Consider the following 56,466-nt stretch of genomic DNA (forward strand, 5'->3'; position numbering starts at 1 on the left):
ACGACGATGCGTTATGAACTGCATTATTGGCCGGGCATTCAGGGACGTGGCGAATTCGTCCGTCTCGCGCTGGAGGAGGCCGCCGCCGATTACGAAGATGTCGCTCGTGGCCGAGGTGGTGTCGGAGCGATGCAGCGGCTGATGGCCGGCAAGGAGATCGCGACGCCGCCGTTCGCGCCGCCCTTCCTGGTCGCCGGTCGCCGCGTCATTGGCCAGACCGCCAACATCCTGTTCTTTCTCGGCTCACGTCACGGACTGGCGCCGGCAGCGGAGGCCGGGCGGCTGTGGGTGCATCAGCTCCAGCTCACGGTCACGGATTTCGTCGCCGAGATCCACGATAGCCACCATCCGCTCGGCCCATCGTTCTATTACGAGGATCAGATTCCGGAAGCGAAGCGCCGCACCGCCGATTTTCGCAAGGAGCGGGCGCCGAAATTCCTTGGCTATTTCGAGCGCATTCTCGATGCTAACGGTCCTTGGCTGACCGGAAGACGGTTCAGTTACGCCGATCTCTCCATGTTCCAGCTCGTCGCCGGGCTGCGCTACGCCTTTCCGAAGGCGATGAAGAAGCTCGAGCGCGAATGCCCGAGGCTCATCGATCTCCACGACCGCGTCGCCGCGCGGCCGCGCATCGCCGCCTATCTCGACAGCCCGCGCCGCATCCCCTTCAACGAGGATGGCATCTTCCGTCACTATCCCGCGCTCGACGGGTGACTGTGTCATTGAATGTCGTCACTTCTCCTCAGTTGCGGCTCTCGTATTCACACATCTGAACCGCAGCCGGCGGTCGGAAGCGGACGATGACGGGAGAAAGCGCCACTCTTTCAGCCTTTCACGTCATGCCCAGCCATGGCAGTCTGCCTCGCGCAGACTGCGTGAGCTTGTCTGCGATGCCGGGCTCCCACATTTTGGCGGCTGCGAACCGCCGCGTGAGGGGGCCCTATCGGCGCCTCATACCGTGACCGGATCGATCGGCGAAGGCGGGGTGCCGCCGGCCTCGATGGCTTCGCCGGCCGCGAGACACAGATCCTCGCGATAGCGGCCTGATACGATCTGCACTCCGACCGGCGCCGATCCGACGAGGCCGGTCGCCACCGTGAGCCCGGGCAGGCCGAGGAAGGGCAAGGCGATCTGCGGCATCTGCGCCCGCCACACCCGGGCGAAGGCGGCTTCTCCCTGCATGTCGAGATGATTGGCGAACGGCAGTTCGGCGGACACCGGCATCACCATCACCGCGTAGGATTCGAAGAACATCATCCATTCGCGCAGCAGCGTCGCGCGCCGCACCAGCAGTTTGGAAAAGCCCTCGAGGTCGACCGCGTCGGCCGTGGCGCGGTGGCCGGCGAGGACGTTGATCGCGGCAGGGTCGCCCTCGCGCTCGGCGCTGGCGACCATGGCGGCATAGCCGTCGGCCAGCCAGAGCTTGGTCTGGGCATCGGAGGCTTCCGCCAGCGGTGGCGAGGCGAGGATTTCCTCCACGGTCCAGCCGGCGCTCTCCAGCCGTGCCCCGGCGTCACGCACCGCCACTGCCACCTCCGGCGAGGTCTCGAGGCCGTCGGGGGCGACGCAGATCGCGGCGCGCTTCGTCACCGGCGGGCCCTCGAGGGGCGCCGGCACCCACCACGGATCGCGCACGTCGCGCGCCGCCATGGCGGTCAGCGCCAGGCGGATATCGGCGATGCTGCGGGCGAGCGGCCCGGACACCGCGCCGATCTGGCCGCCGATCGTACGCTCCGGCACCGAGGCGTTGTAGGCGGGGATGCGCCCGAGCGTCGGCCGCAGGCCGTGAATACCGCAGGCGTAGGCGGGATAGCGGATCGAGCCGGCGATGTCGGTGCCATGGCCGATATGGCCGATGCCGCTGGTGACGGCGGCGGCCGCCCCGCCGGAGGAGCCGCCGGGGGTCAGGCGCCTGTCGCGCGGATTGAAGGTCTCGCCATGGATCTGGTTCGAGGTGAACCAGCGGTAGGAAAAGGCGGGAGTATTGGTCCGGCCGACGATCACCGCACCCGCCTTCAGGAGGTTATCGACCACCGGGTTGTTGGTGCTGGCGATGTGGTCGCGCTGCAATGTCACGCCATTGGTGGTGGCAAAACCGGCCTGGTCGACATTGACCTTGACAGTGATCGGCACGCCGGCGAGCACGCCTTGCCGGTCGCCGCGCAGCCGGCCGGTGTCGATGGCATCGGCCCGGGCCAGCACCTCGTCGGGACGGTGATCGACCACCGCATTGATGGCGCCATTGACCGCATCGAGGCGATCGAGCGCCGCCTGGGCCGCCTCCCGGGCCGAGACCTTGCCGTCGCGGATCAGCGCCGCGATGTCGGTTGCCGATAATTGCCACAGCTGGGCCATGCCCCGTCCGTCCTTTGCGAATGAAGATCAACTGGTGTCGCGAATTATCGCCGTGCCGGGCCATCGCAGCAAGCGGCGGCAGCTATCTTCCGAGGCTCGGGGCGATGGTGCACTGCCACGTGCTGGCACGGCGCAGACCGCGATGGGACCGGAGGCCGACCCGACGCACTTGTTTTCAGGAACGCCCCGGGCGGTCGCTCAAACGGAGCTGCAGTTTCATCAATTCTTGACCAATGTCTGCGCTTACTTGGCCGCGCACGCGTGGATTTTCCTCAGGCCGGTCAATGTTTTCCGATAGCAATCTGACGATCCGCTTCCTCGTCGCTGCCGTGGTCGCGGCGCTCTTGATGCTGCTGGGGATCGGCGGCGGCACCGGTTTCATCGCGGTGCTCTATCTCAACAACCAGATCACCGGCCTGTCAGCGGATTTCGCCGCGCTGACCGGGGCAAGCCATGACCACGCCCTGCAGATCTATGGCAACGCTCACACCGCCTTCGTGGTTTTCCTCGGCGCCTGCGCGGTGATCGCCATCATCGCTTTCACGGTCTGCGCGGTCGCATTCTTTGCGGTGCGCAACGGCATTCTCGGGCCACTCGCCGCCATGGTCGAGGCGATGCGCCGCGTCGCCGACGCCAAGCACGATACGGAAATTCCGGGGCTCGGCCGCACCAACGAGATCGGCCAGCTTGCCAGCGCCCTCGAGGTGTTCAAGACCAACAGCATCGAGCGCCAGCGCCTGACCGCCCAGACCGTGAGCGAGGCCGAGCGCCAGGTCGAGCGCTCACGCGAGCTCGACCGCAAGATCGCCGGCTTCAACGACACGATCGCCGCCGTGGTCGGCAGCGTCGCCGCCGCAGCGGTGCGGCTCAGGGGCAATGCCGAAACGCTGTCGCAGGTCGCCAACGACACCAGCGTCAAGGCCAATGCGGTGGCGAGGGCGGCCGAACAGGCCAGCACCAGCGTCCAGACCGTGGCGGGTTCGGCCGGGGAGATGACCACCTCGATCGCCGCCATCAGCCAGCGCGTGTCCGACGCCACCCAGCGCGCCGAAGGTGCCGCCGGCCATGCCCGCTCGACCCGCGACACGATCCATTCATTGTCGGAGCGTGCCGAGAAAATCGGCGAGGTGGTGGCGCTGGTTCAGGCGATCGCCTCCCAGACCAACCTGCTCGCGCTCAACGCCACCATCGAGGCGGCCCGCGCCGGTGAGGCGGGCAGGGGCTTCGCCGTGGTCGCCTCCGAGGTCAAGAGCCTCGCCGACCAGACCCGCAAGGCCACCGAGGAGATCTCGGCCCAGGTCGGTAGCATCCAGGCGACCACCGCCGAGACTCGCGCCGCCATGGACGACATCTCAAGCGTCATCGCCGAGATCAGCGGCATCATGACCGGGATCGAGGTCGACACCGCGCAGCAGCGCACCGCGACCCAGGACATCTCCCAGAGCGTCCAGGTGGCGGCGCGCGGCACCCTCGACGTGTCCAATCACATCGTCCGCATCACCTCGTCCTCCGCGGAGACCGGCCGTCTCGCCGACGAGGCGAGAGGCGCCGCGGTCGACCTGTCGCAGCAGGCCGAAACCCTCAAGCGCGAGGTCGACGGCTTCATCTACAGCGTCAAGGCGATGTGAGGGGCTTTAGCCCTTCGCGATCCTTCGGCAATGCGCTAGCGCCGCCTCGACCAGATTGTCGCTCGCTTCCGGCGTGCGGAAGGCGGAATGCGCCGACAGCGTCACGTTGGAGAGTTTCGCCAGCGGATGATCGGCCGGCAGCGGCTCGACCTCGAACACGTCGAGCGCGGCGTGGCGCAGCTGCCCTGAACCCAGCGCCTCGATCATCGCGGCCTCATCGACCAGCGCGCCGCGGGCGGTGTTGACCAGCACGGCGTCGCGCCGCATCCGCGCGATGCGTTCGCGCGACAGAAAGCCCCGCGTCTCGTCGGTGAGCAGAAGATGCAGCGACACCACGTGGCTCTCGCTGAGCAGCTGGTCGAGCCCGACGAAGCTGACATTTGGTGCGCTCTTCGGCGTCCTGTTCCAGGCCAGCACCCGCATGCCGGAGCCGCTCGCGATCCGCGCCACCTCCGCGCCGATGCCGCCATAGCCGATCAGGCCGAGCGTCTTGCCGGTGAGCTGCATGCCATCCTCGCGCAGCCACTGGCCGGCGCGCATCTTGCGGTCCATCAGCGCGACGTTGCGCGCCGCCGCCCACATCAGGGCGATCGCCGCCTCCGCCACTGCGATGTCGCCGTAGCCCTTGATGATGTGGACCTCGATGCCGAGCTCGGCGAGCTCCTCCGGATTCATGTAGCTGCGGGCGCCGGTGCCGAGAAACACCACGTGCTTGAGGCCGGCGCAGCGCCTCGCGACGTCGGTCGGCAGATAGGTGTGGTCGATGATGGCGATGGCGGCGCCGGACAGCACCTCCGGTAGGGCCTCGGGTGCGACGTCGGCGTCGCGGTGGATCCTCAAGCGCGGATCGTCGTTGCGGTGCAGCCGTTCGAAGACGGCGGCGAGGGAGTCATTGGCATCGACAAAGACGGACAGCACGGTGGAACTCCAGGACCGGAACGGGCAGGGCGAAGATGATGCGGGGCGGAAGGCGCTTTACGAGTCCCTTTCGCGCGAAATGCTCACCATGGTCTCACCCTTGGTCCATGAGCAGCGAATGTCGAGCCGCCGGTAGCGCGTTGCGACACTGTAGCCGCGGATGAGGCCGATGCGCTTGATGCAGCGCGCGGCGCCGTTGCGGGCGTCGTCGAGCGGAATGGTGAAGACCTGGGCGGCGGCGCGGCCGACGAAATCGTAGAAGGCGGGTGCCGGCTTGCGGACATCGGTGACCGCAAACACCTCGTTGGTGATGTTGCGGCTCGTGCAGCCGAGCGCGGCGCGGGTCACCGCCGGGTGCTTGAGCTCGATTTGGTTGACCGCCTCCTTGCCGATGGTGAGACCATCGATCTGGGCCTTGAGCTGCTGGGCGAGTTCGTCGCAGCGATCGGCGCGCGCCGCCGAGGTCGCGGCCAGCAGCGGAAAAATGAGGCAAAGTGTGGCGGCGAGCTGTATGGCGAAGCCGGAGAACGATGATTTGATCATGAAACACCCCTGGGGAGCGGTATTTGTAGCCGGCCGGCAGCCCGGCGCAAGGGCGGGCGGGACGGTGCTTTCGCTGGGGCCTCCGTCGTTTTGAGCGCTTCAAAAGAGGGACGAAACCGCCTAGAAAGGCCGCCGTCTTTCGACCGTTCCCGTCCTGAGGTCTGTTGTCCGATGAATGCTCCCACCAAGACGCCTGAGCTGCCGCCCTATCGCCACACTCCGCTGTTTCCGCTGGGCAAGGACGAAACGCCCTATCGCAAGATCACATCGGAGGGCGTGCGGGTCGAGACCGTGCTTGGCAAGGAGATGCTGGTGGTGTCGCGCGAGGCGCTGAAAGCGCTGTCGGAGGCCGCCTTCATCGACATCAACCACTACCTGCGCCCCGGCCATCTGCGGCAGCTCCGCGCCATCCTCGACGACAAGGAGGCGAGCGATAACGACAAGTTCGTCGCCTTCGACTTCCTCAAGAACGCCAATATCGCCGCCGGCGGCGTACTGCCGATGTGCCAGGACACCGGCACCGCCATCATCATGGGCAAGAAGGGCGCCCGGGTGATCACCGACGGCGAGGACGAGGCGGCGCTGGCCGAAGGCGCCCGTGACGCCTATCTCAAGCGCAACCTGCGCTATTCGCAGGTCGCGCCGTTGTCGATGTTCGAGGAGAAGAACACCCAGAACAACATGCCGGCGCAGTGCGAGATCTACGCCGAAGGCGATGACGCCTATAAGTTCATGTTCATGGCCAAGGGCGGCGGCTCGGCCAACAAGAGCTTTCTGTTCCAGGCGACACCCTCGATCCTGACCCATGACCGCATGCTCGCCTTCCTCAAGGAGAAGGTGCTCACGCTCGGCACCGCGGCATGCCCGCCCTACCATCTCGCCATCGTCATCGGCGGCACCTCGGCCGAGCTCACCATGAAGACGGTCAAGCTCGCCTCGGCGCGCTATCTCGACGCGCTGCCGACGCAGGGCTCGGCGGATGGTCATGCCTTCCGCGACCTGGCCATGGAGCAGGAAATCCTGAAGATGACGCAGTCGCTGGGCGTCGGCGCCCAGTTCGGCGGCAAGTACTTCTGCCACGACGTGCGCGTCATCCGCCTGCCGCGCCACGGCGCCTCGCTGCCCATCGGCCTCGGCGTGTCCTGTTCGGCCGACCGTCAGGTGCTGGGCAAGATCACGCGCGAGGGCGTCTACCTCGAGGAGCTCGAGCACAATCCGTCGCAATATTTGCCCGACATCTCCGGTGAGCTCGGTGGTGAGGTGATCAAGATCGACCTCAACAGGCCGATGACGGAGGTTCTCGCCGAGTTGTCGAAGCATCCGGTCAAGACGCGCCTGTCGCTCACCGGCACCATGATCGTGGCCCGCGACGCCGCCCACGCCAAGCTGCGCGAGCGCCTCGACAAGGGCGAGGGCCTGCCGGACTATTTCAAGAACCACCCGGTCTATTACGCCGGTCCGGCCAAGACCCCGGAGGGCTACGCCTCCGGCGCCTTCGGCCCGACCACGGCGGGCCGCATGGATTCCTTCGTCGACCAGTTCCAGGCGGCGGGCGGCTCCATGGTGATGGTGGCCAAGGGCAATCGCGCGCCGGCGGTGCGCGACGCCTGCAAGAAGCACGGCGGCTTCTATCTCGGCTCGATCGGCGGCGCGGCGGCGAACCTCGCCGAGCACTGCATCAAGAAGGTCGAGGTGGTGGAATATCCCGAACTCGGCATGGAAGCGATCTGGCGCATCGAGGTGGTCGATTTCCCCGCCTTCATCATCATCGACGACAAGGGCAACGATTTCTTCAAGGAGCTCAATCTCGGTTGAGTCCGTCGGAGCCTTGCTGGATATGAAAACGGCCGGGAGCGATCCCGGCCGTTTGGCTACGGGGGGGGGGGCGTGATGCGGGGCATGGTGTGACGGTCCATCTCGGTCTTGACGGCTATCGCCATGGCTGGGTGGTCGTGCGCCTTCTCGGCGGGCGCCGCGAGATCGATTTCATGCCCGGCGCCGCCGCGGCGCTGGCCGGGCCCTTCGACCGCGCGGCGATCGATATCCCGATCGGATTGCCGGACCATGGCGAGCGCGCCTGCGATGTCGCGGCGCGCGCATTGCTCAGGCCCCATTCCAGTCGGGTTTTCACCGGCGCGCGCCGTGGGCTGTGGGCGCATGGCACGCAAGCCGAGGCGAATAGCGCGCTCAAGGCGCGCGGCGAGGCCATGGTCTCGATCCAGCTGTGGAATATCGGACCCAAGATCTGCGAGGTCGACGCCTTCATCACACCCGACCTGCAGGCCCGCATCATCGAAACCCATCCCGAACTGGTGTTTCGCCGGCTTCATGGCGGCGCGCCGCTGCCCAGCAAGAAGACGGCCGAGGGCATCGCGTTGCGGCGCGTGCTGCTGCGCGCTGCAGGCTTCGCCGAGCTCGATGACTGGCTCTCGACCGCGCGGCGCGGCAGCGGCGCGAAGATCGACGATGTGCTCGATGCCTGTGCCGCGGCTCTGGCGGCGCGGGATGCGTGCGATGTGCTACCGCAGGGCGACGTGCCGCGCGATGCCCGCGGGCTGGCGATGCAGATCTGGTACTGAGCGCTCGGCGATCACGCCGCGACGATCGGGCCTATTCTTGGCGGCGCCGATCAAGAAACAGGCCCAGCCGCGCACCGCACCGTATCGGACGGGTGGCGTCGCAGACGCTCCACGTTGTCGATCGGCTCAAATCCGCGCCGCGGCGCGCGAGGCCGGAGTCTCTCACGCTGCGCCAACCCACCATTTCGGTGATCTCACCGGGTTGCTCAGCGAGCTCGCCGCGGTGGGCTTCCAGCGCTTCAGAGCGGCGCTCGCGGCCGAGGCGCCGCCGGAGGCCTCGGTCGTCGCGCGGCTCGATGCGATGGGCCGCGCCTATGTGACGTTCGCCCGCAGCCATCCCGGACTGTTCACGTTGGTGTTCCGCAGCGAGCGCCTCGATCCCGCCCGGCCGGCCTTGCACGAGGCGATGGATGCCGCCGGCGCGGCGCTAGTCGCAGCGGTCAGTGCGCGACGCCAGGAGGTCATCACCCGTGAGGCCCCGACATTGGAGCAGGTCGCGGCGGTGGTCCGGACCTGGTCGAAGGTGCACGGCTTCGCGGTGCTGCTGCTCGACGGCCGGCTGCGCGAGTTCCTGTCGCGGTTGCCCCATGGCCCGGACGAAATGGCGCTGCTTTCGGCGGTGCTCAAGCCTGATTCCCCGGCATCGGGCTGAGGCGAAGGAGAGGCGAAACGGCGGCCTGCGCAGGCAGCCTGTGGACGGCGGGGGGCAACGGCGGCGCCGATCGTTGCATTATGCGGAATCGGCATGGGAATCAGTGCCCGCGGTCGGTATAGAGGACGGACACAGCGCGCTCCGATCCGGAGCCCCGCGCGATCATGTCATTCCAAGCCGCCGGTTCAGTCAGCCCCGTCCCATGCCTGCCATTTCCAGCCGCAAACCCTATCGCATTGGCCGTTCCCGCACCGGGCTCGGTCTGTTCGCCACAAAGCCGATCAAGAAGGGCGACACGATCATCGAATATTTCGGGCCGCTGCTCGATTCCCGCAACGAGAAGCACGACGCGATCGAGAACAAATATCTGTTCGCGCTCAACGGGCGCTGGACCATCGATGGCTCCACTCGGCGCAATGTCGCGCGCTACATCAACCATGCCTGCCGGCCAAACGCTGAATCCGATGTGCAGCCGCGCAATCGCAAGGTGTTCATCGTCGCCATCAAGAACATCCAGCCGGGCGAGGAGATCAAATACGATTACGGCAAAGAGTACTTCGACGAGTACTTAAAGCCGATCGGCTGCAAGTGCGACCACTGCGAGAAAAAGCGCAAGCTTGCCCGCGCCGAGGCGCGCGCGGCAAAGGCCGGCACCGGCAATCGGGCGGCAGGGCGCGCCACGACCAAGGCCACAACCAAGGCCAAGAGCAAAGCCAGGACGAAAGCCAAGTCCGGGACAAAGGCCAGTGCCGCAGCCAGGTCCCGTGGCACGGGCAAGCGCGGCAGCAAGGCGCCGCGCTGAGGTCCGGCCAGCGGCCCCTGACCGGACCATAGCAGCAGGTTGGTCAACGCCCTACCTCCGAGGTAATGGATGGGCTTCGGGGGCCGTGGTAGCCATCAGGGCATGTCGATGACCTCGCTCGCCCGCTCATCCGCCGCCTCGCAGTCGATCGGGGCTTACCTGCGCTCCTGGCGTCAGCGCCGGCGCATGAGCCAGCTCGATCTCGCCCTCGAGGCGGAGATCTCGGCCCGTCACCTCAGCTTCATGGAAACCGGTCGCTCGTCGCCGTCCCGTGACATGGTGCTGCGCCTTGCCGAGCGGCTCGACGTGCCGCTGCGCGAGCGCAACGTCATGCTGGTCGCGGCGGGCTACGCGCCGGCCTTTCCGCAACGCCCGCTGGACGATCCGGCGATGACCGCCGCGCGCCGTGCGGTGGACCGGGTGCTCGCCGCCCACGAACCCAGTCCGGCGCTCGCGATCGACCGGCACTGGAATCTCGTTGCCGCCAATCGCATGGTGGCGCCGCTGCTCGACGGTGTGCCGCAACGCCTGCTCGGCCAGCCATTCAACGTGCTGCGCCTGAGTTTCCATCCCGAGGGGCTGGCGCCGCGCACGGTCAATCTTGGCGAATGGTGCGCCCACCTGCTGGAGCGGCTGGCGCGGCAATGCGAAGCTACCGCCGATCCCGATTTGGTCGCACTCTACGACGAACTCAAGGCGATGCCGGTCCCGGCGGCGCCGCGCCGGCCCGATGCCGATTTCGTCGCCGTTCCGTTTCAGTTGCGCTACGGCGACGGCATCCTGAGCTTCCTGTCCACCACCATGGTGTTCGGCACCCCGGTGGACATCACGTTATCGGAGCTCGCGATCGAAACCTTCTTCCCCGCGGATGAAACCACCGCGGCCCGGCTGCGCGCGCTCGCGGTTTCGTGAGGCGGTTACTTCCTCGTGCCTTGCGCCGGCCATTGCGCCGTGCCTCACTTGCGGGGGATACGAGCCGCCGAAGGAGCTGCATGATGACCAAGCCGGTGCCGATCAAGGTTGATGTCGTTTCCGACGTGGTCTGCCCCTGGTGCTATATCGGCAAGCGCCGGCTGGAGCGCGCGATCGCGCTGGTACCCGAACTCGACGTCTCGGTGCGTTGGCATCCGTTCTTCCTCAATCCCTGGGTGCCGCGCGAGGGCATCAGCCGCGACGACTATCTCACCTCCAAGTTCGGCTCGGTCGACGCCTATCAGCGGATCGCCCAGCGGGTGGTCGACGAAGCGGCCGGTGAGGGGCTGGTCTACCGGCCCGAAAGCGTGCGGCGCCAGCCCAACACCATCGACTGCCATCGCCTGATCCTGTGGGCCGACGCCATCGGCCGCGCCGCGGCGTTGAAGCAGCGCCTGATGGATCTCTATTTCCGCGACGGCGGCGACCTCACCGACCGCGACGTGCTGGTGCGGGCGGCAGCGGAATGCGGTCTCGACGCCGAGGAGACCCGGCGGCGGCTCGGCAGCGATGAGGATGTCGCGCTGGTGTCGCAGGCGGCGCAGCAAGCCGCGGACGCCGGCGTCTCCGGGGTGCCGACCTTCGTGCTGGCCGATCGCTATGCCCTGTCCGGCGCCCAGCCGGCCGAGCAGCTTGCGCGTGCCCTGCGCCAGGTTGCGGCGGAAGCCGCCCAGGCGGGGTGAATCGTCGAAAGCCCGACAGCTCCACCGTTGTACGGCGTGAGCCCTGAGTCACGGTGAGCATCGAGGGAAGGGCGGCCGATGCGCCGTCCGTCCGCTCGTCCCTGGATGAGGCTCAGGATCAAGGGCGCCGCAGCCGCGTCAGCGTGGCGCGCGCCGCCTGGCGGGCGCGATGCCGCAACCGCAGCGCCGCCGAGGTGAACGGCACGGCGAAGCCGCGGCGTTCGAGCGGCAGCAGCACATCGCCGAGCATGAGCCGGGCCCGCCAGATCGGCTCGATCATGGTATGGCCCGGGGCGGCGGTGGAATCCGCCAGTGCGATCTGCCGATCGGCGCAGAAGTGGCGGGTGAGATGAAGCGCGAGCTGCACGCCCGGCGATTGCTGGGCGAAGCGCTCATCGATGCCGAGCTTGAACCAGAAGGCGCGATCGCGGTGCCGCAGGACGATGCCGGCGGCGACCGGGGCTCCACCAGCCGACAGCGTCGCGATCTCGCAACCACGCTGGCTGGCAAGCGCGACAGCGGCCGTCCGCAGGAAGGCGGCGTCGCCGGCGCGCATGGCGATCGCGGTGCCGCGCCGGCCTTTCCAGCCGCTGGCTTCCAGTTGCAGGAAAGTTTCGAGCGCCACGGCGACCTCTCGCGGCGTCTGGGCGACGGCGAAGGCGACTTCGCCGTGATCGGCGAGCCTGTTCGCCTGACGGCGGAGCTCCTTGAGCTTGCGCGCTCCGAGCGCCGCGCGCAGCGCCGCGTCGGCGTCCTGCGTGGCGTCGAGCGCGGCGCGGGCATAGCTTCGCAGGATCGATGGCGCGAGGTGGTCTTCGGCGAGCGCCGCACGCAGGGCGGCGAGGGCCTTGCCCTCGAGCGGTACGTCGCGCAGCACGAGGCAGCCTGCACGTGCTGCGCGGCCCGCAGCGATCAGCGCTCTGGCTGCGGCGACCGGGTCCTGAGCGTCGAGCAAAGGCGTGCCGAGCACGCCGTACGGATCGGCACTGACCAGCGCCGGCAGGGGCAGGCCGAAGGCCCGCCGGGCTGGCACCGCCGGCAGCAGCGCGATCAGGTTCTCTTGAGGGGACCTGCCGGCGAGGGCGAGCGCTTCGCCGCGCCCCTCGGCCTGCGCATTCACCGCGCGCTCCCAGTCCGGCAGATAGTAGCCGTTGGGCTCGGCCGCAGCTGCGGCGAGCGCGGTCCATTCGCCGAGATCGACGGTTGCGAGCGGCGCGGGCTCCATCGATGCCGCCGCGCCGCCTCGATCGGCGCGCCGGGCCGGCGGTTCGGCATATAGATTTGTGGCGGCGTCGGTCACGTCGCTGATCCCTCGCGCGCAGAGCCGGCCGGGCTCTTTGCTCGGAGGTCGGTCTGCGCTGTCCGGGGGAGAAGCTAGCGCGCCAGCTGCCAATATCGCGTTGGCGCATTGATTTAAATCGCCGGCGTAACGTTCAGGATCTCTTCACCATAATGGCGACGAGGAACCCGGCGTCCAGCGGCCGCGAGCGGGGACGGCCCGGCGCCTCAGCGCATCTTGCCCCAGGGATCGTTGTTCTTCTTGGCCGGATCCGGAATGCGCTCGAGCGCGTCGCGATAGGCCTTCTCGTCCTGCTTCGCCTTGCGGGCGGCGGCACGCTCCTCGGCCTCTGTGGGCGGCTTCGGCCCATCGCCACCTTTGACCATGGCTGCCTGGGCGGTCGCGACCAGTCCCGGCAGCAGCAAGGCGAGGGTCGCGGTCACGGACAGGAATTTCTTCATCGCGAATGTCTCCGGCGGGACGAGGTGGGCTTGGCGCGGACGCTTGCTCCAGCGGCCATTTTAGCCCCCGAGGGCGGCGTCGGCAAAGCGGCTCGGAGACCGCCGCGACAATTTTGCCGTCCCGGTTTTCACAGCCCCGGGGGATGGGCTAATTTGCCGGCTATTAGGGCGGCGTTAGGATGGGAGATCTTGCCGTGAAGACAATCAGGATGGCCGCCACAATGGCTGCCTTCGTACTGGCGCTGGCCGTCGGGCGAGTGTCGCCCGCGCTGGCCCAGAGCCTCGGGACCAACATCATTCCCGACAAGCCGGCCAAGACGCCCGAGGAAATCGAGCGCGAGCAGACGATCGAGCGGCAATACAAGGAGGGACTGAGGTCGATTCCCGACAAGAAGGGCAGCAACGATCCATGGGGCTCGGTGCGCAGCGCGGATCCCGGCCCGGCTACGAAAACGGCCAGACCGGCGAAGCCGGCCAAATCCGCGGCGGCCAGGACGCCGCCCGGCGCCAAGGCTCAGCAATAGGCGGCTCAGCAATAGGCGGCGCGCCATCATCGGCGGCTCGGCTCGGCCGATCCGCATGGTGAAGGATCGCGACTAGTGTCCTGTCTCCGAATTACCGCTACGTTTGCCTCGCACTCGCACGGTTATTCGGAGACATAGGGACACTAGCAAAATCAAAGTGCTAGTATGGCTTATGTCTCGCAATTGCCTACGAGAGGGTTGCCGCGAAGGCGGTAGGCAATTGCGAGACGCCACACTAGTCGCGCCGGCGCGAGGGCACCCGCTTGCGCTGGAGCTGCGGCGTCATTTGCGCCAGCAGTCCGATCAGCGCCGAGCCGAGGCCGAGCACCAGGGCGATCAGGACGAAGGTCAGGTCGGGGGCGGTGAGGTTCGTCAGCATGTGGGTAAACTAGGCAAGCAATGTGCCAATAATGGGTCTCGGCGCTGCGCCCGTCGCGTTGCCCCGACGGATTCGCGAAACAACCGCGCGATGCTGCCGCCGTTCCGCCTTCAGACCCGATTTCGCGACGTTTGAGCGGTTTCGAGCGAAGTCCTCTCTCCTCATCGGAGCGGAAAAAACCTAGTCCGCGAGCAGATCGGCGTGCTCGCCGGACACGCGGGCGGCCACATTGGCCATGAGGTGCCATTGAATGGCGAGCTCCTCCCATTCCTTGCGCAAGGCAGGGTCCATGGCCGAGCGGGCATTCTGCTCGCAGGCCAGGGCACGGGCGCGGCACATGCGGACGACATCAAACATCGTATCAGTTTGTACCCGCTGGATCGGGAAGAGTTGATCGGCGTCAAAGTCGCCGCGGCGCGCCACGGGGGAGCCCATGCCGATGTCCGGTTGCTGGCGGGCATATGAAGCGAGGACCATACGGCGCCTCAGGGCGGAATATTTTCGCCCGTCGGCGCCGCGGTCGTCGCTGAGAATTGCAATGCCCCAGCAACAGGTTCCGTCCGGCAAAGGGCGGTGAAGGTTCAGGCCGGGTTCTGCCGTCGCCATCACGAAGTCGTGAGTTCTGCCATTCGGATGGACCGGATGTGAAAGGCCGCCTCGAAGGCGGCCTTTCATTCAAACTGCAGGACTTACCTGAATTTGCGCCCGGGGGCGTAACCCGAGGCGCCGGGGTGGCCGTAGACGGGGCCATAAAGCTTCTTCATCCGGCCCGGCGCATAGCCGGAGGCGCCGCGATATCCCGCGACCGGACCGTTGGCGCGGAAAGACTGTCCCGGCGCGAATCCCGACGCGCCAAATCCGCCGCCGACACCGCCACGTGCATAAACTGGCGAAGAAGCTGCGACCAGGAGGGCCGCCGCCATGGCAACCGACAAAAGCTTCGTCATCTCTGTAACCTTCCAGGTTTTCCCGATTGGTCTGGCCGAGACTAACAAAAGGCCGGCCGATTTGTTCGGATTGGGACGGCGGGAAGGCGCGATTGAGGAGGCCGGGGGAGGCGGATTGGTAGTCGCCAATGCGCCGGCCAGCAACACTCGCCGGGTACAGGACGAGGCCAGTATTGGCGAGTGAAAGGAACATATTGCGAACAGAGAACAAAGCTGGTACAAAGGTCTTCGTCAGCAGCCGAACGCGATTCGGGCCCAGGAAGCAGGGGCACCGGAAAGGGGCGTCCAAGGACGTCATTTTCCCCTCGCCGAATCCCGGTCATCCCGGTCATAAGGAGCACCTAGCCGATGTCCCAGCCCGCTTTGCGTATCGTTGAAGGAACCTCCATGGACAAATCCAAGGCCTTGAGCGCCGCCCTGTCCCAGATCGAACGTCAGTTCGGCAAGGGCTCGGTGATGAAGCTCGGCAAGAACGACAAGTCCATGGACATCGAGACAATCTCCTCGGGTTCGCTCGGGCTTGATATCGCCCTCGGCGTCGGCGGCTTGCCCAAGGGCCGCGTCATCGAGATCTACGGGCCGGAGTCGTCCGGCAAGACCACGCTGGCGCTGCATTGCGTCGCCGAGGCCCAGAAGAAGGGCGGCATCTGCGCCTTCATCGACGCCGAACATGCGCTCGATCCGGTCTATGCCCGCAAGCTCGGCGTCAATGTCGACGAACTTTTGATCTCCCAGCCGGACCATGGCGAGCAGGCGCTGGAAATCGCCGATACGCTGGTGCGCTCCGGCGCCATCGACGTGCTGATCGTCGATTCGGTCGCGGCGCTGGTGCCGCGCGCCGAGCTGGAAGGCGAGATGGGCGATGCGCTGCCCGGCCTGCAGGCGCGCTTGATGAGTCAGGCGCTGCGCAAGCTCACCGCCTCGATCAACAAGTCCCACACCATGGTGATCTTCATCAACCAGATCCGGATGAAGATCGGCGTGATGTACGGCTCGCCGGAAACCACCACCGGCGGCAACGCGCTGAAGTTCTACGCCTCGGTGCGCCTCGACATCCGCCGCATCGGCGCCATCAAGGAGCGCGACGAGGTCGTCGGCAACCAGACCCGCGTCAAGGTGGTCAAGAACAAGCTGGCGCCGCCGTTCAAGCAGGTCGAGTTCGACATCATGTATGGCGAGGGCGTCTCCAAGATGGGCGAGATCCTCGACCTCGGCGTCAAGGCCGGCATCGTCGAGAAATCCGGCGCATGGTTCTCCCACGACAGCCAGCGCCTCGGTCAGGGCCGCGAGAATGCCAAGGCCTTCCTCAAGGCCAATCCGGATCTCACCGCCAAGATCGAGGCGGCGATCCGGCAGAATTCCGGCCTGATCGCCGAACAGATCCTCGCCGGCTCGCCGGAGCGCGATGCCGACGGCGAGGAGCCGGCGGAGGACTGATCAGAGGAAGACTGATCAGCGGCATGCTGAACATCGGCATGTGACGGCGCCATCGTGTGTGTGTTGGGACGCCGTCACGCCCCATCGTTGATCAATCAGACCGAGAATACGAAATCGGGAATACGGAGCTCGCGTTGCTGACGACGCGGGCTTCATGAGAGCGGGTGCCGACGGCATTGAGTTGCCGATGTCGTCGGCGCCCGTCATCGCGTGGATGCATCGCAGCATGGATGCATCGATCTGCGGCCTCGCCGAAAATATCCGCAGGCACGCGGCTCGGAAAATCGGTGTCCACTTTTCCGGATCATGCGCCGGCGGCGCCGACATGCGCCGCCAGGGGGCACCGAGCCCTCTTACTCAGCCGCCTCCGCATAATCTTCCACCGGCGGGCACGAGCAGACGAGATTGCGGTCGCCATAGACATTGTCGACCCGGCCGACCGGCGACCAGTATTTGTCCTGGCGCTGCGAGCCCGCCGGGAAGCAGCCTTCGCTGCGCGAATAGGGCCGGTTCCAGGCATCCTCGGCGATGTCGTGAACCGTGTGCGGCGCGTGGCGCAGCGGCGAATTCTCGATCTTGAAGCGTCCGGCCTCGACCTCGGCGATCTCGCGTCGGATCGCGATCATGGCCTCGCAGAAGCGATCGAGCTCGGCCTTGGATTCCGATTCGGTCGGCTCGATCATCAGCGTCCCCGGCACCGGGAAGCTCATGGTCGGAGCATGGAAGCCGTAGTCGATCAGCCGCTTGGCGATGTCGTCCACGGTGACGCCGCAACTCGTCTTCAAGGGCCGCGGATCGACGATGCATTCGTGGGCGACCCGGCCGCGGTGGTTGCGGTAGAGCACCGGGAAATAGGGATCGAGCCGCCTGGCGATGTAGTTGGCGTTGAGGATCGCCATCGCCGTCGCCCGCGCCAGGCCTTCGCCGCCCATCATCAGGATGTAGGCGTAGGAGATCACCAGGATCGAGGCGGAGCCGAACGGCGCCGCCGCCACCGGCCCCACCGGCGAGGTGCCGTCGTCGAGCACCGGATGGCCGGGCAGGAACGGCGCGAGATGGGCCTTGACGCCGATCGGGCCCACACCCGGGCCGCCGCCGCCATGGGGAATGGCGAAGGTCTTGTGCAGGTTGAGGTGGCTGACATCGGCGCCGTATTCGCCGGGCCGCGCCAGCCCGACCTGGGCATTGAGGTTGGCGCCGTCGAGATAGACCTGGCCGCCATGGCCGTGGACGATGTCGCAGATCTCGCGGATATGCTCCTCGAACACGCCGTGGGTCGAGGGATAGGTGATCATGACTGCCGCGAGTCGCGCGGCGTGGCCGGCCGCCTTGACGCGCAGGTCGTCGACATCGACGTTGCCGCCAGCATCGCACCCCACCACCACGACCTCCATGCCCGCCATGCTCGCCGACGCCGGATTGGTGCCATGGGCGGAGGCGGGGATGAGGCAGATCTTGCGCTGGGGCTCGCCGCGCGAGGCATGATAGGCGCGGATCGCCAGCAGCCCGGCATATTCGCCCTGGGCGCCCGAGTTGGGCTGCAGCGAGACCGCATCATAGCCGGTCGCCTGCGCCAGCCATCGCTCCAGCGTCGTCATCATGGTGCGATAGCCGCCCGCCTGCTCGGCCGGGGCGAACGGGTGCAGGGCGGCGAAGCCGGGCCAGGTCACCGGGATCATCTCGGTGGTGGCGTTGAGCTTCATGGTGCAGGAGCCGAGCGGGATCATGGCCCGGTCGAGGGCAAGGTCGCGGTCGGCGAGCTTGCGCATGTAGCGCAGCAGTTCGGTTTCCGAACGGTGGGCATGGAACACCGGGTGGCTGAGATAGGCCGAACCGCGCGTCAGATCGAGCGGCAGTCCGGTGCGGGCATGCGCCGCGACGCCGTCATAGGCGAGGGCGCCGCCGAAAATGCGCCAGACCTTCTCGACGATCTGGGGCGTCGTGATCTCGTCGAGCGCGATCGAAACGGTTTCGGCCTCGATGCGCAGATTGATGCGCTCGGCCTCCGCGCGGGCGCGGAAGGCGTCGTCGGCCCGCAGCTTGATCGTGACGGTGTCGAAGAAGGTCTCGCCCTCCGGCGTGAAGCCGAGCTGCCGCAGTCCGGCGGCGAGCACGCCGGTGTGGCGATGGATGCGACGGGCGATCGCCGCCAGGCCCTCGGGGCCGTGATAGACCGCATACATCGAGGCGATCACCGCCAGCAGCACCTGGGCGGTGCAGATGTTCGAGGTCGCCTTCTCGCGGCGGATATGCTGCTCCCGGGTCTGCAGCGCCAGGCGATAGGCCGGCGCGCCGCGCGAATCGATCGAGAGGCCGACGAGGCGGCCGGGCATCGCCCGCTTGAGGGCATCGCGCACCGCCATGTAGGCGGCATGCGGTCCGCCATAGCCCATCGGCACGCCGAAGCGCTGGGTCGAGCCCACGGCGATGTCGGCGCCGAGTTCGCCGGGCGGCGTGATCAGCGTCAGCGCCAGCGGGTCGGCGCAGAGGATCGCGAGCGCGCCCTTGGCCTTGGCGGCAGCAATCGCCGGCCGCAGGTCACGCACGGCGCCGTGGCTCGCCGGATACTGCATCAGAGCGCCGAAGACCTCGTTGCCGTCGAGATCGCTCAGCGGATCGCCACAGACGATCTCCCAGCCGAGCGGCGCGGCGCGCTGCTTGAGCACGGCCAGCGTCTGTGGATGCACTTCCGAGTCGACGAAGAAGCGGTTGCTCCTGGCGGACGCCGCGCGATGCGCCAGCGCCATTGCCTCGGCCGCGGCGGTCGCCTCGTCGAGCAGCGAGGCATTGGCAACGTCGAGCGCGGTCAAGTCGCAGATCATGGTCTGGAAGTTGAACAGCGCTTCAAGACGGCCCTGGCTGATCTCCGGCTGATACGGCGTATAGGCGGTGTACCAGGCCGGATTCTCCAGGATGTTGCGCTGGATCACCGTCGGCATCAGCGTGCCGGAATAGCCTTGGCCGATCAGCGAGGTGAAGATCTCGTTCTGCGCCGCGAGCGAGGCGAGATGCTCCAGCGTCTCCTCTTCCGTCATCGGCCGCTCGTCCTTGAGCGGCGCACCGAGCTTGAGCGGCGCCTTCTGGCGGATCGACGTCGGCAGGGTCTCGGCGATCAGCGCCTCGAGGCTCTTGGCACCGACGGTCTCCAGCATCTTGGCAGTGTCGGCGGCGGACGGGCCGATATGGCGGCGGGCGAAATCCGCGGCGAGGTCGGTCGGCTGATGCGCGGTCATGACGGGCTCCTCGAAATCGGAATAAATGTCTCTGTGTCGTCATGGCCGGGCTTGTCCCGGCCATCCACGTCTTGCTCTTGGCGGCTCGGCCAAGTCGTGGATGTCCGGCACCGGTCTTCGCCTTCGGCTTCGACCCGGCCCAATGGCTGGGCGCGCCGAAGCTTCTTAGCGAAGGCGGGCAAGGCCGGGCATGACGACTGCAACTGGTGCCGCGCCGCGGTCACCCTCATTCCGTGTGGGCCTTGTAGGCGGCCTCGTCCATCAGGCCGTCGAGTTCGCTCCTGTCGGCGATCTTCATCTTGAAGAACCAGGCGCGGCCGGCCGGATCGGAATTGACCAGCGAGGGATCGTCGGTGAGTGCGGCGTTGGTCTCGACCACTTCGCCGGACAGCGGCGCATAGACGTCGGAGGCGGCCTTGACCGATTCGACCACGGCGGCGGCCTCGGCCTTCTTGAGCTGGCGGCCGATCTTGGGCAGCTCGACAAAGACGACGTCGCCCAGCTGGTTCTGGGCGTAGTCGGTGATGCCGACGGTGGCGACGTCGCCGTCGATGGTCAGCCATTCGTGGTCGGCGGTGAACCTGGTGGTCATGGGTGGGATCCTCAGCGCTTGTAGGTGTTCTGGATGAAGGGCATCGGCGCGACCGTCATGGCGAGCCGCTGGCCGCGGACTTCGGCGAAGATCAGCGTGCCGTCGCTCGCGTGGGTCGATGGCAGGTAGCCCATGGCGACGGGCCGCTGCAGGCTGGGCGAGAAGCCGCCCGAGGTGACGCGGCCAATCGCCTCGGCGGCGTCGGCTGAGGCATAGAGCGGAGCGCCTTCGCGCACCGGCGCGCGGCCCTCAGCCAGCAGACCGACGCGGCGACGCGCGGCTCCGCTCTCGAGCTGTCTGACGATGACATCGGCGCCCGGGAAACCACCGGCGCGCGCCCCGCCGCTGCGCCGCGCCTTCTGGATCGACCAGGCGAGCGCGGCTTCGACAGGCGTCGTGGTGAGGTCGATGTCGTGGCCATACAGGCACAGGCCGGCCTCGAGCCGCAGGCTGTCGCGGGCGCCGAGTCCGATCGGCAGCACATCGGCATTGGCCAGCAGCTTTTCCGCCACGCCCGCCGCCTGTGGCGCCGGCACCGAGATCTCAAAGCCGTCCTCGCCGGTATAGCCCGAGCGCGAGACGATGCAGGCCACACCATCGAGATCGAGCATGGCGACTTCCATGAAGCGCATCGCGGCGGCCGCAGGCGCAAGGCCCGAGAGAGCGCCGGCGGATTTCGGTCCCTGCAACGCCAGAAGCGCGCGGTCCTCCAGCCGTTCGATGATGCAGGCCGCGCCGAGCTCAGATTCGAGATGCGCGGCGTCGGCGGCCTTGCAGGCGGCATTGACGACGAGGAAGAGGTGGTCGCCGCGGTTCGTCACCATCAGGTCGTCGCGGATGCCGCCGTCGTCGCTGGTGAACTGGGCATAGCGCTGGCGGCCTTCGCCGAGGCCGACGATATCCTGGGGAACGAGGCGCTCCAGCGCGGCCGCCGCATCCGCGAGCCGGCCCGATTTCGCCCGCAGCCGGATCTGGCCCATGTGCGACACATCGAACAGGCCGGCGGCGGCGCGGGTGTGGAGATGCTCCTTGAGCACGCCCGTGGGGTATTGCACCGGCAGTTCGTAGCCGGCGAAGGGCACCATCCTGCCGCCGCGGGCGAGATGCAGCGCATAGAGCGGCGTGCGGAGAGGGGCGGGGGTGTCGAGAGCCGGGGTGGACAGCATCGGGTCGCTCCTGACGGCGTGCGGGGCCCATTCCCCACTCGTCCGTCGAAGCCCCATCTGTCGCTGTGCCTGAGAGTATTATCCCGTCGGCGGCTGCGGCCCTCGTTCGAGGTCCGCAAGCTCTTTCCAGATGTCGTCCAGGTCACGAGGGTCCGTTTGCCTGAGAGTTTCCGGGGCGGTTGCTCCTTCGGCGCCGGCGGCTGGCCGGTCTCTCCCGACGTGACCTAACTCACTACAAAGCGAACAAAAACTCCCTTGCAAAAACTCCCACAGGAGCGTCGCGGCCGCTTCAAGGCCGCGCGGCCGAGAGAAAACACGCCGCTTGGCGGCCTGTCAACGCACCCAATGTGGTTCTCAACCGCCACGCGCGCAATGGCGGGGGCCTCGGCCAAGGCCGCGGCTCGGCGTAAACCTCGCGTTTCTGGACACATTTGGCGGCCCCAAGTAAAAGGACCGCAGGATCCGTCCTCGCAAGGGGGCGGCCAAGTCATAGCAATTTCGAGACAACCCCGGCCATAGGCGCCATAATCGCCGACGGTATCGGGAGAGCGGATTTCGGTCCGCCGGCAGCGCCCGGGGCGCCCGGCCGCTCTCGATTCTGCAAACATGCGCGGCATGAGCGCGTTAACATGTCCGGCCGGGATTGCCCGGAGCGGACGGTGCGAATTGGACGATTATGAGCGGCGTCAACGAAATCAGATCTGCGTTCCTGAATTACTTCGCGAAGAACGGCCACGAGATCGTGCCGTCGTCGCCGCTTGTTCCGCGCAACGATCCCACGCTGATGTTCACCAATGCCGGGATGGTGCAGTTCAAGAACGTCTTCACCGGGCTCGAGAAGCGTGCGTATCAGCGCGCCACCACCTCGCAGAAGTGCGTCCGCGCCGGCGGCAAGCACAACGACCTGGATAATGTCGGCTACACCGCGCGGCATCACACCTTCTTCGAGATGCTCGGCAACTTCTCCTTCGGCGATTACTTCAAGGACCGCGCCATCGAACTCGCCTGGAACCTGATCACCAAGGACTACGGACTGCCCAAGGACCGGCTGATGGTTACGGTCTATTCCGAGGACGATGAGGCCTTCGGATTGTGGAAGAAGATCGCCGGGCTGCCCGACTCCAGGATCGTCCGCATTCCGACCTCGGACAATTTCTGGCAGATGGGCGACACCGGTCCCTGCGGCCCGTGCTCGGAAATCTTCTACGACCACGGCGAGCACATCCCGGGCGGCCCCCCCGGCTCGGCCGATGCCGATGGCGACCGTTTCATCGAGATCTGGAATCTGGTGTTCATGCAGTACGAGCAGGTCGCCGGTGGCGTGCGCAATGCGCTGCCGCGGCCGTCGATCGACACCGGCATGGGGCTCGAGCGCATCGCCGCGGTGCTGCAGGGCAAGCACGACAACTACGACATCGACCTGTTCTCGTCCCTGATCCGCACCATCGCCGACCTCACCTCCGTCGATGCCGACGGTCCGCACAAGGCCTCGCACCGGGTGATCGCCGATCACCTGCGCGCCTCGTCGTTCCTGATCGCCGACGGCGTGCTGCCTTCCAACGAAGGCCGCGGCTATGTGCTGCGCCGGATCATGCGTCGCGCGATGCGCCATGCCCAGTTGCTCGGCGCCCGCGAGCCCTTGATGCACCGCCTGGTCTGGGCGCTGGTCCGCGAGATGGGGCAGGCCTATCCGGAACTGGTCCGCGCCGAGGCGCTGATCGAGGAGACCTTGAGGCTCGAGGAGACGCGGTTCCGCAAGACGCTCGAGCGCGGCTTGTCGATCCTCGACGAGGAGACGAAGTCGCTCGGCAAGGGCGCCCGCCTCAAGGGCGAGACCGCCTTCACCCTCTATGACACCTACGGCTTTCCCCTCGATCTCACCCAGGACGCACTGCGGCCGCGGGGCATCGACGTCGATCTCGACGGCTTCAACGCCGCCATGGAACGCCAGCGCGCCAAGGCGCGCGCCTCCTGGGCGGGCTCCGGCGAGGCCGCCGCCGAGGCGATCTGGTTCCCGCTGCGCGAGCGGCTCGGGGCCACCGAATTCCTCGGCTATGAGACCGAGAGTGCCGAAGGCGTCGTCAGCGCGCTGGTCAAGGACGGCAACGATGTCGACAGCCTCGCCACCGGCGAACGCGGCGTGGTGATCCTCAACCAGACGCCGTTCTACGGCGAATCCGGCGGTCAGGTCGGCGACACCGGCGTGCTCAGCGCCGAGGGCGTGCGGTTCCGCGTCACCGACACCCAGAAGAAGGCCGGCGATCTTTTCGTCCATATCGGCGAGGTCGAGCGCGGCACGCTCACCCTCGGCATCCCGCTCAGCCTCGAGGTCGACCATGCGCGCCGCACCTCGATCCGCGCCAACCATTCGGCGACGCATCTGTTGCATGAGGCGCTGCGCCAGGTGCTCGGCGATCACATCGCCCAGCGCGGCTCGCTGGTCGCGCCCGACCGCCTGCGCTTCGATTTCGCCCACACCAAGCCGATCACGGCCGACGAACTGCGCACGATCGAGGACATCGCCAACGACGTTGTGTTGGAAAACGAACCGGTGACGACCCGTTCCATGGCCGTGGACGACGCCCGCGCCTCCGGCGCCCGCGCGCTGTTCGGCGAGAAATATGGCGACGAAGTTCGCGTCGTTTCGATGGGCAAGGGTTCCGGCAATACGCTCGGCTGGTCGATCGAACTGTGTGGCGGCACCCATGTGCGGCGTACCGGCGACATCGGCCTGATCTCGATTCTCGCCGAGAGCGCGGTGTCCTCCGGCGTGCGGCGTATCGAGGCCCTGACGGCGCGTGCCGCACGCCAGCACGCCAATGCCACCATCCAGACCGCGCGGGCCTCGGCCGCCGAACTGCGCACCACGCTCGACGACATGCCGACCCGCATTGCGGCGCTGATGGAGGATCGCAAGAAGCTCGAGCGCGAACTGTCCGAGGCCAAGAAGAAGCTCGCCATGGGCGGCGGCGCGGCCAGTGGCGGCACCGACGGTGTCAGCAAGGTCGGCGACGTCCAGCTCCTCGCGCGCAAGGTCGAAGGCATCGAGATGAAGGATCTCAAGAGCCTCGCTGACGACGGCAAGAAGAAGCTCGGCTCCGGCGTCATTGCCATCGTCAACGTCGGCGAGGACGGCAAGGCCGGTGTTGTGGTCGGGGTCACGCCCGATCTCACCGCGCGCTACAGCGCTGTCGATCTTGTCCGCGTCGCCTCCGAGGCGCTGGGCGGCAAGGGCGGCGGCGGACGGCCGGACATGGCCCAGGCCGGCGGTCCCGACGGCTCCAAGGCGGACGCGGCGCTCGAGGCCATCGCCGCCGCGATCGGAGCCTGACGCGGTGACCCATCCGCGGTCCTGGCACGCGGAATGGGGCTGTCTCAATGCCTGGCCGGCGCTCACCAGCGCCGTCCATGACGGCTGGGTGCTGCGCTTCGCCAATGGGCTGACGCGCCGCGCCAACTCCGCCAATCCGCTTGACGGTGCCGCAAGGCTTAGCGGCGACACGCTGCAATATTTCGAGAACCTGTTCCGTGCGGTCGACCTGCCGCTGATCATCCGGGTGCCGACGCTGCTCGACCCCGGCGTCGATGCCGGGCTGGAGCGCTTCGGCTTCGCCGCCGAAGGCGAAAGTCTCGTGCTCTACGGCGAATTCGCCGATCTGCAGGCCCATTGGGATGCCGCGGTCGAGGTTCTGAGTGCCCCCGACGCTGCCTGGCGTGATGCGATCACGCAACTTCAGGGCCGCACCGAGGCCCAGCGGGCGACCTACGAGGACGTCATCTATTCCATCGTGCTGCCTGCGGGCTTTGCCAGCCTCAAGATCGAGGACGAGGTGGTGGCGCTCGCTTACGGCGCCATCGACGGCGACTTGTTGTGCTGCGAATCGGTCGTCACCGCCGAACGCCATCGCGGCCGAGGCTATGGCCGGCGGCTGGTCGCCGGCCTGTTCGGCTGGGCGCAGCGTCACCACGCGACCGCAGTCTGCCTGCAGGTGGAGACGAACAATACTGCCGGGATCGCGCTTTATCGCAGTCTCGGCCTCGTCACCGAGCTGCACCGCTATCACTATCGACGCCAGCGTGCCGTTGCAGCCGCGGGGTTCCAGACTGGAACCAATCTACCCGGGCGACGTTGACCCTCGTAGCTCCCCGCATGGTTTCCCGAGGGCGCCATGTCATCGTTTGCACAGACCGCCGTCCGAACAGCCGCCGTGATCATCGCGGTGCTGTCGCTGACGGCGGCGCGCGCCGATCCGGGCGATGCCGAGCTGCCGGGTGCCGCTGCAGAGCAGCTGGATTCCCAGCAGCAGGGGATGCAGCAACACAGTTCGCAGCAACAAGCCTTGCAGCAGCAGCAGCCGACGCCGCCGCAGCCCGCCCAATCGCAATCTGCGCTGCAGATGCCTCCGCGCGATCCGCTGTCGCCCAATCCTCGCACGGCGCGGATGCGGCGAAGCGCCACGGCCGTGCGGCAGGGGCTGGCCTCGCCGGACGTCGCCGCTGCGGCGAATGCGCCAGGGGTGTTGCGCGATGCCAGGATGCGCGCCCGGATCTCGGCACGCCTCGCCACCGCCATCCTGCCGCGCAAGATGGCGGGCCGCTGGCGCCATCGCGACGGCGGCTACGGCTGGGTCGGGCCGGTGTTCTGGCCGTTCGCCGCAGACGACATCATCGGCTATGCGCTGTCCGGAGCGGCCGATCAGGCTGTGGTGTGGAATTACGGTCTCCCGGACATCGATGCGGGGCTGTTTCCGCCTTCCAGCGCCGACGATCTGACCGGATATCTGCGGCTGCTGACCCGCGACGACGGCGGCGGGGTGAAGGCCGGCGCCGCACCGTCTGCAGCGCGGCTGGGCGCGGACAAGACCGCCGATCAGGCCATCGCGGTGCGGTTGTGCGGCGACGCGAGCCGCACCATCGCGGGCCTGCCGGTCGACACCATCCGTGGGGCGATCGGCGCCGATGATCGCCAGAGCGCGGTGCTCGAGGACCTCGCCATCGCCGCCGCGCAGACCGGGCGCATGTTGGCGGCGGCCTGTCCCGACAATATGCCGCTGACGGCGCCGGCGAGGTTCGAGGTGATGCGCCGGCGTCTCGACGCCATGCTCGCCGGCATCGATGCGCTGCAGCCACCGCTGCAGGATCTCGATGCGGTGCTGAGCGAGGACCAGAAGGCCAAGCTCGCGGTGCTAGTGATCTCGCCATCCGCAGGCGAGGGGAGGCAGGCTTCGGTGCCGGAGGCGCGCGCCCTGAAGCCGCCGAGCTGCGCCGATAGCGGAGCACGCGCCGCCGACTGGCCGCAGGATGTCATCGACCGGCTGGTGACGTCGGACGATGCGCAGAAGCCGAGCTTCGAAGAGATCAAGGCCGCACGCACCAAGGCCGCGGATGGGCTCAAGACCGCTTGCCAGCCGGCCGTTGTCGCGACCGCATCGGCGCGGCTCGCGGCGATGGGCAAGAGACTGGAGGCCATCCAGCAGGCCGTGGCAACCGTCGCGACGGCGCTGGACGATGTCTATCAGCGGCTCGATCCCGTGCAGGCCGCGAATTTCGACGCGGTTGGCCCGGCGACTGCGCCGGCCATTGCGTCGGCCGCGGCTGTGTCGACTTCAACTGTGTCGGCGGCGACTGCCTCGGCGGTGTCGATTGCTGCGGCAACGCAGGTCGCGGCGCAGCCGCAGCAGCCGACCGCGCAGGCCGTAACCCAAGACGCCGCGCAGCAGGCGATGCCTGCTGAGGCGACTTCAGAGCGAGCCAGCCGTGCCAGACCTGCGCGCGTTGCCCGCGTCGGCCATCGCCATCGCGTCCGCTCCGCCCGGGGCCTGCCGGGACCGGTGCACATGCTCGGCCGGATGTTGTTCTCGTTCTTGCGCTAAAAAAACTTCCGCCGCGAGGCGATGCTCCCAAAGCACAACGGGCGCGCCGAAGGCGCGCCCGCGTGACTTTTTTCGCGGTTTGCGCGAAGCTGTCGTTACGACGTCGCCAGCGCCCTGGTGAGGTTCTCGGCGACCTTGTCGAGGAAACCGGTGGTGGAGAGCCAGCGCTGCTCGGCGCCGACCAGCAAGGCGAGGTCCTTGGTCATGAAGCCGGCTTCGACGGTGTCGACGCAGACCTTCTCCAGCGTCTTGGCGAACTTCGCCAGCGCCTCGTTGTTGTCGAGCTTGGCGCGGTGCGACAGACCCTGTGTCCAGGCGAAGATCGAGGCGATCGAATTGGTCGACGTCTCCTTGCCCTTCTGATGCTCGCGATAGTGACGGGTGACGGTGCCGTGGGCGGCCTCTGCCTCCACAGTCTGGCCGTCCGGCGTCATCAGTACCGAGGTCATCAGGCCGAGCGAGCCGTAGCCCTGGGCCACGGTATCGGACTGGACGTCGCCGTCGTAGTTCTTGCAGGCCCAGACATAGCCGCCGGACCACTTCAGCGCCGAGGCCACCATGTCGTCGATCAGGCGATGTTCGTAGGTGAGGCCGGCCTTTTCGAACCGCGCCTTGAACTCGCTGTCGTAGATCTCCTGGAAGATGTCCTTGAAGCGGCCGTCATAGACTTTCAGGATGGTGTTCTTGGTCGACAGATACACCGGGTAATTGCGCATCAGCCCGTAGTTCAGCGAAGCGCGGGCGAAATCCTTGATGGATTCGTCGAGGTTGTACATGCTCATGGCGACGCCGGCACCCGGGGCCTTGAACACCTCGCGTTCGATCACGCTGCCGTCCTCGCCGACGAACTTCAGCGTCAGCACGCCCTTGCCGGGGAACTTGAAGTCGGTGGCGCGGTACTGGTCACCATAGGCGTGGCGGCCGATGATGATCGGCTTGGTCCAGCCGGGCACGAGGCGGGGCACGTTCCGGCAGATGATCGGCTCACGGAAGATGACGCCGCCGAGGATGTTGCGGATGGTGCCGTTCGGCGACTTCCACATCTCCTTCAGATTGAACTCCTTCACCCGGGCCTCGTCGGGGGTGATGGTGGCGCATTTGACGCCGACGCCGACCTTCTTGATGGCGTTGGCGGCATCGATGGTGATCTGGTCGTTGGTGGCGTCGCGGTGCTCCATGCCCAGATCGAAGTACATCAAGTTCACATCCAGGAACGGCAGGACCAGCTTGTCCTTGATGTACTTCCAGATGATCCGGGTCATCTCGTCGCCGTCGAGTTCGACGACGGGGTTGGTCACCTTGATTTTCGCCATGTGAAATCAGGCCTTCTTCGCTTGCTGCGTGGGCGGGAATGGTTCGATGGGCGCGCCTATAGCACCCGGAACGGCGGTCCGGAAGGGACCCAAAAGCCTAAGCGGGATGCCGTTTGGCAGCCTAGCAGCGCCGCTCCAAGCGGCTGCGTGCCTGTCCGGCAGGCATATTACGGATGATCGAGCCGCAGGCGCCCGGACTGTATTGCTCGAGAATCTCGGCGACATGGCGGTAGAGGCGCGCGGCCCGCCGGGATCGCACAGCTCGCAAATGCGACGCCAGACCGGCTTGGCCAGCTCGGGGTCGGCGGTATGGCAGGCCGACCACAGGATCTCCAGCGCATAGGCCTGCGAGTTGGGCAGTTCGATCGCCGCTGCACGTTCGAGGCAGCGCTTGCGCTCGGCGTAGCGGCGATTGGCCAGGCCACGACCGCCGCCGTGCCATAGGCGTCGTGGCAGTTTTCCGCCGTGCGCGATGCTTCCTCGAGCACCGGCGCAAGGTGCCGCGCGTCGATGTGGTCGACCACGAAGGCGAGGGACTGGATCCGGTACCAGGCATCGTGAATGTCGCGGGCGATCCGCAGGGCCGCAACGGGATCGCGAGGTGCAAGCTCGGCGGCGCGGCTGCGCCCGAGCACGGAGGTCGCGGCGGGGGAGGGTGTGACGGCATGCGGCTTGGTCGGCGCGGGTCCGCTGAAATCCCGTTCGTTGACTGTACCGAGTCTTGGTGGCATGCCACCGCCTTGCCACGCAGGGCAGCGGCCCGGATCGGCGCCCACGTGCAAAGCCGACGGCGGCGCCAGAGTCTCGCGCTTGGAGATTGATTCAAGTCCTGATGATCTCGAATCAGGTTCTCGCCCTAATTCTCTCAACCCGAATCGGAATTTGGAAGTCATGGCCGGACCGGAGGACAACATGGCGGATTTGCCCGGCCCGGTGGTGATCCTGGTCGAGCCTCAGCTCGGCGAGAATATCGGCATGGCGGCGCGGGCCATGGGCAATTTCGGACTGACCGAGCTGCGGCTGGTCAGTCCGCGGGATGGCTGGCCGAGCCTGCCCGCCACGCGCGCCGCGGCCGGTGCCGACCACATCATCGACCATGTGAAACTGTTCGATACGCTGGATGCGGCGATCGCCGATCTCGACCTCGTCTTCGCCACCAGCGCCCGACCCCATGACCAGGCCAAGCCGGTGGTGGGGCCGGCGGCGGCGGCCTGGGAGATGGCCGGGCATCTCGGCGGCGGCGGCAAAGCCGGCATCCTGTTCGGCCGCGAGCGCTATGGCCTCAAGGCCGAAGAGGTCGCCCGCGCCGACCGCATCGTCACCTTCCCGGTCAATCCCGAATTCGCCTCGCTCAATCTCGCCCAGGCGGTGCTGCTGATCGGCTACGAGTGGTTCAAGCTCGCGACCGCGGGGGCGCTGCCCCATGCCACGCCCGAGCGCAGCCCGCGCGCCGGCAAGGAGCAGATCAACGCCTTTTTCGACAACCTCGTCCGTGAACTCGACAAGGTCGAATTCCTGCGGCCGCCGGAGAAGCGCGAGATCATGCTGGTCAATCTGCGCAATATCTTCAGCCGGATGGAGCCGACCAAGCAGGACATGCATACGCTGCACGGCATCGTCATGGCCATTGCCGAAGGCCGCAAGGGCCCGGCCAAGGGCGGCGTGCTCGATGGCGCCGGCGCGACGCGGCTGCGGGCGCTGCTCGCCGAGGAGGGAACGCCGCGCGGTCCGGAGGCGGGCGGCAGCGTGCGCGGGCTCGCGCGGCTGTTGCGGCGTAATCCGACGGATGCGGAACGCGCGCTTTGGGCGGCGCTGCGCGCCGACCGGCGCTTCGCCGGCGAGTTCAAGCGCCAGACGCCGGTCGGCCGCCACATTCCGGATTTTGTCTCCTTCACCCGGCGTACTGCCGTCGAACTCGTCAATGCCGGCGAGAATGCCGCCATCGCGGCCGATCGCGGCGCGCGCAGGAGTTGGCTCGAGGCGCGTGGCTATCGCGTGGTGGTGCTCGAGGCGGCGGACATCGAACGGGACCTGCCGCAGGCGCTCGACCAGATCGCAGCGGTCCAGTCGCTCTGAGCAAATGAAGCTTGCGTCAGATCCACCGCGCTAACGCCGCAGGAACACGCGGAGGCGATGTCCGTCCGGGTCGAGGCCGACGAAGGTCCGGCCGAAATCCATCTCGGTGATCGGCTGCGCGATCCTGACGCCCTGGGCGACCCATGTCTCGAACGTGGCTTGCAGCGCCGCGGCGTCGGCGACGACGAATGCGATCTCGCTGCCGCCGGGGCGGGCGGCAGGGTCGACCGCGGGCTCCACCGTTGGCCGCAGCCACAGGCCGAGCAGCACGTTTGCGCCGAGCTCCAGCATTGCGAAGGTGGCGGATTCCTCCTTCAGAGAGCGGTCGAACAGACGGCTGTAAAACCGGCCACTGGCAAGCGGATCAGCGACATAGAACAGGACGAATTGAAACGTCGGCATGGGGCTTTCCTCGGTTCATGGAGGCGGGACCCTTACACGCTGTGCGCGACAGTTTCTGTCAGGAGCAGGATCGGGACAGCCGATCGTCTGCCGGCTTTCGTCAATGGTGGACGATGCCCTCGGCCTGCCGCCATTCGGCGAGCAGGCGGCGCCGGCGGCGCGGCAGGGCCTCCGAGGTCGCCGTGATCCCGATGATGCGATCGAGCCGGAAGTGTCGGAACGCCTGGCGCATTTCGCACCAAGCGGCGAGCACTTCGGCGTCCTTGAAGAAGCCGATCACCAGCGGCCAGATCTGGCGCTTCGAGCGTTGCCCGGAACTATCGATATAGACGATCGCGAGCTTGCGCTCGGCTCTCATCGCCTCGCGCAGCAGCGTCAGGCCGGCAGCCCGTGCCCGCTCGGTCTCCCGCGCCGCCGCCAGCAGCGGTGCATCGTCGATCCGGGCGCGGAGGTCGGGTGGCAGCACATCAGTGATCTTGGCGAGCGCGTCGGCGGCGTCGAGTCCGAGGCGGTCGTCACCAAGCTTGGTGACCCAGCGTAGCCCCAGCACCACCGCCTCGATCTCGCCATCGGTGAACATCAGCGGCGGCACCGTAAAGCCGCTGCCCAACACATAGCCGAGCCCGGCTTCGCCCCGGATGTCGGCGCCCTGGGCATTGAGGGTGAGAATGTCGCGATAGATCGTGCGCTCGGAAACGCCGAGGCTGTGGGCGAGGCCGGCCGCGGTGACGGGATGGCGGCTTCGCCGGAAGATCTGGATCAGGTCGAGCAGACGGGCCGCGCGCGACACCGGATCGGCTCCAAATAGGGCGCGCGCCGCCCCATTGCGGCGCGCGAACCGGCGCTCAGCCGGCGCTCTTGATCTGTTCGACCGCGGTGGCCAGCAGTTCGGCCATCTTGGCCCGGACCTCGGCCTCACCGATGCCCTTGGCGGCGAGATCGCCTGCGACCTTGCGCAGTACGTCAGCATCGCCCGCTTCCTGGAAGTCGGCCTCGATCACGCTCTTGGCATAGGCCGCCGCCTCGTCGCCGCTCTTGCCGAGCTTGTCGGCTGCCCATTGTCCGAGCATGCGGTTGCGGCGCGCTTCCGCCTTGAACTTGAGATCCTCGTCGTGAACGAACTTCTTCTCGAAGCCGTCCTTGCGTTCGTCGAAAGTCGTCATGATATCGGTCCTGTGCACACTACGTGGGCGGCAGATGGCTCGTGCGGTGGGTCTGACGCTCGTATCAGCATTGCAGCGAATTCGTCGGACGAGCGTCAGATCCAAAACCGCACTAGAATCATAGCTATACTAGTCTAGTGTTCCTTTGGTTCTAACGTTCGTATGAGTGCTCGCTGCAAAGGGATACCCTCGAAGGGGCCGGCGAAAGGTCTTAGCGGGGCGATGGCGTCCCGGACAATGGTCCTCCGTAAGGGCATTCAGTCGCAGCATTCATTCGGCCGTAGCAATCAGGGCTAAACTGCGGCGGTAAAACTCCTGCGAATCGGGCCCGTTCGATTGTATCGCAGGAGCCGATCGGGTAGGTTGCGGGCAGGTCCAGTTCTCGTTCTGTTTCCCGAGGCCGGGGTCTCGCGGCAGCTCCGCCGTGGGTCGTGTATCAATCGGAGCTTATCCCAATTATGGACAACAACACACGGTACATCCCCATGAGCCGTCGGCGTCGCATTTATGAAGGCAAGGCAAAGGTGCTCTATGAGGGCCCCGAGCCAGGAACGCTGATTCAGCATTTCAAGGACGACGCGACTGCGTTCAATGCCAAGAAACACCAGGTGATCGAGGGCAAGGGCGTCCTCAACAACCGGATTTCGGAATACGTCTTCCAGCATCTGAACGACATCGGGGTCCCGACCCATTTTATCCGGCGGCTCAACATGCGCGAGCAGTTGATTCGCGAGGTCGAGATCGTTCCGCTCGAGGTCGTGGTGCGTAACGTCGCCGCCGGCTCGCTGTCGCAGCGACTCGGCATCGAGGAGGGCACCCAGCTCCCCCGTTCCATCATCGAGTTCTATTACAAGAACGACCAGCTCAACGACCCGATGGTGTCGGAAGAGCACATCACCGCTTTCGGCTGGGCGACTCCCCAGGAGATCGACGACATCATGGCGCTTGCCATCCGCGTCAACGACTTCCTCACCGGGCTATTTCTCGGCATCGGCATCCGCCTCGTCGACTTCAAGATGGAATGCGGCCGGCTGTTCGAGAACGAGATGATGCGGATCATCGTCGCCGACGAGATCTCGCCCGACTCATGCCGGCTGTGGGACATCAAGTCGAACGAGAAGCTCGACAAGGACCGCTTCCGCCGCGATCTCGGCGGTCTGTTGGAGGCCTATACCGAGGTCGCCAAGCGGCTCGGCATCATGGGCGAGAACGAACGCCCGGCGGGTTCGGGTCCGGTGCTGGTGAAGAGCTGACGATCATGAAGGCACGGGTTACCGTCACGCTGAAGAGCGGCGTCCTCGATCCCCAGGGTAAGGCGATCGAGGGGGCGCTCAAGTCGCTCGGCATCGAGGGTGTCACCAGCGTCCGCCAGGGCAAGGTCTTCGACATCGAGGTCGCGGCAACCGATCGCGTCGGCGTGGAGGCAGCGCTCAAAGCCGCCGCCGACCGGCTGCTCGCCAACACGGTGGTCGAGAACTACCGGGTGGAAGTGCTCGGCTGAAGACGCGCTGAAGCGTCTTTGGCCTGCCGAAGTCTTGAGTTTCCTGAGTCTTGAGTTTTCTGAGTCTTAAAGCTCCCTGAGAAGCATGATCTGCGCATGAAGACCGCCGTCCTCGTCTTTCCGGGCATCAACCGCGAACGCGACATGGCGCGGGCGATCAAGCTCGTGTCCGGCCACGAACCGACCATGGTCTGGCATGCGGAGACCGCGCTGCCCGCCGGCACCGATCTCGTGGTGCTGCCTGGCGGCTTCTCCTACGGCGATTATCTGCGCTGCGGCGCCATTGCCGCCCGTGCACCGGTCATGGACGCGGTACGGGCCTATGCCGCCGGCGGCGGCCTGGTGCTCGGCGTCTGCAACGGCTTCCAGATCCTGTGCGAATCCGGCCTGTTGCCAGGCGTCTTGATGCGCAATGCGCGGCTCAGATTCATCTGCCGCGACGTCCATCTGCGGGTGGAGCGCTCGGACACGCCCTTTACCCGCGGCTACAATGCCGGCCAGGTGATCCGCGTGCCGGTGGCCCATGGCGAGGGCAATTACACCGCCGATGCCGAGACCCTGACACGGCTGGAAGGCGAGGGACGGGTCCTCTATCGCTACTGCGCGGCCGATGGCTCGGTCGGCGACGTCTCCAACCTCAATGGCGCGGCGGCGTCCATCGCCGGCATCATCAATGACAAGGGCAACGTCCTCGGCATGATGCCCCACCCGGAAAACCACGTCGAAACGATCATGGGCTGCACCGACGGCCGCGGCCTGTTCGCCGGCCTGTTCGCTCATTTCGATCGCGCCGCCTGATCGAGACGCCGCGCTAGTGTGGAGTCTCGCAATTGCCTACCGCCTTTGCGGCCAGTCTCTCGTAGGCAATCGCGACACATAAGCCACGCTAGCACTTTGATTTTGTTAGTGTCCTTTATGTCTCCGAATGACCGTGCGAGCGTGAAGCAAATGGGGCGGTAATTCGGAGACAGGACACTAGCCCCGTCTCCTGACGCGCTTGATGGTGCCGGAGAAGTTCAGCAGCGGCCGGCCGTCGCAGGTCATCATCCCACGCAGGAAGATCAATGAGCCGCCGGCCCGGGTGACCTCTCCGGTAGCCTCGATCCGCTCGCCTTCCTTTGCCGCGTCGAGGAATTCGGCATTGAACGCCACCGTCACGGCGGGTCCCTGCAATTCGCTTCGGGCGAAGGCGAACAGGCAGTAGTCGGCGAAGGTCATGAAGCAGCCGCCATGGACGTGGCCAAGGCCGTTGAGGTGCTTACGGGTGACGCGAAACGCGCAGCGCGCCCGGCCGTTTTCTTCGGTCTGCCAGAACGGGCCGTTATTCGATTCGAAGGTGTCGCGGGTCCAGGTGGTCCAGCCGGCGAACTCGCCGTCGGTGGCGATGACGGTCCCCGGGCGTTCGAATGGGGCGGGTGGAACGGCGGTCACGAGGCTCTCCTTGGAACTATGTCGGGCGCCTCTTACCGGCAGGGGTGACGCGGCGCAAACGCCATCCGGTCGGGCCGTCCCCAGATTTGCCGCCCCCCGGCAAAACGGGGCACACAAAGCCCTTTTCCGGCCCCTTTGATCTCCTTAAAGAGGGATGGCGCTTTTTGATTTTGACGCGTTTTCCCCAAGGGGGCGCCCTTCCTCGCCTCTTTGCGACAACGCCCGCGGACAACCGATTCCGATGATTTCCAACGAACCGAAGATCACCCCCGACCTGGTCGCCGCCCATGGCCTCACGCCGGACGAATACCAGCGCATCCTCGACCTGATCGGGCGCGAACCGACTTTCACCGAGCTCGGCATCTTCTCGGCGATGTGGAACGAGCACTGCTCCTACAAGTCGTCGCGTAAGCACCTGCGCGGCCTGCCGACCAAGGCGCCCTGGGTGATCCAGGGACCGGGCGAGAATGCCGGCGTGATCGACATCGGCGACGGCCAGGCGGTCGTCTTCAAGATGGAGAGCCACAACCACCCGAGCTACATCGAGCCCTATCAGGGCGCGACCACCGGGGTGGGCGGCATCCTGCGCGACGTCTTCACCATGGGGGCGCGGCCGATCGCCTGCCTCAATGCGTTGTCCTTCGGCGATCCCGGGCACCCCAAGACGCGGCACCTCGTCTCCGGCGTAGTGGCGGGCGTCGGCGGCTACGGCAATTCCTTTGGCGTGCCGACGGTCGGCGGCCAGACTCGATTCCATACCCGCTACGACGGCAATATCCTCGTCAACGCCATGGCGGTCGGCCTCGCGCAGGCTGACAAGATCTTCTATGCCGCCGCTTCCGGCGTGAATATGCCGATCGTCTATCTCGGCTCGAAGACCGGCCGTGACGGCATCCACGGCGCCACCATGGCGTCAGCCGAGTTCGACGATGCCTCCGAGGAGAAGCGGCCTACCGTCCAGGTCGGCGATCCGTTCGCGGAGAAGCTGCTGCTGGAGGCCTGCCTCGAGATCATGGCCAAGGGCTGCGTCGTCGCCATCCAGGACATGGGCGCGGCTGGCCTGACCTGCTCGGCGGTGGAGATGGGCGCCAAGGGCGATCTCGGCGTCGACCTCGATCTCAACGCGGTCCCGACCCGGGAAGTGGGCATGAGCGCCTACGAGATGATGCTCTCCGAGAGCCAGGAGCGCATGCTGATGGTGCTCAAGCCGGAAAAGGAAGCCGAGGCCGAGGCGATCTTCCGCAAATGGGGCCTCGACTTTGCTGTGGTCGGCCACACCACGTCGAGCTGTCGTTTCGTGGTCAAGCACGGCGGCGACGTCATGGCCGATCTGCCGATCAAGGAACTCGGCGACGAGGCGCCGCTGTATGACCGGCCATGGGTCGAAAGCCCCAAGCTGCCGGTCCTGCATGCCCGAGGCATCAAACCGCCGCTCTCGACGCTCGAAGCTCTGCACAAACTGATCGGCTCGCCTGATCTGTGCTCCAAGCGCTGGGTCTGGGAGCAATACGATCACGTCATCCTCGGCAATACCGTGCAGCGCCCCGGTGGCGATGCCGCCGTGGTGCGGGTCGAGGACGGTCCCAAGGGCCTCGCGCTCACCGTCGACGTGACGCCGCGCTATTGCGAAGCCGATCCCTTCGAGGGTGGCAAGCAGGCCGTAGCGGAGGCCTGGCGCAACATCACCGCGGTGGGCGGGCGGCCGCTCGCCATCACCGACAATCTCAATTTCGGCAATCCCGAGCGGCCGGAGATCATGGGCCAGTTCGTCGGCTGCCTGCGCGGCATTTCCGAGGCCTGCACCGCGCTCGACTTCCCGGTCGTGTCCGGCAACGTCTCGCTCTACAACGAGACCAACGGCCGCGGCATTCTGCCGACGCCCTCCATCGGAGGCGTCGGCGTGTTGCCCGACTTCACCAAGTCGGCAACGCTCGCCTTCAAGGCCGCGGGCGAGGTCATCCTCCTGATCGGCGATAGCCATGGCTGGCTCGGGCAGTCGATGTATCTGCGCGACGTCTGCGGTCGCGAGGAGGGTGCGCCGCCGCCGGTCGATCTGGACTCCGAGAAGCGCAACGGCGACGTGGTGCGCGGCATGATCCATTCGGGGACAGCGAGTGCGGTCCACGACATTTCCGACGGCGGCCTGCTCGTGGCTCTTGCCGAGATGGCGATGGCCAGCCACATCGGCGCGGTGCTCGATCGCGCTCCCGAAGGATTCGTGCCTCATGGCTGGTGGTTCGGTGAGGACCAGGCCCGCTACATCGTCACCGTGCCGGGGAGCGAACTGCTCGGCGTGCTGACCAAGCTCAAGGCGGTCGAGGTGCCGTTCACGCAGATCGGCGTGACTGGCGGCGGCGAGCTGGTGATCGACGGAGAAGGTTGCATTGCGCTCGAGCGGCTCGAGCATGCCTTCGAGAGCTGGCTGCCCGACTACATGGCCGGCAAGGCGAGCTGAACCCTCTCGTCGGCTTCTCAGGGGTATGCTCGCGCTTGTCGCAGGTATCCGTGTCTTGACGTCCCGATGGCGTACGTCCCCATGCGGGACAGGCCCGGCCATGACGAATGAACGAGAGGCCGGGCTCAGGCCGCGAGCTCGTATTCGCGGCTGATGTCCTTGCCCGTATAGTCCGTCATCAGCGCGGTGGCGATGATGCTGATCACCGCGCAGCAGGCGATGTAGATCGCGATGGCGTAGGGCGTGTGATAGGTGCCGAACAGCCAGGTTGCGATCAGCGGCGCCGGGCCGCCGGCGATCACCGAGGCGAGCTGGTAGCCGAGCGACGAGCCGCTGTAGCGCAGCCGTCCGGTGAAGCTCTCCGCGATCAGCGCGGCCTGCGGCCCATACATCATGTCATGGGGCACCAGCGACAGCACGATCGCGAAGAAGATGATCCAGGTCACGCCGGTGTTGACCATTCCGAAATAAATGAAGCCGAACACGCCGGTGACCACCGCGCCGATCAGATACATGGTCTTGCGGCCGATGCGGTCGGACAGGTGCCCGAACAGCGGGATCGAGACGAACGACAGTACCGAGGCCACGAGGACCGCGGTGAGCAGGAAGTCCCGCGACACGTGCAATGTGCCGGTGCCGTAGGAAAAGATGAAAGCCGTGAAGATGTAGAACGGGGCCTGCTCGGCCATGCGCGCGAACGCCGACAGCACGATCGCCTTTGGCTGTTTCTTGATCACCTCGAGGATCGGGGTGCGCTCGATGCGGCGTTCGGCGACAAGACGGGTGAAGATCGGAGTCTCAAGGATGCCGAGCCGGATGTAGAGGCCGACAGCGACGAGAAGCAGGCTCAGCAAGAACGGCACGCGCCAGCCCCACGCAAGGAAGTCCTCCCCCGACATCTGGCTGAAGGCGAGGACAGCGAGGTTGGCGAGGAACAGTCCGCAAGGTACGCCGAACTGCGGCCAGGATGCGATGAAGCCGCGGGAATGGTTGGACCGCGCCCATTCCATCGAGAGCAGCACCGAGCCACCCCATTCGCCGCCGACGCCGACGCCCTGGATGAAGCGCAGGATCGTGAGAATGACGGCGCCCCAGACGCCAACACTGGCATAGGTCGGCACCAGTGCGACCGCGAACGTCGCTAGCCCCATCACCAGCAGCGTTGCGATCAGCGTCGACTTGCGTCCGATGCGATCGCCGTAATGACCGAAGATCGCCGCGCCCACCGGCCGCGCGACGAAGCCGACCGCATAGATGGCGAACGCTTCGAGGGTGCCGACAAGGGGATCAGAGCGCGGGAAGAACAACTTGGCGAACACCAACCCGGTGACGGTGCTGTAGAGGAAGAAATCGTACCATTCGATCGCCGTGCCGATGGTGGCGGCGAGTACCGCGCGGCGGAGCTGGATCTGGTGTTCGGATTCGGAGAGCAGGACGATGTCGGTCTCGCTGGAGGCCATGGCGTTTCTCCAGTTGACTGCGCTCTTCTGGCGCGTGTTGCGCAGCTAAATGTTTTGTGAAGGAACTCCGAAGCGAAGACCTGGTTCCATGCGACCGGAGGTACAACGATGGCTCCGGCATCGACGATTTGGTGAGGTCCCCGCCGAGGTCGCCTGTACCGCCGCACCACGCGGCGGCGGACGGGCTCACAGCACGCGTCTGACCGCTGGTAGGCTGCGCAGCGCCGCCGTCATGCCCCAGCTCAGGGCGAGTGTTCCGCTGAAGACGATCAGCACCTTGACGGCAGCGCTGATGGCGAATCCGAGCAGCGCATATTGCAGCCACAGACAGAAGAGGTAATGCACGACATAGATGCCGTAGGCGTCGGCCTGCAAGGCATCCAGCCAGCTTTCCCCGTCGGATGAGAAGCGCAGGAACAGGGCGAGGATGGCGAGGCTGATGGCGACGCAGGTCGCGGCATAGATCACGCCGTAGCTCGACTGCCACCACAGCGGCGGGGCGCCGACGAGGTTGCTCAGGCGCATGCGGCGGAAGTTGATCAGATAAGAGAGCAGCCCGAAAGCGATCGCGGCGACCATCGTCGCGGCGAACCAGCGGCACGCCAATTGGCCGTCGCGCGCCAGCAGGCCCTTGGCGAGATCCGCGGCGCCGATACCGACACCGGCGAAGAAGAACACCGCATAGAGCAGCAATCGGCTGGCCTGGACCTCGAACGGGCCGAGATTGAACCAGCGCACGGCGCCGAATTTGAACAGCATCGGCATGTAGGCGAGCGTCGCGACGATGAACAGTGCGAGGCCGAAGACGACGGCGCGGTCGCGCGCCAGGGTCGACAGGCGGCCGATCGCGATGATCGTGGACGGAGCGATCAGAAACAGAAGAGCGGCAATGCCGTCGAGCAGCAGAAGCAGCCAGATGAACCAGGCCGGGCCGTTGAACCAGACGCCATTCCTGAAATTGTCGAGCCAGAAGGGGAGAAAGCCGGTCGCTTTGCCGGTGAGGCTGAAGGACGCGTAATAGGCGATCGGCATCAGGAAAATGACCGCGACGACATAAGGTATTCCCAGGCGCAGCGCCCGGTCGCGCAGGAATTGGGCGATGCCCTTGCGCATCAGGCTCGGCCAGACGAACAGCCCCGACAGCAGATACATCAGCGCCATGAAGAAGGCGTCGTTGAACAACGTGAAGAGGTTGAAGCCGATCCACTTCTGGACATCGACGATCGGCGCGGTCGACCATAGATAATGATTGGGATAGAAACGGCCGAACGCGGTGTAGGCGACCACGGTGTGATTGGCGAGCACCAGCAAGGTGACGAAGGTGCGCGCCCGGTCGAGCGCTGCATAACGGTCGGACATGGTGATCGATCAGGCCCTCAAAGTCGCGCAATCCTAGCGCGAGAAGCCAGGGTCGTCATCGTGCAACCAGGTCTCTACAACTGGTGCGGTGTCTCGCAATTGCCTACAGGGGGCTGCCGCAGAGGGGGTAGACAATTGCGAGACATAAGCTGCACCAGTGCGGTGGATCTGACGCTCGTATTAGCATTGCAGCGAATTCGTCGTATCCGCGTCAGATCAAAAACCGCAATAGAATCATAACTATACTGTGTCCCTTTGGTTCCAACGTTCGTATGAGTGCTCGCTGCAAAGGGACACGAACGTACCGGGACACTAGTGTGGCGTTTCGCAATTGCCTACTGCCTTTGCGGCAAGCCTCTCGTAGGCAATTGCGAGACATAAGCCGCACTAGCTTTTTGATTTTGCTAGTGTCCTGATGTCTCCGAATTACAGTGCGAGGGTGAGGCAAATGAAGCGGTAATTCGGAGACAGGACACTAGTCCGCCGTTTCCTCGATCTTGACCCGGTCGGGATAAAAGGCGAGGTGACCGGCAATGGCGGCGACGGCGGGGTAGGGGCGCTCGTAGCTCCAGATCGCGTCGGCGATCGCGTGGCTGCCGGCCTTGACGCTGAAATAGCTGGCATCGCCCTTGTAAGGGCAGTGCGTCACATGGGCGCCGGGCTCGAACTGAGTCATCGCCGCATCCTCGCGCGGAATGTAGTGCACCGGCGGGTAATTTGCCTCTCGGAGGGTCAAGGTCCGTCGGCTATCGGCGAGGCTGAGGCCGCCAAGGCTGACGCGAATCCGGCGCGGATTGGCTTCAATGGTGATCGGGTGGTCGGGTCCTGGTGTTTTCATCGAAGGTGCCCCGTGCGGAAGTCCGGTCGAATTCCCAGCACACCGTCGAAGCATGGCTGACGGCGGCCGGGAAGAGATGACGAGATGGGGCCAAAGGGCTAGAACTTCAACCAAGGTGGCAACCGCCGCGAATCGAGATGCAAACCGGAGACCGTTCAGATGCCGATGGATGCGCGGGAGATCGAGGCCATGATCAAGGCCGCCATTCCCGATGCCGAAGTCACCATTCGCGATCTCGCCGGCGACGGCGATCATTATGCCGCGACCGTGATCTCTGAGTCGTTCCGCGGCAAATCGCGTGTGCAGCAGCACCAGATCGTTTATCAGGCGCTCAAGGGCCAGATGGGCGGGGTGCTGCACGCCCTCGCGCTACAGACGGGCGCGCCGGCGGCCTGAGGCCGCCCGCCGGGAACACCACCGATCGAGCGCGGCGGCTCAGCCTGTCAGCGCGTGGACGGAAAACAGCCCGGCGTCGTCGTACCAGCTGCGCGCCAGTTTCCACCCCGCGGCCTCCGCCAGCGCGCGGAAACGCGGCACGCTATATTTATAGCTGTTCTCGGTGTGGATGCTTTCGCCGGCTCGGAAGACGATGTCGCGGCCGAGCAGGCGAATGGCCTGGTCCGTCCGGCTGACGAGGTGCATCTCGATGCGGTGACGCACGCCGTTGTAGAAGGCGCGGTGGTCAAATGCCGACAGATCGAAATCGGCGCCGAGTTCGCGGTTGATCCGCTCGAGCAGATTGAGGTTGAACCGGGCGGTGACGCCAGAGGCGTCGTCATAGGCCGGCTCGAGCACCGCGGGACCCTTTTCCAGATCGATGCCGATGATCATCGTCGCGCCGCCCCCCAGCAGGCGTCGCGCGCTTCGCAGGAAGGCGCCGGCGGCTTCCGGCTCGAAATTGCCGAGGGTCGAACCGGGAAAGAAACCGGCGCGTGGCAATTTGGCGACGCTGGGCGGCAGATCGAACGAGCCGGTGAAATCCGCCGCGACGGGGTCCACGGAGAGGCGCGGAAAGTCGCGGCGCAAACCCGCGGCCTGAGCATTGAGGAAATCTTCGGAGATATCGACAGGAACATAGGCGCCCAGGCGATCTGCCAGGCCGCCACCCTCAAGCAGCAGCCGCACTTTCGTCGTCGCTCCGGCTCCGAATTCGACGAGAGCTGCGCGATCCGGGATGGCCGAAGCGAAGTCGCGGCCGTGCCGGCGCAGGATCTCGATCTCGCTGCGCGTCGGGTAGTATTCCGGCAGACGCGTGATCTCCTCGAACAGCGCCGACCCGGCGGCATCATAGAAATACTTCGGTGGCAGGCGTTTGGGCGTGTCGGTGAGGCCGGCCATCACGTCGCCGGCGAAGGCGGTGGCGGCTGGTGCGGAGCTGCGAGTGGCCGCGCGCGCGGAGGCGTGGATATTCATCGGCGTTCTCCCTGGCGCCGTGGCGCCTCGAAATTGCTTGATTGTCGCGAGGACAGCTCGTCTCCGCAGCCTTAATCGGGGTAATCGGCAAGGCGCAGGCCAGTGAACTGCCAGCGATGATGTGGATAGAAGAAGTTGCGATAGGTGAGGCGGCTGTGGCCTTCGGGGGTGGCCAGCGACGAGCCGCGCAGCACGAACTGGTTGACCATGAATTTGCCGTTGTATTCGCCGAGCGCATCCTCGGCGGCGCGATATCCCGGATAGGGCGCATAGGCGCTGCGCGTCCATTGCCAGACGGTGCCGAAGGCATCATTGAACGCGCCGGCACGGGCCGCCACCTCCCATTCGAATTCGGTCGGCAGATGCCTGCCGCGCCAGCGGGCGAAGGCGTCAGCTTCGTAATAGCTGACATGGCAGACCGGCGCGGCGGGGTCGATAGGCTGCGAGCCGCCGAGCGTCATCACATACCAGCGGCCGTCCACCTCATGCCAATGGCCTGGCGCGCGCCAGCCCTCGGTGCTCGCCACCGTGAAGCCCTCCATCAGCCATAGCGTCGCGCGCGCGTAGCCGTCGTCGGCCATGAAGGCGAGCCACTCGCCGTTGGTGACGAGATCTCGGGCGATGCGCACCGGGCCGACCAGGGCGCGGTGGGCAGGCTGCTCGTTATCGAAATGGAAACCGTTCTGCTGGTGCCCGATAGCATGGATGCCTTCCGGGAGCACCACCTCGCCATCTCTCCTGTCCGCCCGCCGCTGAGGCGTGGGCCAGCGCCAGTCCGGGTCGTAGGCCGGACGGATCGGGTTGCAGGAGAAGGCGTGCAGGATGTCGGTGAGCATCAGCTCCTGGTGTTGCTGCTCGTGATTGAATCCGACCACTATCAGCGGGGCCACCTTCTCAAGGATGGCGGCATCCGCTTCTTCGAGAAATCGGGTGACCGCCGCATCGACATGGGCCCGGTAGGCGCCGATCTCGGCAGCGCCCGGGCGGGTCAGCAGCCCGCGGGCATGGCGGGCATGGCGCGGGCCGACGGTGACATAATACGAATTGAACAGGAAAGCATAATCGGGATCGAACGGACGGTAGTCCGGCAGGTGCTCGCCGAGCACGAATTGCTCGAAGAACCAGGTGGTGTGGGCGCGGTGCCATTTGGCCGGACTGGCATCCGGCATCGACTGCACGCACTGGTCCTCGGCGGAGAGGGGGCCGGCGCGGCGCTCGGTCTCGGTCCGGACGGAACGGAAAGCGGCAATCAGGGCCGCGTTGCGGGATGAGCTGAGGTCGGAGGTCGGGGCCCAGGGGATTTCGGGGGCGGTCGTGGCTGGTTGCGTCACGCAGAACTCCGATTTCAGGCCATAACGTTTTGCGCGGGGGCAGGTTCCCGAGCGATTCCTGCTCCAGATAGGCTGTCCGGTGGCCGATTACAGGGGTGGAGGCGGCATCCGTCGATTACCGCGGCCCGTTCAGGAATGGGGATCGACCGAAATTCGGGTGGGATGGCAGAGCCGTTCGGGCTACATATATTCCTTATGATGACCCTGGGGCCGAGCCCCCGGCGCACAAGGACGGGACCATGAATATCGAGCAATTCATCGACAACGAAGTGAAGTCGAACGACGTCGTGCTGTTCATGAAGGGCACGCCACAGTTCCCCCAATGCGGGTTCTCCGGCCAAGTGGTCCAGATCCTCGACCACGTCGGGATCCCCTACAAGGGACTGAACGTCCTCGACTCCATGGAATTGCGCGAGGGCATCAAGGTCTATTCCAACTGGCCGACCATTCCGCAGCTCTATGTCAAGGGCGAGTTCGTCGGCGGTTGCGACATCATCCGCGAGATGTTCCAGGCGGGCGAGTTGCAGCAGCTCTTCGCAGACAAGGGCGTCGCCGCGCCGGCGGGCTAAGTCCAGACCAACGCGCCGATGCCATGAGCGCGCCGGCGCGTCTTCAAGCCCGCTGCTGGGCAGGGATATAAAGGGATGAGTGCTGACGGTTCGCGCGTTGTCGGAAGGCTCAAGGGATCGCCCCTTGTGCGTCCTGTCCTACGTCCCGTGAGGCGGCATTTTGCGACGGGCGTGCGCGCAGCGCTGATCGCCGCTGTGCTCGCCATCCCCGCGACGCTTGGACCGGAGCGCGTCGACCCCGCGGCCGCTGCCATCGACCCTCAATTGTCGATCGACAAGCTTGGCCGCATCGACAACTTCTTCAACAGTGAAATCGGCGGCGGAAAGATTCCGGGCGCGGTCGTGCTGGTGCAGCGCCACGGCCGGCCGGCCTATTTCCGGTGTTTCGGTGTCCGCGACGTCGACAGCGGTCTGCCGATGTCGTCGGACACGATCTTTCGTATCTTCTCGATGTCCAAGCCGATCACCGCAGTGACGGCGATGATGCTGATCGACCAGGGCAAGCTCGGCTTGCACGATCCGCTGTCGAAATACATTCCTGCCTTCGCCCAGGTGAAAGTCGGGGTCGAGACCCGCGGCCCCGACGGCGTAACGCGGCTTGCCACCGAGCCGCTGCGCCGCGAGATCACCATCGAGGACTTGCTGCGGCAGTCCTCGGGCATCACCTATGGCTTCTATGGCGACAGCCAGGTGCGCAAGGCCTATGCCGCGGCCGACCTGTTTCGCGAACCGCTCGACAATGCCATTTTCGCCGAGCGTCTTGCCAAGCTGCCCCTCGCCGAGCAGCCGGGCACGGTGTGGGATTATGGCCATTCCATGGACATTGTCGGCCGGGTGATCGAGGTCGTCACCGGGAAGTCGCTCTATCAGGCCGAGAAGGAGATGCTGCTCGATCCGCTCGGCATGACCGACACCGCGTTCTATGTCGCCGATCCGGAAAAGTATTCGCGCCTGGCGCGGCCGATGCCCAGCGACAGCACCTTCGTCGCCACCATGGAGCGCGACGTGCGCAAGCCCATCGCCTGGGAGCCGGGTGGCAGCGGCATGGTGTCGACGCCGCATGATTATGCGCGCTTCGCCCAGATGCTGCTCAACGGCGGCATGCTCGATGGCCGGCAGTATCTCAGCCCGGAAGCGTTCCGGACCATGACCACCAATCAAATCGAGCCGGCGACTGGTGTGAAGCGCGGCGCATTCTATTTCCCCGGTGACGGTTTCGGTTACGGCCTCGGCTTTGGTGTCCGCATCAATCGCGGCGACCGCAACCCGCCGGGCGCGGTCGGCGAGATCAAGTGGGACGGCGCTGGCGGCACCTATTTCTTCGCCGATCCCAAGAACGACATGTTCGCCATGCTGATGATCCAGTCACCGTCGCAGCGCGGACGTATCATTCCCGAGCTCAAGAAGCTGGTCTACGACGCGCTCGCGACCAAATAGAGGTTGTCGAGCAGCGTGAGCGCCGGCTCGTGTGAACGGGGCGCGCGAAGAATCCGCTCCATTCATTAGGCCGAGCCCCTCAGCTGCCGGGCGCGGCGAATTTCATCAGGACGAGACCGGCGAGGATGAGTGCGGCGGCGGTGAGGCGCAGCGGGGTCATCGCCTCGCCGAGCAGCAAGATGCCGGTGGCGAAGGCGCCGAGCGCGCCGATCCCGGTCCAGACCATGTAGGACGTGCCCATCGGCAACGATTTCATCGCCAGCGCCAGCAGGCCGACGCTGGCGATCATGGCGGTGATGCTCAGTACGGCGGGCGTCGGGCGGCTGAAGCCGTCCGACTGCTTGAGAGCATAGGCCCAGACGATTTCGAGCAGACCGGCGACGGTCAAGAGCATCCAGGACATCACGCGGCTCCTTCAGGCGAAGAGCCGGGCCGTCCCGGGCGTCGAATCTACCCGCAGCTCGATTGCGGCGGGACGAGGACGTGGCCTCATGCTTCACTCAGGCATCTGACGCGACGGTTAATGTCGAATCCATTCCACCAGATCAAGAGCAGGCTCAGGTCTCTTCGATCACGATCACGACCACGACGTCGCCGGCCCGCAGCGTCTGGCCGGGCCTGACCCGGATCTGGGCAATGCGGCCCGCGGCCGGGGCGGTCACCGCAATCTCCATCTTCATCGATTCGATGATAGCGAGCCCGTCGCCGGCGCGGACCTCGGTGCCTTCCGCCACAAGGACCTTCCACACATTGCCTGGAACCTCGGAGAACGCCCCAGCGCAGCCTGGCGGGAGGGTGTCGAAGCCGCTGAGGGCGGCAGACGTAGGCTCCTCGACCGGACCATTGAGGCTGAGTTCTGCCCAGCGCTGGCGTTCGGCCTCGAAAGCGGCTTGCTGGCGCTGCTTGAACGTCGCGATGGAGGGCCGAGTGGCGTCGAGTTCGGCCCGATAGCTGGCATAGGAGAAAGAGCCGTCCTCGATGCGGACCGGATAGGCGCCGTGGGGAAAGGCAGCACGGGCATCCAGCAGCTCCTCGGCGCTGACCGGAAAGAAGCGGATGCGGTCGAAGAAGCGCAGCAGCCAGGGATGACCGGGCTTGAATTCCGGCGTCGTCCGCCACGTGTTCCACATCTGGATGGTGCGGCCGAACAGCTGGTAGCCGCCGGGCCCCTCCATCCCGTAGATGCACATGTAGGCGCCGCCGATACCGACCGCGTTTTCCGGCGTCCAGGTGCGGGCGGGATTGTATTTGGTGGTCACCAGACGATGGCGCGGATCCATCGGGGTGGCCACCGGCGCGCCGAGATAGACGTCGCCCAGTCCGAGCACTAGGTAGTTGGCGTCGAAGACGATGCGCCTGACCTCGTCCTCGTCGACGAGCCCGTTGATGCGGCGGATGAACTCGATGTTGGAGGGGCACCAGGGCGCGTCGGGGCGCACCAGCTCCTGATACTTCTGCATGGCCAGCACCGCCTGGGGATCGTTCCAGGAGAGCGGCAGATGGATCACCCGGCTCGGCACCGCCATGGTCTCGGCGCGCGGCAGGTCGCGCTCAAGCGCCCGCAGGACATCGAGCAGGCGATGACGCGACAGCACGGCGCTATCGTAATGGATCTGCAGCGAGCGGATACCGGGCGTCAGGTCGATGATGCCCGGTAGCTTCGCCTCGGCGACGGCCTGCGCCAGCACATGGATGCGAAGGCGCAGGGCGATATCGAGCTCCATGGGGCCGTATTCAACCAGCAGATTGTCGTCACCCGCCCGGCGATAGACCACAGGCACAGGGCCGGCGTCGCTGCGGCCGATCACCGCCGCGCCGAGATCTGGGCCGGCGCCCAGCACCAACGGGCCGGCGACCGGATCGTCGCGACGGATAGGCGCGAAGCGGACGCTGTCGCCGGGCTTGAGCTGGCCGATCTTCCAGAGTTCGTCGCGGGCCACCACCGCCGGGCAGACGAAGCCGCCAAGGCTTGGTCCGTCCGGGCCGAGAATGATCGGCATGTCGCCGGTGAAATCGATGGCGCCGATGGCATAGGCATTGTCGTGGATATTCGAGGGGTGCAGGCCGGCTTCACCGCCGTCCCGGCGGGCCCATCGCGGTTTCGGCCCAATCAGCCGCACGCCGGTGCGGGCACTGTTGAAGTGCACCTCGTAGTCGGCCGAGAACAGGGTCTCGATGTCGCTGTCCCGAAAGAAGTCCGGCGCGCCGTGCGGACCGTAGATGACGCCGATCGTCCAGCTTCGGGCAAGCGGCACGCGCTCGGCGGCTGCGAGCGGGCGCGCCGCATGGGACGGCACGATCCGCCCGAGATGAAGCACGTCGCCGGCGCGCAGCGCACCGGTGGCGTGGCCGCCAAAGGCGCCGAGGGTGAATACCGCGCGCGATCCGAGGACGACCGGGGCGTCGAAGCCACTGGCGACGGCGAGATAGGTCCGCTGGCCGGCTCCTTCGATGGCGCCGACGGCGAGCACCTGTCCCGCACGCACGGCGATCGGAACGTCGTTGGCAACCTCCTGGCCATCAAGCTTCGCGGCCATCCTGGCGCCGCACAGGCCGATCACCGTGTCGGTATTGAAGCGTAGGGTCGGGCCGTTGACCGTCAGCTCCAGCGCCGCTGTTTCCGGCGGATTGCCGACGATGGTGTTGGCGAGACGAAACGATCGCTCGTCCATAGGACCGCTCGGGGGGACGCCGACGTGCCACAGATGCAGGCGTCCCGGCAGTTCCTGCAGGCCGGTTTGCGCGCCGGGGGCGATGACGTCGATCGTGCGCCGCGCAAAACTGAATTGCGACAGGACATTCGTCGCCACCTGCCCGGTACGGAAGGGCGCAGAGGCCGCGACCGCGCGCAGATAGTCGAGATTGGTTTCAATGCCGGCGATGGTGGTCGAGGCGAGCGCGCGCTGCAGGGCGGCAATTGCTGCGGGCCGATTCTCGGCGGCCACGATTACCTTCGCCAGCATTGGGTCGTAGAAGGATGTCACCTCCGTGCCGGTGTCGATCCAGCTGTCGATGCGCGCCTCCGTGGAAAATTCCACGCAGGTGAGACGGCCGGCGCTCGGGCGAAAGCCGGCGCTGGGATTTTCAGCATAGATTCGTGCCTCGATTGCAGCTCCTTTCGCGGCAAGCGGGCAGGCCTCTGCCAGCACGTCCTCACCGGCAGCCTGTCGGATCATCCACTCGACGAGGTCGACGCCGAACACCGCCTCCGTGACCGGGTGCTCGACCTGAAGGCGGGTGTTGACCTCGAGAAAATAGAACTCGCCCCGTGCCACATCGTAGATGAATTCGACGGTGCCGGCGGATTCATAGGAAACGCCGCGGCCGAGCGCGACCGCGGCGGCATGCAGGCGCGCGCGCAGCGCCCGCGTCAGTCCCGGAGCCGGCGTCTCCTCGATGACCTTCTGATTGCGGCGCTGCAGCGAGCAGTCGCGCTCGCCGAGCGCGACCACATTGCCTTGCCCGTCGCCGAAGATCTGGACTTCGATATGGCGCGCCTCGGCGACGAAACGCTCGAGATAGACCCGCGCATCGCCGAAACTTGCGCGCGCGGTCCGCTGCACCGTGGCGAACCGCTCGGCAAGCGCAGCCGGATCGCTGCAGAGCTGCATGCCGATGCCGCCACCGCCGGCCGTGCTCTTGAGCATCAGCGGGTAGCCGATGCGCTCGGCACCAGCCAGCGCCTGCTCGACGCTGTCGACGAGGCCGGACGCCGGCAACAACGGCAGGCCGCTGCGTTCGGCGATCTCGCGGGCCCGATGCTTGAGACCGAAGATGTCGAGATGCTCGGGACGGGGGCCGATGAAGCGGATGCCGTTGCGCGCCAGCGCTTCGGCAAATCCGCGGTTCTCGGAGAGGAAGCCGTAGCCGGGATGGACCGCCTCCGCGCCGGTCGCGAGACAAGCGTCGATGACGGCCTCGGTCTTGAGATAACTCTCGGCGGCGGGTGCCGGACCGAGGCGGACCGCCTCATCGGCATCGAGCACCGCGCGGCTGAAGCGATCGGCGTCGGAATAGACCGCGACCGATGCGATGCCCATGCGGCGCAGGGTGCGGCCGATCCGCGACGCGATCTCGCCGCGGTTGGCGATCAGGACCTTGCTGAACACCGCTCAATCTCCCTGCGTCTCGAAGACCACCACCCGGATCGGCGTCGGGAAGAAGCCGTTGCAGGGATTGTTGATCTGCGGGCAGTTTGAGATCAGGCAGAGCACGTCCATCTCGGCGATAAGCTCGACATAGTCGCCGGGCTTCGACACGCCGTCGACCACGGTGAAGTTGCCCGCGGGATCGATCGGCACATTCATGAAGAAGTTGATGTTGGGCACGATATCGCGCTTGGACAGGCCGTGTTTGGCGGCCTCGATCAGGAAATTCTCGCGGCAGGCGTGGAGATAGCGGGTGTGGTGGCCGAAGCGGACGGTGTTGCTCTCGCAGGAGCATGCGCCGGCGGAGGTGTCGTGGAGCCCGCAGCTGTCGGCGATGACGCGCAACATGATCCGCCCCTCGGTCGAGATCAGGCATGTCCCGGTGCTGATATAGGCCGATCCCTGCGTTCGTAGGGTGTCTTGGCCGCTGTATCGTTCCTGCAGGTCGTCGGCGCGATAGAACAGGGTGTCGACGGCCTGCTGGCCATGGCTGTCGATGATCCGCAGATGCTGGCCCTTGCGGATGACCGCCGACCAGGGGGTCTCGGCGGCGATCTCGTGATCGAGGATGATGCGGGCGGCGGCGGGAAGCGGATGGCTGTTCATGGCTCAAGCCTCCGTCCGGCCGTCGAGCAGGCGGGCGTTATTCTCGAAGGCACGGATCGCCTCGGCGCTGGCGGTGGCGCAGAGATCGTCGGCGGCGGTGAGGGGCGCGCGATAGCGCAGCACTTCGACCGGGCCGGGGGCATAGCTTGGCGCGGGGTCGAGCGGGTGGGGGCAGTTCGAAAGCGCCACCAGGAGATCCATCTCGGCGCGCAGGTCGACGAAATCGCCTGCTTGGCGGACGCCGTCCTGCCAGATCAGACGCCCGGTGCCGTCGACGGCAACCGGCGCGAAGAAGCTGATGCAGGGCATCACGTCGCGGCGATCAAGCCCGAGCTTGCCGGCGGCGAGGATGAAGTTATCCCGGGTATTGCGCAATCGCGCGTCGCCGTAGCGTGCGAGGTTGGTCGCGGCGGTGGACCCGCCGCAGAGGGTGTCGTGGGCGGCGCTGGTGTCCTCGATGATGCTGAGCAGGGCCCGGCCCATGTCCGAGAGGATGATCCGTCCCTTGCGCAGGCTGGCCGCCCACTGCACCTTGATCGTGTCGGCGTGGTTGAGCCGTTCGCTGGGATCATCGTCGCGCCAGGCGAGCAGGCTGACGCAGGATGTGCCGCCCTCGTTGACGATGCGTAGCGCCTCGCCGCGATCGAGACGCGTCGTCCAGTACCATCCTCCCGGAATGGCTTCGCGATCGAACAGTGTGGTGGCGTCGATCGGCGCGCCGTCGCGGGAGGTCGGCGGCGCCAAGGCGCGGGGAGTCTCATCCTGGCCCGCGCTCCTGAGTTCCTCATAACGGCGGCGGTGGGCGGCAATCTCGGCCGCCTCTTGCGCGTTCGGGGTCATGTCGTGTCCTTTCTCAGACAAGGGCGCCGGGTCGTCCCGGCAGGGGCTCCTTGTTCGCCAGGGTCGTCCGTGGCGGAGCGGAAGGGCGCGGCGCCATGGCGACGCGGCGCGGGAAGATTTCGAGGTCGCGGGAAATGGTGGCGCCGTAGCGCTCGCGGTCGGCGGGCCAATCACGCTTGCGTTCGAGGGCGATGACGCGGGTGGCAAGGCTAAAAGCTTCGCTGAGGTCATGGGTGACCATCACCACGGTCAGCTTGGTTTCATTCCACAGCCGCCGCATCAGGAGGTGGATGTCGGCCCTGATGCCGGGGTCGAGCGCGCCGAAGGGTTCGTCGAGCAGCAGGATCTTCGGTCGGCGAAACACTGCCTGGGCGAGGGCGAGGCGCTGCTGCATGCCGCCGGACAGCGCCGCGGGATACTTGTCTTCGTGGCCGGCGAGGCCGACTTCGGTGAGCAGCTCGATCGCCTCCGCCCGAACAGTGCGGCGCGCGGCGCCGAACAGCCGGCCGACAATCCCTGCCTGCTGCAGTTCGCGGCCGAGCACCACGTTCTCCAGAGCGGTGAGATGCGGAAACACCGAATAGCGCTGGAATACCACGCCGCGATCGGCGTCGGGCTCGGGCCGCAGCGGCTCGCCGTCGATCAGAATGCGTCCGCGGCTCGGACGCTCGTCGCCGAGCAGCATGCGCAGGAAGGTGGTCTTGCCGCAGCCCGAGGGGCCGATCAAGGCGATGAAGGCCCGCGGCGCGATCTCCATCGTAATGCGCTCGAGCACGATGTGCCCGTCGTATTCCTTCCAGACGTCGTCGAAGCGGATCGTGCTCATGCCCGCACCGCGGCGAACCATGGAAAGGCCTTGCGCTGGACGAGGCGCAGCGCGAGATCCATCAGAAAAGCGAGCAGGGTGATCCAGGCGACATAGGGAATGATCACGTCCATGGCGAGATAGCGCCGCACCAGGAAAATGCGATAGCCGAGCCCTGAGTCCGAAGCGATCGCCTCGGCGGCGATCAGGAAGAGCCAAGCCGGACCGAGCTGCAGCCGTAAAGAATCGATCAGGCGCGGCAGGGACTGCGGCAGCACGATCCGCACGGCCACCTGCCAGGTCGAGGCGCCCAGCGTCTGAGCCTTGACCAGTTGCTCGCGCGGCAGCTCCTGGACCCGCATGGTGAGGTCCCGGATCATGCAGGGCAGTGTGCCGAGCACGATCAGCGCGATCTTCGAATTCTCTCCGAGACCGGCGACGATAAAGAGAATGGGCAACAGCGCCAGCGGCGGCACCATCGAGACGATGCCGACGAAGGGGGCGAGCAGGGCGGAGGCGGCCGGCAGCAGTCCGATGACGATGCCGAGCGCCAGTGCCGCCGCCGTCGAGATCGCCAGTGCGCCGCCGATTCGGACGAGACTCGCGATGGTGTCGGACAGCATCAGATAACTGCCGGTGCGCACATCGGACTCGAACGCCATGTGCTTGACTGCCTGCACCATGCTCGACAGCGCAGGCAGCAATTTGTCGTTGGGATTGTCCGCGAGCCTCATGCCAGAACCGGTGAAATAGGCTGCAGCAAGCAGCACGAAGGGGATGGCGGCGAGATAGAAAGCCACCTGCCGGTCGGGACGAATATTCATGAGGCGCATGGAAAACCCTCGGGAGGGGACGTCAGAACGGGCTCACAGCTTGCCGTTAGCCGCCTGGTCCATGTAGCTGGCGTCGAAGCGCAGCTTGATGTTCGATTTGTCGCCGAGCACGGTCTTGTTGCCGAGTTCGATGCCGATTGCGTCGGCCGACTTAGCATCCTTTCCGAGCAGAGCCTTTTCAAACAGGAACTTGCGGACGCGGTCCATGGTGGTGCCGATGGCCGCGCTGCGGGTGAAGGCGGCGGCGTCGGCGGGCTTGTCGAACAGCCGCGTCGAGGCGAGCTGGGCGTCGAAGCCGGCGAGATCGGTGCCCGATGCCTTGGCCATCGCCTCCTTGGCGGCCTTGCCGTCGGCATTCACGGCCAGCATCCTGCTCACCGTCTCGTACCAGATCCCGGCGAGCGCCTTGGCGAAGTTCGGGTTGTCCTTCACCACGGCGGTGTTGGCGACCATCAGGTCCATGATCTCGCCCGGGATCTGCGAGGAATCGAAGACCTTCTTGGCGTCGGGCGCGGCCAGGATCTCGGACACGATCGGATTCCAGGTCACGACTGCGGTGACGTCCGCGGTCTTGTAGGCCGCCGCGAGATCGGCGTCGGAGGTGTTGACGACCTTGATATCCCTCTCGGCCAGCTTCTTGGTTTCGAGGGCGCGCGCCAGCAGATAATGCGACACCGAGAATTCAACGAGATTGACCTTCTGTCCCTTGATGGCGGCGACGTCGGTCTTGTTTTTCAGGATCACGGCGTCGTTGCCGTTGGAAAAGTCGCCCATGATCACGGCGGTGGTGTCGACGCCGCCGGCGGCGGGGATCGACAGCGCGTCCATGTTGGTCACGGTGAGGGCGTCGAAGGCGCCTGCAGTGTACTGGTTCACCGATTCGACGTAGTCGTTGAACTGCTTGACCTCGATGGTGATGCCGTATTTGTCGGCCCATTTCTTGACGATGCCGGAATCGGCGGCGTAGCCCCATGGCATCCAGCCCACATAGATCGACCAGGCGATCTTGAAATCCTTCTTGGGTGCGGCGTCGGCCGGGACGACGGCGAACGCGACGACTGCCGCCGCGATCAGGGCGCCACGGAGTGGGCGCAGGCTGAGGTCGGATGTGAAACGGTTCATGGGCAGATCCCTCTTGCAAAATTCACAAAAAGGGATCGGCACAGACCATCGGTTGCCAATCCCTTGGCTCACGAGGTCTCCCGGGCTTTTGTCCCGCCGTGCACCCACGAGGATGTCTCCCTCGCAGGCGGCTGCTCTCGGACCAGCGCTTCGACAGGCGAAGCCGGAACCCTAGCGGCCAACTCGGGATCCTTCATGCACGGCGTGTGCCAGGATGCAGGATCGGGAATATCAAGGGATTAGCGCCAGCAGCGGATGGCCGCTGATGACGCTTGCGGCAGCCGGCGTGCCGCTTGCTCAAAAATGGAGCGGTTGCGACCGACTGTCGACACGGCGCATACGCTGCCGCTTCAGGCGCCGCGCATCACCGTGCGGACGACGTCGAGCGTTTCGTCGATCATGGTGTCGTCGACATCGAGATGGGTGCAGGCGCGCAGCCGGCCGCCGAGCATCGTTATCAGGATGCCGCGTGCGCGCAGCGCCGCGATCAGATCAGTGGCCGCCAGGCCGGCGCCTTCGACCTCGAAGAACACCAGATTGGTGTCCGGCGCCTGCACCCTCACGCCGGCGATCTGCGACAGGCCCTGCGCGAGACGTCGCGCACGGGCGTGATCCTCGGCGAGCCGCGCGACATTGTGGTCGAGGGCATAGAGGCAGGCGGCGGCGCAGACACCGGCCTGGCGCATGGCGCCGCCGAGCCGCTGTTTCCAGCGCCAGACCTCGTCGATGAAAGCCTTTGATCCGGCGAGCACGCCGCCGATCGGCGCGCCAAGACCCTTGCTGAAATCGAGCCAGGCCGAATCCCAGCCGGTCGCCATGACATCGGCGGAGATGCCGCTGGCGACGCAAGCATTGAGCAGGCGCGCGCCGTCGAGATGGGTGGCGAGCCCGGCGGCCTTGGCTGTCGCCGCAACTGCCGCGAGCTCGGCCATCGGCCACACCGTGCCGCCGCCGATATTGGCGGTCTGTTCGGCGCTGAGAAGGGTCTGCCGCGGTGCATAGCGTGACGGTGTCCGCAGCGCCGCTTGCAATGTCGGGACCGAGAACTGGCCACCCCCGCCCCGCAGCGGAAACACCTGGATGCCGCCAAGTGCGGCATGGGCGCCGCCTTCGCTGGTGAGGATATGGGAGGTCTCGTGGGCGAGAATCTCGTCGCCCGGCCGGCAATGGGTGAGCAGCGCCGCGACGTTGCACATGGTGCCCGAGGGCAGGAACACCGCCGCCTCCTTGCCGAGCAGCATGGCGGTGCGGGCGCAAAGTTCCTTGACCATCGGGTCGAGCCCGAGCTGCTCGTCGCCGACCTCGGCGCAGGCCATGGCTTCGCGCATCGCCGGCGATGGCCTCGTCTGGGTGTCTGAGAGCAGGTTGATGCGCACCGGCGGCAGCGCCGGGTCGGGCGAGGGCGGGGTGTAGGCCATCGGTGGTCTCGCGAGGTCTGGGCCGCGGAGTGTAGCGACATCGCGCCCGAAAACGAAAAGGCCCCGGCGAGCCGGGGCCTTTTGATCCATGTGCTCGGATCGCTGTGAAGCGATCAGCGCGAATAGAATTCGACGATGAGGTGCGGTTCCATCTGGACCGGGAACGGGACTTCCGACAGGCCGGGGACGCGCACGACCTTGCAGGTCTGCTTGCCGTGATCGACTTCGAGGAAGTCCGGCACGTCACGCTCGGCGAGCTGGTTGGCTTCCAGCACGATGACGAGCTGCTTGGACGCTTCCTTGACCTCGACCACGTCGCCGACCCTGACCTTGTAGGAGGCGATGTTGACGCGCTTGCCGTTCACCTTGATATGGCCGTGGTTGATGAACTGGCGCGCGGCGAACATGGTCGAAACGAACTTGGCGCGGTAGACGACGGTGTCGAGGCGGCGCTCGAGAAGGCCGATCAGGTTCTCGCCGGAATCGCCCTTGAGGCGGGTCGCTTCGACATAGATGGCGTGGAACTGGCGCTCGGAAATGTTGGCGTAATAGCCCTTGAGCTTCTGCTTGGCGCGGAGCTGCACGCCGAAGTCGGAAAGCTTGCCCTTGCGGCGCTGGCCATGCTGGCCGGGGCCGTATTCGCGCTTGTTGACGGGGCTCTTCGGGCGGCCCCAGATGTTCTGGCCCATACGACGGTCGATTTTGTACTTCGACTCAGCTCGCTTTGTCATCGCGTCCTCATGTTGACGAGTTTGGGTTGAGGATCGCGCCCTCCTGTGCCCGGGGATGATCCGGGGCCGACAGATCCCCCTTCCAAGCGATGGAACGGGACCACGGGTCGCGAAACACAACGCGGGCCGAAAGGCCCGCGCGCGAACGGGTGTTTAAGGGAAAACCGCCGGCCGGTCAATCGCTTGCTGGTG

51 protein-coding genes, 1 pseudogene and 2 riboswitches are annotated in these 56,466 nt (G+C 66.2%); of the genes and pseudogenes, 22 read left to right on the plus strand and 30 right to left on the minus strand.

Features of this window, described 5'->3' with window-relative positions; all coding sequences use genetic code 11:
• The first annotated feature begins 6 nt into the window (after positions 1 to 6).
• Positions 7 to 714 (plus strand): glutathione S-transferase, encoded by a 708-nt coding sequence (locus DB459_RS18045; protein ID WP_253706646.1) that lies wholly within the window; start codon positions 7 to 9, stop codon positions 712 to 714.
• 237 nt (positions 715 to 951) lie between these two features.
• Here DB459_RS18045 and DB459_RS18050 read toward each other — a convergent pair whose 3' ends face one another.
• Entirely contained in the window at positions 952 to 2,355 is a 1,404-nt protein-coding gene (locus tag DB459_RS18050) for an amidase family protein (protein ID WP_253706647.1), read from the minus strand.
• A gap of 284 nt (positions 2,356 to 2,639) precedes the next feature.
• Here DB459_RS18050 and DB459_RS18055 point away from each other — a divergent pair, with 284 nt between their 5' ends.
• Positions 2,640 to 3,983 (plus strand): methyl-accepting chemotaxis protein, encoded by a 1,344-nt coding sequence (locus tag DB459_RS18055; RefSeq protein WP_253706648.1) that lies wholly within the window; start codon positions 2,640 to 2,642, stop codon positions 3,981 to 3,983.
• 6 nt (positions 3,984 to 3,989) lie between these two features.
• On the opposite strand, the gene DB459_RS18060 is transcribed toward DB459_RS18055, so the two are convergent.
• Entirely contained in the window at positions 3,990 to 4,901 is a 912-nt protein-coding gene (locus tag DB459_RS18060) for an NAD(P)-dependent oxidoreductase (RefSeq protein WP_253706649.1), read from the minus strand.
• A gap of 57 nt (positions 4,902 to 4,958) precedes the next feature.
• Positions 4,959 to 5,444: a hypothetical protein gene (locus DB459_RS18065; RefSeq protein WP_253706650.1), complete on the minus strand. Its 486-nt coding sequence runs from the start codon at positions 5,442 to 5,444 to the stop codon at positions 4,959 to 4,961.
• Between the two features lie 171 nt (positions 5,445 to 5,615).
• Between DB459_RS18065 and DB459_RS18070 the strand changes: the two genes are divergently transcribed.
• From DB459_RS18070 to DB459_RS18095, 6 genes are all read left to right on the plus strand, one after another.
• The gene (locus DB459_RS18070; RefSeq protein WP_253706651.1) at positions 5,616 to 7,259 is read left to right on the plus strand and encodes a fumarate hydratase; all 1,644 of its coding nucleotides are present in this window, start codon (positions 5,616 to 5,618) and stop codon (positions 7,257 to 7,259) included.
• Between the two features lie 89 nt (positions 7,260 to 7,348).
• Entirely contained in the window at positions 7,349 to 8,023 is a 675-nt protein-coding gene (locus tag DB459_RS18075; RefSeq protein WP_253706652.1) for a DUF429 domain-containing protein, read from the plus strand.
• Between the two features lie 202 nt (positions 8,024 to 8,225).
• Entirely contained in the window at positions 8,226 to 8,675 is a 450-nt protein-coding gene (locus DB459_RS18080) for a TetR-like C-terminal domain-containing protein (RefSeq protein WP_253706653.1), read from the plus strand.
• Between the two features lie 202 nt (positions 8,676 to 8,877).
• A complete protein-coding gene (locus tag DB459_RS18085; protein ID WP_253713619.1) occupies positions 8,878 to 9,477 on the plus strand; it encodes an SET domain-containing protein in 600 nt (199 codons plus the stop codon).
• Between the two features lie 102 nt (positions 9,478 to 9,579).
• The gene (locus tag DB459_RS18090; protein WP_371926772.1) at positions 9,580 to 10,389 is read left to right on the plus strand and encodes a helix-turn-helix domain-containing protein; all 810 of its coding nucleotides are present in this window, start codon (positions 9,580 to 9,582) and stop codon (positions 10,387 to 10,389) included.
• A gap of 80 nt (positions 10,390 to 10,469) precedes the next feature.
• Positions 10,470 to 11,132: a DsbA family oxidoreductase gene (locus tag DB459_RS18095; protein ID WP_253706655.1), complete on the plus strand. Its 663-nt coding sequence runs from the start codon at positions 10,470 to 10,472 to the stop codon at positions 11,130 to 11,132.
• Between the two features lie 118 nt (positions 11,133 to 11,250).
• Here DB459_RS18095 and DB459_RS18100 read toward each other — a convergent pair whose 3' ends face one another.
• Together DB459_RS18100 and DB459_RS18105 are read right to left on the minus strand one after the other, a co-directional pair.
• Complete coding sequence (locus tag DB459_RS18100) at positions 11,251 to 12,432, minus strand: GNAT family N-acetyltransferase (RefSeq protein WP_253706656.1); 1,182 nt, start codon at positions 12,430 to 12,432, stop codon at positions 11,251 to 11,253.
• 206 nt (positions 12,433 to 12,638) lie between these two features.
• Positions 12,639 to 12,872, minus strand: coding sequence for a hypothetical protein (locus tag DB459_RS18105; protein WP_253706657.1), 234 nt, complete (start codon positions 12,870 to 12,872; stop codon positions 12,639 to 12,641).
• 194 nt (positions 12,873 to 13,066) lie between these two features.
• Between DB459_RS18105 and DB459_RS18110 the strand changes: the two genes are divergently transcribed.
• Complete coding sequence (locus tag DB459_RS18110; RefSeq protein ID WP_253706658.1) at positions 13,067 to 13,396, plus strand: hypothetical protein; 330 nt, start codon at positions 13,067 to 13,069, stop codon at positions 13,394 to 13,396.
• A gap of 235 nt (positions 13,397 to 13,631) precedes the next feature.
• Here the strand turns inward: DB459_RS18110 and DB459_RS18115 are convergent, their stop codons facing one another.
• The 3 genes from DB459_RS18115 to DB459_RS18125 all read right to left on the minus strand — a co-directional run bounded on the left by DB459_RS18115 (position 13,632) and on the right by DB459_RS18125 (position 14,698).
• On the minus strand, positions 13,632 to 13,775 hold the full coding sequence (locus tag DB459_RS18115) for a hypothetical protein (protein WP_253706659.1): 144 nt from the start codon (positions 13,773 to 13,775) through the stop codon (positions 13,632 to 13,634).
• A 180-nt stretch (positions 13,776 to 13,955) separates the two neighbouring features.
• Complete coding sequence (locus DB459_RS18120) at positions 13,956 to 14,381, minus strand: hypothetical protein (protein WP_253706660.1); 426 nt, start codon at positions 14,379 to 14,381, stop codon at positions 13,956 to 13,958.
• An 83-nt stretch (positions 14,382 to 14,464) separates the two neighbouring features.
• Positions 14,465 to 14,698, minus strand: coding sequence for a hypothetical protein (locus DB459_RS18125; RefSeq protein WP_253706661.1), 234 nt, complete (start codon positions 14,696 to 14,698; stop codon positions 14,465 to 14,467).
• Here DB459_RS18125 and DB459_RS18130 point away from each other — a divergent pair.
• On the plus strand, positions 14,697 to 14,906 hold the full coding sequence (locus tag DB459_RS18130) for a hypothetical protein (RefSeq protein WP_253706662.1): 210 nt from the start codon (positions 14,697 to 14,699) through the stop codon (positions 14,904 to 14,906). The two genes, DB459_RS18125 and DB459_RS18130, sit on opposite strands and share 2 nt — an antisense overlap.
• A gap of 164 nt (positions 14,907 to 15,070) precedes the next feature.
• Positions 15,071 to 16,159, plus strand: coding sequence for a recombinase RecA (gene recA, locus DB459_RS18135; RefSeq protein WP_253706663.1), 1,089 nt, complete (start codon positions 15,071 to 15,073; stop codon positions 16,157 to 16,159).
• A 353-nt stretch (positions 16,160 to 16,512) separates the two neighbouring features.
• Here the strand turns inward: recA and gcvP are convergent, their stop codons facing one another.
• From gcvP to gcvT, 3 genes are all read right to left on the minus strand, one after another.
• Entirely contained in the window at positions 16,513 to 19,392 is a 2,880-nt protein-coding gene (gene gcvP, locus DB459_RS18140; RefSeq protein ID WP_253706664.1) for an aminomethyl-transferring glycine dehydrogenase, read from the minus strand.
• Positions 19,393 to 19,618: 226 nt separating this feature from the next.
• Positions 19,619 to 19,984: a glycine cleavage system protein GcvH gene (gcvH, locus tag DB459_RS18145; protein ID WP_253706665.1), complete on the minus strand. Its 366-nt coding sequence runs from the start codon at positions 19,982 to 19,984 to the stop codon at positions 19,619 to 19,621.
• 11 nt (positions 19,985 to 19,995) lie between these two features.
• Positions 19,996 to 21,150, minus strand: a complete 1,155-nt coding sequence (gene gcvT, locus DB459_RS18150) for a glycine cleavage system aminomethyltransferase GcvT (protein ID WP_253706666.1) — start codon at positions 21,148 to 21,150, stop codon at positions 19,996 to 19,998.
• A 138-nt stretch (positions 21,151 to 21,288) separates the two neighbouring features.
• Positions 21,289 to 21,377, minus strand: a riboswitch (glycine riboswitch).
• Positions 21,378 to 21,826: 449 nt separating this feature from the next.
• Here gcvT and alaS point away from each other — a divergent pair.
• The 3 genes from alaS to DB459_RS18165 are packed head-to-tail and all read left to right on the plus strand — an operon-like array spanning position 21,827 to position 27,023.
• A complete protein-coding gene (alaS, locus tag DB459_RS18155; protein WP_253706667.1) occupies positions 21,827 to 24,481 on the plus strand; it encodes an alanine--tRNA ligase in 2,655 nt (884 codons plus the stop codon).
• A 4-nt stretch (positions 24,482 to 24,485) separates the two neighbouring features.
• Positions 24,486 to 25,283 (plus strand): GNAT family N-acetyltransferase, encoded by a 798-nt coding sequence (locus DB459_RS18160; RefSeq protein ID WP_253706668.1) that lies wholly within the window; start codon positions 24,486 to 24,488, stop codon positions 25,281 to 25,283.
• A 36-nt stretch (positions 25,284 to 25,319) separates the two neighbouring features.
• Entirely contained in the window at positions 25,320 to 27,023 is a 1,704-nt protein-coding gene (locus DB459_RS18165) for a Spy/CpxP family protein refolding chaperone (RefSeq protein ID WP_253706669.1), read from the plus strand.
• Positions 27,024 to 27,118: 95 nt separating this feature from the next.
• Here DB459_RS18165 and DB459_RS18170 read toward each other — a convergent pair whose 3' ends face one another.
• On the minus strand, positions 27,119 to 28,336 hold the full coding sequence (locus DB459_RS18170) for an NADP-dependent isocitrate dehydrogenase (RefSeq protein ID WP_253706670.1): 1,218 nt from the start codon (positions 28,334 to 28,336) through the stop codon (positions 27,119 to 27,121).
• A gap of 912 nt (positions 28,337 to 29,248) precedes the next feature.
• Between DB459_RS18170 and DB459_RS18175 the strand changes: the two genes are divergently transcribed.
• Positions 29,249 to 30,412 (plus strand): TrmJ/YjtD family RNA methyltransferase, encoded by a 1,164-nt coding sequence (locus tag DB459_RS18175; protein WP_371926773.1) that lies wholly within the window; start codon positions 29,249 to 29,251, stop codon positions 30,410 to 30,412.
• 30 nt (positions 30,413 to 30,442) lie between these two features.
• Here the strand turns inward: DB459_RS18175 and DB459_RS18180 are convergent, their stop codons facing one another.
• From DB459_RS18180 to DB459_RS18190, 3 genes are all read right to left on the minus strand, one after another.
• Positions 30,443 to 30,814 (minus strand): VOC family protein, encoded by a 372-nt coding sequence (locus DB459_RS18180; protein WP_253706672.1) that lies wholly within the window; start codon positions 30,812 to 30,814, stop codon positions 30,443 to 30,445.
• A 100-nt stretch (positions 30,815 to 30,914) separates the two neighbouring features.
• Positions 30,915 to 31,604, minus strand: a complete 690-nt coding sequence (locus DB459_RS18185) for a YafY family protein (RefSeq protein ID WP_253706673.1) — start codon at positions 31,602 to 31,604, stop codon at positions 30,915 to 30,917.
• Between the two features lie 55 nt (positions 31,605 to 31,659).
• Complete coding sequence (locus DB459_RS18190) at positions 31,660 to 31,977, minus strand: DUF1476 domain-containing protein (protein ID WP_253706674.1); 318 nt, start codon at positions 31,975 to 31,977, stop codon at positions 31,660 to 31,662.
• 485 nt (positions 31,978 to 32,462) lie between these two features.
• On the opposite strand from DB459_RS18190, the gene purC reads away from it, so the two are divergent.
• From purC to purQ, 3 genes are all read left to right on the plus strand, one after another.
• Positions 32,463 to 33,230: a phosphoribosylaminoimidazolesuccinocarboxamide synthase gene (purC, locus tag DB459_RS18195; RefSeq protein ID WP_253706675.1), complete on the plus strand. Its 768-nt coding sequence runs from the start codon at positions 32,463 to 32,465 to the stop codon at positions 33,228 to 33,230.
• Between the two features lie 5 nt (positions 33,231 to 33,235).
• On the plus strand, positions 33,236 to 33,478 hold the full coding sequence (purS, locus tag DB459_RS18200) for a phosphoribosylformylglycinamidine synthase subunit PurS (protein WP_253706676.1): 243 nt from the start codon (positions 33,236 to 33,238) through the stop codon (positions 33,476 to 33,478).
• A gap of 96 nt (positions 33,479 to 33,574) precedes the next feature.
• Positions 33,575 to 34,276: a phosphoribosylformylglycinamidine synthase subunit PurQ gene (gene purQ, locus DB459_RS18205; protein ID WP_253706677.1), complete on the plus strand. Its 702-nt coding sequence runs from the start codon at positions 33,575 to 33,577 to the stop codon at positions 34,274 to 34,276.
• A gap of 177 nt (positions 34,277 to 34,453) precedes the next feature.
• Here purQ and DB459_RS18210 read toward each other — a convergent pair whose 3' ends face one another.
• Positions 34,454 to 34,909 carry a PaaI family thioesterase gene (locus DB459_RS18210; RefSeq protein WP_253706678.1) on the minus strand — a complete coding sequence of 152 codons (456 nt, stop codon included), beginning with the start codon at positions 34,907 to 34,909 and terminating at the stop codon, positions 34,454 to 34,456.
• Positions 34,910 to 35,150: 241 nt separating this feature from the next.
• On the opposite strand from DB459_RS18210, the gene purL reads away from it, so the two are divergent.
• A complete protein-coding gene (gene purL, locus DB459_RS18215) occupies positions 35,151 to 37,364 on the plus strand; it encodes a phosphoribosylformylglycinamidine synthase subunit PurL (RefSeq protein ID WP_253706679.1) in 2,214 nt (737 codons plus the stop codon).
• A gap of 125 nt (positions 37,365 to 37,489) precedes the next feature.
• On the opposite strand, the gene DB459_RS18220 is transcribed toward purL, so the two are convergent.
• The 3 genes from DB459_RS18220 to DB459_RS18230 form a co-directional block, all read right to left on the minus strand.
• A complete protein-coding gene (locus DB459_RS18220; protein WP_253706680.1) occupies positions 37,490 to 38,824 on the minus strand; it encodes an MFS transporter in 1,335 nt (444 codons plus the stop codon).
• A 186-nt stretch (positions 38,825 to 39,010) separates the two neighbouring features.
• Positions 39,011 to 40,183, minus strand: coding sequence for an acyltransferase family protein (locus tag DB459_RS18225; protein ID WP_253706681.1), 1,173 nt, complete (start codon positions 40,181 to 40,183; stop codon positions 39,011 to 39,013).
• Positions 40,184 to 40,658: 475 nt separating this feature from the next.
• The gene (locus DB459_RS18230) at positions 40,659 to 41,021 is read right to left on the minus strand and encodes a DUF427 domain-containing protein (RefSeq protein WP_253706682.1); all 363 of its coding nucleotides are present in this window, start codon (positions 41,019 to 41,021) and stop codon (positions 40,659 to 40,661) included.
• Positions 41,022 to 41,180: 159 nt separating this feature from the next.
• On the opposite strand from DB459_RS18230, the gene DB459_RS18235 reads away from it, so the two are divergent.
• Positions 41,181 to 41,417 (plus strand): BolA family protein, encoded by a 237-nt coding sequence (locus DB459_RS18235; protein WP_253706683.1) that lies wholly within the window; start codon positions 41,181 to 41,183, stop codon positions 41,415 to 41,417.
• A gap of 39 nt (positions 41,418 to 41,456) precedes the next feature.
• Here DB459_RS18235 and egtD read toward each other — a convergent pair whose 3' ends face one another.
• Positions 41,457 to 42,434 (minus strand): L-histidine N(alpha)-methyltransferase, encoded by a 978-nt coding sequence (egtD, locus tag DB459_RS18240; RefSeq protein WP_253706684.1) that lies wholly within the window; start codon positions 42,432 to 42,434, stop codon positions 41,457 to 41,459.
• Positions 42,435 to 42,505: 71 nt separating this feature from the next.
• Positions 42,506 to 43,735 (minus strand): ergothioneine biosynthesis protein EgtB, encoded by a 1,230-nt coding sequence (egtB, locus tag DB459_RS18245; RefSeq protein WP_253713620.1) that lies wholly within the window; start codon positions 43,733 to 43,735, stop codon positions 42,506 to 42,508.
• 269 nt (positions 43,736 to 44,004) lie between these two features.
• Here egtB and grxD point away from each other — a divergent pair, with 269 nt between their 5' ends.
• Together grxD and DB459_RS18255 are read left to right on the plus strand one after the other, a co-directional pair.
• Complete coding sequence (gene grxD / locus DB459_RS18250) at positions 44,005 to 44,334, plus strand: Grx4 family monothiol glutaredoxin (RefSeq protein WP_253706685.1); 330 nt, start codon at positions 44,005 to 44,007, stop codon at positions 44,332 to 44,334.
• A 171-nt stretch (positions 44,335 to 44,505) separates the two neighbouring features.
• Positions 44,506 to 45,771 (plus strand): serine hydrolase, encoded by a 1,266-nt coding sequence (locus tag DB459_RS18255; protein WP_253706686.1) that lies wholly within the window; start codon positions 44,506 to 44,508, stop codon positions 45,769 to 45,771.
• Positions 45,772 to 45,850: 79 nt separating this feature from the next.
• Here DB459_RS18255 and sugE read toward each other — a convergent pair whose 3' ends face one another.
• From sugE to rpsD, 9 genes and pseudogenes are all read right to left on the minus strand, one after another.
• Positions 45,851 to 46,174 (minus strand): quaternary ammonium compound efflux SMR transporter SugE, encoded by a 324-nt coding sequence (gene sugE, locus DB459_RS18260; protein ID WP_253706687.1) that lies wholly within the window; start codon positions 46,172 to 46,174, stop codon positions 45,851 to 45,853.
• 154 nt (positions 46,175 to 46,328) lie between these two features.
• Entirely contained in the window at positions 46,329 to 49,880 is a 3,552-nt protein-coding gene (uca, locus tag DB459_RS18265) for an urea carboxylase (RefSeq protein WP_253706688.1), read from the minus strand.
• Positions 49,881 to 49,883: 3 nt separating this feature from the next.
• The gene (locus tag DB459_RS18270; protein WP_253706689.1) at positions 49,884 to 50,525 is read right to left on the minus strand and encodes an urea amidolyase associated protein UAAP2; all 642 of its coding nucleotides are present in this window, start codon (positions 50,523 to 50,525) and stop codon (positions 49,884 to 49,886) included.
• Positions 50,526 to 50,528: 3 nt separating this feature from the next.
• Entirely contained in the window at positions 50,529 to 51,365 is an 837-nt protein-coding gene (locus DB459_RS18275; RefSeq protein ID WP_253706690.1) for an urea amidolyase associated protein UAAP1, read from the minus strand.
• A gap of 6 nt (positions 51,366 to 51,371) precedes the next feature.
• A pseudogene (locus DB459_RS18280) lies at positions 51,372 to 52,191 on the minus strand (ABC transporter ATP-binding protein); the annotation flags it as partial.
• Positions 52,188 to 53,003 (minus strand): ABC transporter permease, encoded by an 816-nt coding sequence (locus DB459_RS18285; protein ID WP_253706692.1) that lies wholly within the window; start codon positions 53,001 to 53,003, stop codon positions 52,188 to 52,190. The gene DB459_RS18285 and the pseudogene DB459_RS18280, both read right to left, overlap by 4 nt.
• 33 nt (positions 53,004 to 53,036) lie before the next feature.
• Positions 53,037 to 54,125: a putative urea ABC transporter substrate-binding protein gene (locus DB459_RS18290; protein WP_253706693.1), complete on the minus strand. Its 1,089-nt coding sequence runs from the start codon at positions 54,123 to 54,125 to the stop codon at positions 53,037 to 53,039.
• A 75-nt stretch (positions 54,126 to 54,200) separates the two neighbouring features.
• A riboswitch (guanidine-I (ykkC/yxkD leader) is annotated at positions 54,201 to 54,311 on the minus strand.
• 164 nt (positions 54,312 to 54,475) lie between these two features.
• Positions 54,476 to 55,543 carry a low specificity L-threonine aldolase gene (locus tag DB459_RS18295; protein WP_253706694.1) on the minus strand — a complete coding sequence of 356 codons (1,068 nt, stop codon included), beginning with the start codon at positions 55,541 to 55,543 and terminating at the stop codon, positions 54,476 to 54,478.
• Positions 55,544 to 55,656: 113 nt separating this feature from the next.
• Positions 55,657 to 56,274: a 30S ribosomal protein S4 gene (rpsD, locus tag DB459_RS18300; protein WP_253706695.1), complete on the minus strand. Its 618-nt coding sequence runs from the start codon at positions 56,272 to 56,274 to the stop codon at positions 55,657 to 55,659.
• Positions 56,275 to 56,466: the final 192 nt, after the last annotated feature.

This window comes from Bradyrhizobium sp. WD16, from assembly GCF_024181725.1.
GTDB lineage: Bacteria > Pseudomonadota > Alphaproteobacteria > Rhizobiales > Xanthobacteraceae > Bradyrhizobium_A.

Coding starts and splice junctions, on each gene's coding strand:
- DB459_RS18045 (WP_253706646.1), top strand. CDS start 7: ATGCGTTATGAACTGCATTATTGGCCGGGCATTCAGGGACGTGGCGAA.
- DB459_RS18050 (WP_253706647.1), bottom strand. CDS start 2,355: ATGGCCCAGCTGTGGCAATTATCGGCAACCGACATCGCGGCGCTGATC.
- DB459_RS18055 (WP_253706648.1), top strand. CDS start 2,640: ATGTTTTCCGATAGCAATCTGACGATCCGCTTCCTCGTCGCTGCCGTG.
- DB459_RS18065 (WP_253706650.1), bottom strand. CDS start 5,444: ATGATCAAATCATCGTTCTCCGGCTTCGCCATACAGCTCGCCGCCACA.
- DB459_RS18070 (WP_253706651.1), top strand. CDS start 5,616: ATGAATGCTCCCACCAAGACGCCTGAGCTGCCGCCCTATCGCCACACT.
- DB459_RS18085 (WP_253713619.1), top strand. CDS start 8,878: ATGCCTGCCATTTCCAGCCGCAAACCCTATCGCATTGGCCGTTCCCGC.
- DB459_RS18090 (WP_371926772.1), top strand. CDS start 9,580: ATGTCGATGACCTCGCTCGCCCGCTCATCCGCCGCCTCGCAGTCGATC.
- DB459_RS18095 (WP_253706655.1), top strand. CDS start 10,470: ATGATGACCAAGCCGGTGCCGATCAAGGTTGATGTCGTTTCCGACGTG.
- DB459_RS18105 (WP_253706657.1), bottom strand. CDS start 12,872: ATGAAGAAATTCCTGTCCGTGACCGCGACCCTCGCCTTGCTGCTGCCG.
- DB459_RS18115 (WP_253706659.1), bottom strand. CDS start 13,775: ATGCTGACGAACCTCACCGCCCCCGACCTGACCTTCGTCCTGATCGCC.
- DB459_RS18120 (WP_253706660.1), bottom strand. CDS start 14,381: ATGGCGACGGCAGAACCCGGCCTGAACCTTCACCGCCCTTTGCCGGAC.
- DB459_RS18130 (WP_253706662.1), top strand. CDS start 14,697: ATGGCAACCGACAAAAGCTTCGTCATCTCTGTAACCTTCCAGGTTTTC.
- DB459_RS18125 (WP_253706661.1), bottom strand. CDS start 14,698: ATGGCGGCGGCCCTCCTGGTCGCAGCTTCTTCGCCAGTTTATGCACGT.
- recA (WP_253706663.1), top strand. CDS start 15,071: ATGTCCCAGCCCGCTTTGCGTATCGTTGAAGGAACCTCCATGGACAAA.
- gcvP (WP_253706664.1), bottom strand. CDS start 19,392: ATGACCGCGCATCAGCCGACCGACCTCGCCGCGGATTTCGCCCGCCGC.
- gcvH (WP_253706665.1), bottom strand. CDS start 19,984: ATGACCACCAGGTTCACCGCCGACCACGAATGGCTGACCATCGACGGC.
- gcvT (WP_253706666.1), bottom strand. CDS start 21,150: ATGCTGTCCACCCCGGCTCTCGACACCCCCGCCCCTCTCCGCACGCCG.
- alaS (WP_253706667.1), top strand. CDS start 21,827: ATGAGCGGCGTCAACGAAATCAGATCTGCGTTCCTGAATTACTTCGCG.
- DB459_RS18165 (WP_253706669.1), top strand. CDS start 25,320: ATGTCATCGTTTGCACAGACCGCCGTCCGAACAGCCGCCGTGATCATC.
- DB459_RS18170 (WP_253706670.1), bottom strand. CDS start 28,336: ATGGCGAAAATCAAGGTGACCAACCCCGTCGTCGAACTCGACGGCGAC.
- DB459_RS18175 (WP_371926773.1), top strand. CDS start 29,249: ATGGCGGATTTGCCCGGCCCGGTGGTGATCCTGGTCGAGCCTCAGCTC.
- DB459_RS18180 (WP_253706672.1), bottom strand. CDS start 30,814: ATGCCGACGTTTCAATTCGTCCTGTTCTATGTCGCTGATCCGCTTGCC.
- DB459_RS18190 (WP_253706674.1), bottom strand. CDS start 31,977: ATGACGACTTTCGACGAACGCAAGGACGGCTTCGAGAAGAAGTTCGTT.
- purC (WP_253706675.1), top strand. CDS start 32,463: ATGAGCCGTCGGCGTCGCATTTATGAAGGCAAGGCAAAGGTGCTCTAT.
- purS (WP_253706676.1), top strand. CDS start 33,236: ATGAAGGCACGGGTTACCGTCACGCTGAAGAGCGGCGTCCTCGATCCC.
- purQ (WP_253706677.1), top strand. CDS start 33,575: ATGAAGACCGCCGTCCTCGTCTTTCCGGGCATCAACCGCGAACGCGAC.
- purL (WP_253706679.1), top strand. CDS start 35,151: ATGATTTCCAACGAACCGAAGATCACCCCCGACCTGGTCGCCGCCCAT.
- DB459_RS18220 (WP_253706680.1), bottom strand. CDS start 38,824: ATGGCCTCCAGCGAGACCGACATCGTCCTGCTCTCCGAATCCGAACAC.
- DB459_RS18225 (WP_253706681.1), bottom strand. CDS start 40,183: ATGTCCGACCGTTATGCAGCGCTCGACCGGGCGCGCACCTTCGTCACC.
- DB459_RS18230 (WP_253706682.1), bottom strand. CDS start 41,021: ATGAAAACACCAGGACCCGACCACCCGATCACCATTGAAGCCAATCCG.
- DB459_RS18235 (WP_253706683.1), top strand. CDS start 41,181: ATGCCGATGGATGCGCGGGAGATCGAGGCCATGATCAAGGCCGCCATT.
- egtD (WP_253706684.1), bottom strand. CDS start 42,434: ATGAATATCCACGCCTCCGCGCGCGCGGCCACTCGCAGCTCCGCACCA.
- grxD (WP_253706685.1), top strand. CDS start 44,005: ATGAATATCGAGCAATTCATCGACAACGAAGTGAAGTCGAACGACGTC.
- sugE (WP_253706687.1), bottom strand. CDS start 46,174: ATGTCCTGGATGCTCTTGACCGTCGCCGGTCTGCTCGAAATCGTCTGG.
- DB459_RS18270 (WP_253706689.1), bottom strand. CDS start 50,525: ATGAACAGCCATCCGCTTCCCGCCGCCGCCCGCATCATCCTCGATCAC.
- DB459_RS18275 (WP_253706690.1), bottom strand. CDS start 51,365: ATGACCCCGAACGCGCAAGAGGCGGCCGAGATTGCCGCCCACCGCCGC.
- DB459_RS18285 (WP_253706692.1), bottom strand. CDS start 53,003: ATGCGCCTCATGAATATTCGTCCCGACCGGCAGGTGGCTTTCTATCTC.
- DB459_RS18290 (WP_253706693.1), bottom strand. CDS start 54,125: ATGAACCGTTTCACATCCGACCTCAGCCTGCGCCCACTCCGTGGCGCC.
- DB459_RS18295 (WP_253706694.1), bottom strand. CDS start 55,543: ATGGCCTACACCCCGCCCTCGCCCGACCCGGCGCTGCCGCCGGTGCGC.
- rpsD (WP_253706695.1), bottom strand. CDS start 56,274: ATGACAAAGCGAGCTGAGTCGAAGTACAAAATCGACCGTCGTATGGGC.